This window comes from Actinosynnema sp. NPDC002837 (assembly GCF_040295345.1).
Lineage (GTDB): Bacteria > Actinomycetota > Actinomycetes > Mycobacteriales > Pseudonocardiaceae > Actinosynnema.
In genome coordinates, this window is sequence record NZ_JBEOVG010000002.1 from 1 (window position 1) to 55,941 (window position 55,941).

The window sequence follows — 55,941 nt, forward strand, 5'->3', positions numbered from 1 at the left end:
TTTGTTGTGTTTTTTTTTTTGTTGTTTGTGGTTTTTTTTTTTTTTTTGTTTTTGTTTTTTTTTTTTTTTTTTTTATTTTTTTTTTTTTTTTTTTTTTCTGCCTCGCCCTACCACCACCCCCACCCCCCACCCGCCACCCCCCCCCCCCCGCCCCCCCGGCGGGCCCCCCCCCCCCCACCACCGGAGGAGTCGCCGGCTACTGCTTCGACGCGAGCTCGCAGGCCGCCGAGGCGTGCCTCGCCGTCACGTCGGCCCGAACGAGGATGTTCTCGCAGTTCATGACCTTCCCCTGGGCGCCGTCGCGGCAGCCCCGGATCATCTCCTGGGTGATCGAGTACCCCTGGTCCTGCAGGTATTCCACGCAATCCATGTGCGTGGCCTGGGCCGAGCCCGCGCTCAGCAGGGAAACGGCGGCCGCGGTGATGCCGACGGCGGTCAGGATGCAACGCGATAAATGTTCTTCACGGGTCCATGCTCCTTTGTCGCGGACTTCCGAATGGGTTTCCGATCCATCGGCGCTGGTGCGCCGGGTCCGCTGGAAGAAGTATCGGCGCCGTCCGAACGGCGCTCCACCCTGGTCCTACCGCCGGGTGGGCAAACCACACTCGGGATTATTCCGGAAGATCGAGGGTGACCGTGAGACAAGTGGTGGTGCACCGGAAGGGTATGGCGACGCCTACTGTCGAGGAACAGGTGCGGAGCCCTGTTCGGGAACGGTGGAATCGATCGAATGATGCCGATACCCGCACTTGTTCGGATCGGTGGGGAAACCTGTTCCACCGCGATTCCCCCACCCGGGCAACCGGATGGGTGCGGATCGACGCGGCTCGTGTTCTCGCGCTCGGACGCCGCAACGCCGGCCGACCGTCCGGGCACTGCCCGGCCTGACGGTGGGATCACCGCGCCCCGGCTGCTCACGTCGGGTGATAACCCTTCCGGAGCCGCTCGGCCGCACCGAGCCCGTCGCGCCTTCGACCGGTGTGCGCGTTAGGGTTCCCCGCCTCGGGGTACGCGAGGAATACCGGCAGGACGGGGGGATCGGCTGTGGCCGAAGTGGTGTTGTTCCACCACGCGCACGGGGTGACGCCCGGCGTGACGAGCTTCGCCGAACGACTGGCCGGGGCCGGGCACACCGTCCACGTGCCGGACCTGTTCGAGGGGCGGGTCTTCGTCGACCTGACCGACGGCATGGACTACGTGCAGGCGGTCGGGTTCGGCACGATCGCCGAACGCGGCCGGGTCGCCGCCGAGGGCCTGCCCGCCGACGTCGTCTACCTGGGGCTCTCGCTCGGCGTGCTGCCGGCGCAGCTGCTGGCCCAGACCAAGCCGGGCGCCGCCGGGGCGCTGCTGGTCAGCGCCTGCGTGCCGGTGTCGGAGTTCGGCGACGCGTGGCCCGCGAGCGTGCCGGTGCAGGTCCACGCGATGGCCGCCGACCCGGTGTTCGTGGACGACGGCGACCTCGACGCGGCGCGTGCCCTGGTGGCGGGTGCGGCGGACGGGGAGCTGTTCCTGTACCCCGGCGACAAGCACCTGTTCGCCGACGAGAGCCTGTCGTCGTACGACGAGGTGGCCGCCGTGCTGATGATGGAGCGCGTGCTGGCGTTCCTGAACTGATCGGCCGGCGCGTCGGCGTCGGAGAGGCCACGCCAAGGCCGATCCGTTGAGCCGCAACGACCTCGGCCGCCGGCAGCTAGCGGACAGCGGTCCGGCGCGGCGTCGGGTCGTCGGGATGCTGGGGTGGTGAACCGCAGCGAACCGGCCGTGATCGCGGTGTTCCGGCTGCGCGAGTTCCGCTTCCTCTGGGCCGCGGAGTTGTTCTCGGTCCTCGGCGACCAGTTGGCCCGGGTCGCGCTGGCCGTCCTCGTGTACGGGCGCACGCAGTCGGCGTTGTGGGCCGCGGTCGCGTACGCGTTGACGTTCCTGCCCGCGTTGTTCGGCGGGGTCCTGTTGTCCTGGCTCGCCGACCGGCGCCCGCGGCGGGCGGTGATGGTCGGCGCGGACCTCGCGCGCGCCGGCCTGGTGGCGGCGATGGCACTGCCGGGCTTGCCGTTGTGGGCGTTGTGCGCCCTGCTCGTGGTCGTGGTGCTGCTGGGATCGCCGTTCACCGCCGCCCAGGGCGCGTTGCTGCCCGACGTGCTGCCCGGCGACCTGTACGAGCGCGGCTTGGCCGTGCGGCAGATGACGAGCCAGGCCGCGCAACTGGTCGGGTTCGCCGGCGGTGGGGTGCTGGTCGCCGCGATCAGCCCGGGGCTCGCGCTGGTCGGCGACGCGGTGACGTTCCTGGTCTCGGCCGCCTTGATCCGGATCGGTGTGCTGAACCGGCCCCGAGCCGCCGCGGCACGGGACGCCGGGGGCTCGGTGCGCGCGGTGGTCACGTCGATCGCCACCGACCCGCGGCGGCGCGTGCTCGTGCTCCTGGCGTGGCTGGTCGGCTGGTACGTGGTGCCGGAGGCGCTGGCCGCCCCGTACGCCGATCGGCTCGGCGCCGGACCGGCGGCGGTGGGCGTGCTCATGGCGGCCGATCCGCTCGGCAGCGTGCTGGGCGCCTGGCTGTTCGTCCGGCACGTGCCCCCGCACCACCGCGCCCGGCTCGTCGGCGTGCTCGCGGTCGGCGCGGGGATTCCCCTGGTGCTGTGCGCGTTCCACCCCGGTCTCGTGCTCACCTTCGCGTTGTGGAGCCTGTCCGGCGCGGCGTCCACGGCGTACCTGTTGCAGGCCCAGAGCGGTTTCGTCCGGGCGACGCCCGACGCCGAACGCGGCCGCGCCATCGGGGTGGCGGCATCCGGGATCATCGCCGCGCAGGGCCTCGCGGTGTTCGTCGGCGGCTGGGCGGCCGACCTCTGGGACCCGGCGACCGCGACGGCCGCGGCCGGTGCGGTGGGTGCGCTGTGCTCGCTCGCGTGCGCCGTGGCGTGGCACCGGGCGAACCAGCCACCCGCGGCCGGCGTGCCCGCGGGTGGCTGATCCGGACCTCACCAGCTCTTGTTGCGCGCGTACCGGTCGTGGTTCCGCATCGTGACCTCCTGTTCCGGTGGGCCGGGTCGCCCACGGACCCAGGCTGCTCCGCCGTGGCGCGTCGGAGCCGTGGCCGGCCTGTTGTTGTCACGCCGGGTTCCGACGTGGCGATCGACGGCGGGAGGACGGGTCGCCGCATCGGACCGGGCGGCGCAGTCTCGGTGACGACCGCGCCCGCCTTACGTCGGCCGCGCGAGGGTGAGCCGTGATCCCGTGCCGCTCAGCCCTGTTCCGGGCGCCACGGGCTCTTGCCCGTCGTCGGCCGCGTGGGGTCGTGGAACTTCGGCAGGTCCGGCTCGTCCGGCCGCAACGGCACCAGGCCCGCGGTGATCGCGCGCATGATCCGCTCGTGCGCCCGCCGCGCGTCGCCCGGCTTGCCGTCCTCCAGCCCGGACAGGTCCACCGGCTTGCCGAAGTGCACCTTGAACGTCGGCCGCTTCCGCAGGCCGCGCACGTAGGACGTGAGGTAGGGCTTGGCATCCGCCCACCCGCCGACGTGCGTGTTGCCCCAGTAGACGGCTTCGTGCGCGCCCCACTGGCTCACCGGCACGACCGGGATCCCGCCGCTGAGCGCCAACCTCGCCGCACCCGTCTTGCCCCGCTCCGGCCACAGCCCCGGGTCGAGGCTGATCCGGCCCTCCGGGTACATCGCGATCGGGTCGCCGCCGCGCCGCAGCACCTCGACGGTGCGGTGGTAGGCGTCGCCGACGTCCGCGGCCGAGCGGTCGACGCGCACGTGGCCGGACGCCTTCAGCAGGGGACCGAGGACCGGCGCGTCGAGCAACCCGCCCGCGAGCAGGAACCGCGGCGCGACACCGATCCGGCGGCACGCCGCGATGAGCACGAAGGGGTCGAGGTTGCCGATGTGGTTGGACGCGAGCAGCAGGGGACGGCCCCTGAGGTCCGCCGGGATGTCGCCGGTGACTTCGAGTCGTCCGCTGAGACCGACGACCCCTTGGTCGACGGCGGTCAGCACGCGCCACAGCAGTGGTGTGGACACGACGGGCAGGCTACGGCGTGTCGAGGTGTCGGCGCACCGGGTTCCGGGCAACCATGGGCGTCGAGCCGCGCACGTCGCGTCCGCCGTGAACGTTGGGGCAGCTGAGGCCAGAGGGACTACCGTATACACCATGGCCGGCCGAACTGGAACCTCGCGCAAGGGCACGACCCGCAGCACCGGCTCCGGGTCGAAAGCCCGTGCGAGCGCGTCCAGGTCCGGCGGTTCCCGGCCGGCCTCGAAGCGGTCACCCGCCAAGCGCGCGCCCGCGAAGAAGTCCTCCGGCTCCGTCGGCCGGGTCTGGGGCCTGCTCGGCCGCGGCGTCGGCTCGGTGGTCCGCGCGGTCGGCCGCGGCAAGGAACTCGACCCCGCGCACCGCCGCGACGGCTTGGCGCTGGTCCTCATCGCGGTGGCGGTGATCACCGCCGCGGGCGTGTGGTGGCAGGCGGGCGGACCGGTCGGCCGGTGGGTCGACGTGGCCGTGCGCAGCTCCGTCGGCGGCCCGGCCGTCATCTTCCCCGTGGTGCTGCTGGTGATCGGCGTGACGCTCATGCGCACCGACCCGAACCCCGAGGCGCGGCCACGCCTGGTGATCGGCTCGATCCTGGTCGCGGTCGGGTTCCTCGGCATGTTCCACCTCGCCGGCGGCCTGCCGATGGACCCGGCCGCCCGCCGTGACGCCGGTGGCGCGCTGGGCTACCTCTCCGGCGGTTTCCTCGCGCAGGGCCTCACGTCGTGGGTCGCCGGGCCGCTGCTCGTGCTGATCTTCGCCTACGGCGTGCTGCTGCTCGCGCACCTGCCGATCCGCGACGTGCCCGCCAAGCTAGGCGGCCTCCTGCACCGCAAGCCCGACCAGCTCGACGGTTTCGGCGCCGAGGAGGCGGAGGCCGAGCCCGAGCCGGAGGAGAAGCCGGCCAAGCTGCGCCGCCCGTCCCGCAACCGCCGCCAGTCCGTCGCCGCCGCCGTCCCCGACGAGCAGCCCGAGCTGCCGCTGGACGAAGAGCCGCCACCGCCGCCCGCGCCCAAGCCGGCGCCCAAGCCGAAGTCGACCCCGGAGACCCCGAAAACGGCCGCGATCGCCGTGCGCGCGGTCGAGGGCGACTACCGGCTGCCGCCGCCGACCATCCTCAAGGACGGCGACGCGCCGAAGGCCCGCAGCAAGGCCAACGACGTGATGATCGAGGCCATCTCCGGCGTGCTCGACCAGTTCTCCATCGACGCGCAGGTCACCGGCTTCACCCGCGGCCCGACGGTCACCCGGTACGAGGTGGAGCTGGGTCCGGGCGTGAAGGTCGAGAAGATCACCGCGCTGACCAAGAACATCGCCTACGCGGTCGCCACGGACAACGTGCGGCTGCTGGCGCCGATCCCCGGCAAGTCCGCGGTCGGCATCGAGGTGCCCAACAGCGACCGCGAGATGGTGCGGCTGGGCGACGTGCTGCGCTCGCCGTCCACGGTCAAGGACAACCACCCGATGGTCATCGGGCTGGGCAAGGACATCGAGGGCCACTTCGTCACCGCGAACCTGACCAAGATGCCGCACCTGCTGGTCGCGGGCTCGACGGGGTCGGGCAAGTCGAGCTTCGTGAACTCGATGCTGGTGTCCCTGCTGGCGCGCGCCACCCCGGACGAGGTCCGGATGATCCTGATCGACCCGAAGATGGTCGAGCTGACGCCGTACGAGGGCATCCCGCACCTGATCACGCCCATCATCACCCAGCCGAAGAAGGCCGCCGCCGCGCTGGCCTGGCTGGTCGAGGAGATGGAGCAGCGCTACCAGGACATGCAGGTCAACCGGGTGCGGCACATCGACGACTTCAACCGGAAGGTCAAGTCGGGCGAGATCACCGCGCCGCCGGGCAGCGAACGCGTCTACCGGCCGTACCCGTACATCATGGCGATCGTGGACGAGCTGGCCGACCTGATGATGACCGCGCCGCGCGACGTCGAGGACGCGATCGTCCGGATCACGCAGAAGGCGCGTGCGGCGGGCATCCACCTGGTGCTGGCGACGCAGCGGCCGTCGGTGGACGTGGTGACCGGCCTGATCAAGACGAACGTGCCGTCACGGCTGGCGTTCGCCACGTCGTCGTTGACCGACTCGCGGGTCATCCTGGACCAGCCGGGCGCGGAGAAGCTGATCGGCATGGGCGACGGCTTGTACCTGCCGATGGGCGCCTCGAAGCCGGTGCGGGTCCAGGGCGCGTACGTCGGGGACGACGAGATCTCCGAGATCGTCAACTTCGCCAAGGACCAGGCGCAGCCGGAGTACACCGACGGCGTCACGGCGGCGAAGGCGAGCGAGAAGAAGGAGATCGACGACGACATCGGTGACGACCTGGAGGTGCTGATCCAGGCGGCCGAGCTGATCGTCACCTCGCAGTTCGGCTCGACGTCGATGCTCCAGCGCAAGCTGCGGGTCGGCTTCGCGAAGGCCGGTCGGCTCATGGACCTGCTGGAGACGCGCGGTGTCGTCGGGCCGTCGGAGGGTTCGAAGGCCCGTGAGGTCCTGATCAAGCCGGACGAGCTGGACTCGGTCGTCCACCTGATCCGCGGCGGTTCCGGCCCGGACGACGACGGGGACGACTGAACCCTCGGTCATTCCGCGCATTGCGTCGGATCAGCACGTCGCGGCCCGTCGTCGAATTCGGTCGAACGAGTCGGTCGAACCAGTCGAATGCGCCGGAATCGTCCTGGCGTTCGAACCCCGGCGTTGACCCGTGGACCATTGGGGTGCAATAGTTCGTCCACTCCGCCGCCTCGCCAGGTATTCCGCGCGCCCGTCGAATCGAAGCGATTCGACTGACGCGACGAGTGGGCAACGGTGCCCGGGAAGAAGCGTCATGAACAGGATGCGCTCGGCCGCGGTCGCGGTCGCTTTGGTGGGGTCCCTGCTCGGTGCGACCGGTGTCGCGCACGCCGCGGCCTGGTCGTCCAGCGACCAGTGGGCCACGTGGTCGAACGGCGGGTACACCGTCCGCAACAACATCTGGGGCTCCGGCGCCGGGTTCCAGGCGATCTGGGCGAACTCGTACAGCAACTGGGGCGTGTGGGCGAACCACCCGAACACCGGCGGCGTGAAGTCCTACCCCCACTCGGCGAAGGCCGTGAACCGGAAGCTCAGCGGGCTGAGCAGGCTTTCGAGCTCCTTCAACGTGTCCCGGCCGGGTTCGGGCGCGTACGCGACGGCTTATGACATCTGGGCCGACAACCACGCCTACGAGATCATGATCTGGGTCAACAAGCAGGGCGCGGTCGGGCCGATCGGGTCGAAGCAGGCGACCGCTTCCGTCGGCGGCCACACGTGGGACGTGTACCGGGGTTCCAACGGCTCCAACGCCGTGTTCTCGTTCGTGCGGACGGGCAACACCAACGCCGGCACGGTCGACGTGCTCGCCGTGCTGAAGTGGATCGGGGCGCGCGGCTGGTACGGCGACGTGACCGTCGGCGACGTGCAGTTCGGCTTCGAGATCACCTCGTCGTCCGGCGGCATGGACTTCGTCTCGAACAGCTTCTCCATCACCACCTGAGTTCCGGCACACCGTCAACCGCCCGGATTTGTCGCCGGCGAGGGCTGGTCGCGGAGTTGCGGGGGTTGCGCGCCATGGCACGCAACCCCCTACGGCCACTCCGACTCCGCGCGATCACTGCCGGCGCACCACAAATGGCTGCACGCCGGAAGACCCCGCGGAGCGATGGGGAAGTCAGCTCGCGCCGAACTCGCGCACGGCCTTGTAGTACAGGTCCGCCGTGCGGTTGCAGGACCAGTTGCCCGCGCACTGGTGGTACAGGTCGGTCTTGAAGTTGTTGTCGATCCGCAGCCGGGTCGTCTCGTTGAACCGCCCCTGCCGCTTGTAGTTGCGGTAACCGAAGTCGTGCCGGTGGCAGGCCGGCAGGAACTTGAACCCGAACGGGTTGTCCGGCGACCACGAACAACCGTCCGACGACCAGTCGAGTTGGTCGCTGTAAGGCCGCTGCGTGCGCAGGGAGCTGAACTGCGACAAGGACTTGCTGAAGAGGTAGTCGTCGGTCACGGCGGGCGCGTTGATGGCCGCCTGGCCGACACCGGTGCCGACGCCGACCAGCAGGGCGAGCGAGGCGAGCACGACGGTGAAAGCATTGCGCAGGGATTTCGCGAGCACTGTTCTTCCCCTCGGTTTTCGGGTTTGAGGGGTTCTTACCGGTCGAGATCAACGCACAACAGCCCCGATCGGCTCATACCGCGTCAACGACGGGTGAACGTTCGCCCGCACCTGATCACCGGGTCAACCGGCCACTGGGCCGTCCGGAGGCAGACCTGTTGGGCCACAACGCCCCTCCGCTCAAGCCGAACCGCCCATCGCACTGCCCGTGCCCGGCCGATGCGGGCTGGTCTGCCCGGACGCAAGCCGCCGCGGGCACTTCACGCGGCCGGTTCGGACGGACGTCGTACGGGCGCGATCACGCCGCACGCCGCCGGTAGTACTCCGACACCCAAGGCCCGGCCAGTCCCGCCGCCATGACGTACCCGAACGCCACGAGCCACACCACCGGACCCGCCGCGGCGGCGACCGGCGGCACCAGCAGGCACTCGGCGACGAACACCAGCACCCAGAACACCAACCGCTTCACCCCCGACCGCAACGGGTGCCTGCCGATCGACCGGTCGTACCGGTACCCCGCGCGCAGCCCGACCAACCCGCCGATCAGTGCGATCACGCCGCCCCCCGGGTGCGGAAGCGGGACGGCGACGCCGGGGCAAGCGCTTGCGGCCGCCCGACCGCGTCACCGTCCGGTCGCGGGAAACCTCCGCCGAGCCCGGCGGGCGCCGCGCCGACGACGCGCGAGCCGGCGTCCGGCACCGGCAGGCCCGGCGAGCTCGGGTGCGGGCGGACCGGCGCGGTGGGCCGGTCCGGGTCGAGCGGGCGAGCCGAACCCCTCCGCACCGGCTCGACCGGCTCGACCCGCACCCGTGCCCCGTCGCCGGGCACGTCTGGGAGTTCGCCCCGCACCAGGGCGGGACCGGGCGCCGTCACCTGCCCGGCTCGTCGTGGTCGTCGCCACGGTCGAGGAACCGCTGGATCGTCGGCTCGTCGGGGAACTCGTCGTCCTCGTCGGTCTCGATGAGACGTTCCGCGATGGGCACCGGTTCCTCGACCCAGGCGGGCTGGAAGTCGTCGCTCGGCAGCAGTTGGTGGCGGCGGGCGAACTGCTCGGCGGCCTCGCGGATGGACTCGCGCAGCGTGCCGATGACCACCGTCTCGGCGGTGTAGGTCAGCTCCACGAGCAGCGCGCGCATCCGGTCGAGCTGGTCGTCCTGGTCCGCGTTCTCCGCCAGCTGCGGCCACAGCCTGCGCTCGAAGACCTCCACGAAGTCGGCCGCGATGCCGTCGGTGGCCGTGCGCAGGTTCGCGAACTTGTCCAGCACGTCCTCGCTGGGGACGGTCAGCGCGGCGAGCCGGTTGCCCGCCTCCAGCGCCCAGCGGCGGACGTGCGGCCACCCGTGGCGCCAGCGGACCAGCCCGAGCTGCACGGCGCGGCGCAGGACGCGCGGCCGGACGTCGCCGAGCGGGACCAGGCGGCTGATGTCGCGGACCTTGATCCGGACCCAGTCGTCCGGGCCCTCCGCCTCGCCGACGCCCAGCACCGCCGCGACGCTCGCGCCCTTCTCGCGCGCCTTCACCAGTTCGGCGATGGCGGGCAGGGAGAAGCCGCGGGACTGGAGGCGTTGGACGAGGGTGAGCCGTTCCAGGTGGGAGGCGTCGTAGTAGGCGACGCGGCCCTGCCTGCGCGGCGCGTGCAGCACGCCCTTGGTCTGGTACATGCGGATCGTGCTGCCCGGCAGGCCGACCCGCACCGCCAGCTCGTCGACCGTCAACTGCTCCACGTCCTCGATCTTGGCGGGCGCCGTTCGTGGAGTCAAGACTCTTCGAGTGAACGCTCGAAGAGTTACAGGTGCAGCAGCATGCGCGAGTTGCCCAGGGTGTTGGGCTTCACGTACGAGAGGTCGAGGAACTCCGCCACGCCCTCGTCGGCCGACCGCATGATCTCCTCGTACACCTCGGGGGAGACGGGCGTGCCGTCGATCTCCACGAACCCGTGCCTGCCGAAGAACCCGGTCTCGAACGTCAGCACGAACAACCGCTCCAGCTGCAGCTCGCGAGCGGTCTCGATCAACCGGTGCACGATCCGGTGGCCGATGCCCCGGCCCAACGCGTGCGGCGACACCGCCACCGTGCGGATCTCGGCCAGGTCCTCCCACAGCACGTGCAACGCGCCACACCCGAGGACGACACCGTCCTCCTCGGCGACCCAGAACTCCTGGATGTCCTCGAACAGCGTGACGAGCGGTTTGGACAGCAGCACCTTGCCGGCGTACGCGTCGATGAGGGCCTTCATCGCCCGAACGTCGCCGGTGCGGGCGCGACGCACGTTGATCGAGTCGTTCACGCGCTCAACGTAACCTTCGGTCGCGACCGCGTCTTATCCGGCGGGTGGCCACCACGGAATCCGGGCGAACCCCCAGAGCCGCAGCGCAACGACCTTCGGTCTTCCGTCGTCGCAGGCCGGGTGACGGCGCTCGGCGGGCTGCCGCGGCCGAACGCGTCGTCCCCGGCCGCGCGGCCCAATCCGACATTTCGGAACCGCTGTCGGTATATGAGTGGTCCACCGGGAACGCGAATTCCCAGTCGGCCGGGAGCCCGGCCCGTTCGGCGCCGACGTGGGCGACTTCTCGTGGGCGAATTGCGCTGTTCGACCGGACTCGCGGTGTCCGGTCCGACGGTCGCGCGGTGGCGGCGGGGAACGCCGCGAGCGGTGCTGCGCACCTGACCTCGACAGCACACCCCACGGGCGGACGGGGAGGGGGCGAGCGCCGGTTACGCTGAGCACCGTGTCTTCCCCCACCACGTCCAAGCGCGTCGCCATGCTGACCCTCGGGTGCGCCCGCAACGAAGTCGACTCCGAGGAGCTGGCCGGTCGCCTCACCGCCGGCGGCTGGGAGCTGGTCGACGACGAAGCCGACGTGGTCGTGGTCAACACGTGCGGCTTCGTGGAGTCCGCCAAGAAGGACTCGGTGGACACCCTCCTCGCCGCCGCCGACAGCGGCGCGAAGGTGGTCGCGGTCGGGTGCATGGCCGAGCGCTACGGCGCCGAGCTGGCCGACAGCCTGCCCGAGGCGAACGCCGTGCTCGGGTTCGACCACTACACCGACCTCGCCGACCGGTTGGACGACGTCCTGGCCGGTCAGAGCATCGAGTCCCACAAGCCGGTCGACCGGCGCACGCTGCTGCCGCTCACGCCCGTGCAGCGGCCGAAGGCCGCCGAAGAGGTGCAGGTGCCCGGCCACGGCTGGGGCCCGCGCGTGCTGCGCACCCGCCTCGCCGACACGCCCGTGGCGCCGCTGAAGATCGCCTCCGGCTGCGACCGCCGCTGCTCGTTCTGCGCGATCCCGTCCTTCCGCGGCGCGTTCGTCTCCCGCCACCCGGACGAGGTGGTGGCCGAGGCGATGTGGCTGGCCGAGCAGGGCGTGCGCGAGGTGTTCCTGGTCTCGGAGAACTCCACCTCCTACGCCAAGGACCTGCCGCGCGAGCTGGGCGGCTTGGAGCTGCTCCTGCAGCGGCTGGCGAAGGTGCCCGGCATCGACCGCGTCCGCGTGTCCTACCTGCAGCCCGCCGAGACCAAGCCCACGCTGGTCAAGGCCATCGCCACGACCGACGGCGTGGCCGACTACTTCGACATGTCCTTCCAGCACTCCAGCGAGCCCGTCCTGCGCCGGATGCGCCGGTTCGGCTCCACCGAGTCGTTCCTCGGCCTGGTCGAGCAGATCCGCTCCCTCGCGCCGCGCGCGGGCATCCGCAGCAACGTCATCGTCGGCTTCCCCGGTGAGACCGAGGACGACGTGGCCGAACTGGAGCGCTTCCTCACCGCCGCCCGGCTGGACGCGGTCGGCGTGTTCGGCTACTCCGACGAGGACGGCACCGAGGCCGAGAACCTGCCGGACAAGCTGGACGCCGACACGATCGCCGAGCGGGTCGCCCGCATCTCGAACCTGGTCGAGGAACTCACGTCCCAGCGCGCCGAGGACCGCGTCGGCGAGGAGGTCGTCGTCCTGGTCGAGACCGAGGAGGACGACGAGAACGACTGCGTCGGCCGTGCCGCCCACCAGGCGCCCGAGGTCGACGGCGAGTGCGTCGTCACCAACGCCGACGGCCTGCGGGTCGGGGACCTGGTGCGCTGCCGCGTCGACTCCTCCGAGGGCGTCGACCTGGTCGTGACAGCGATCGAGGTGCTCCCGAGGTGACCGAACCCGCGCGCGTGCCGGTGCTGAACATCGCCAACGTGCTGACGATGTCCCGGCTGGTGCTCGTGCCGGTGTTCCTCTACTTCCTGTTCGCCGAGGACGGTCACCAGTCGTGGTGGCGGCTGGCCGCGTTCGGGGTGTTCGCCGTGGCGTCGGTCACCGACCACGTGGACGGCAACCTGGCCCGCAAGCACGGCCTGATCACCGACTTCGGCAAGATCGCCGACCCGATCGCGGACAAGGCGCTGACCGGCGCCGCGCTGGTGGGCCTGAGCCTGCTCGGCGAGCTGCCGTGGTGGGTGACGGTGGTCATCGCGGTCCGCGAGCTCGGCGTGACGCTGCTGCGCTTCTGGGTCATCCGGCACGGCGTGATCCCGGCCAGCCGCGGCGGCAAGGCCAAGACGCTCGTGCAGATCGTCGCCATCGGCCTGTACGTGCTGCCGCTGCCGTCCTGGTTGGACGCCGTCTCGGTGGTCACGATGGGCGCGGCCGTGGTGCTGACCGTCGTCACGGGCGTCGACTACGTCATCCGCGCGTTCCGGCTGCGGGCCAGGGGCAAGCGGGCGGTGGCCGGGGCGTGAGCGCCGCCGACGTCGTCCGGACCCTGTCGGAACGCGGTGAGACGGTCGCCACCGCCGAATCGCTGACCGCGGGCCTGGTGACCGCCGAGCTGACCTCCGTGCCCGGTTCCAGCGCCGTGGTGCGCGGCGGGCTGGTGGTCTACGCGACGGACCTCAAGCACGCGCTCGCGGGCGTGGACGCGGCGCTGCTGGCCGAGCACGGCGCCGTGCACCCCGAGGTGGCCCGGCAGCTGGCCGAGGGCGCACGGGAGCGCTGCGGCGCGACGTGGGGCCTCGGGCTGACCGGCGTGGCCGGTCCCGACCCGCAGGACGGCGTCGGGCCGGGCACCGTCCACATCGGTTTGTCCGGTCCGTCCGGAACGCTCGTCCGAACGCTCACTCTCGGTGGTGGGCGTGACGAAGTCCGCAAGAGTTCGACAACAGCGGCGCTGAACCTCCTGCTCGACCACCTCAAGATCCCCGGCGAGTGACGTGAGCAGCGCGTTCCCCGTCACACCGGGACACCCACGCGGGAACTTACCGACGAGTTCACTCGTTCGCCCTTGGCGGACGTGTCGGGAAGTCACTGCCCGTCGACGGGACGGGTCGGTAACGTGGTGGCACGGCCGGCCGGAAGGAGGCGCGCGATGACCGTGCTGCTACGCGAGGCGATCGGTGATCGGCTCCGCCATGCCCGCACCACCCAACGCCGCACGCTGCGCGAGGTCTCCAGGACCGCCCGCGTCAGCTTGGGGTACCTCTCCGAGGTGGAGCGTGGCCGCAAGGAGGCGTCCAGCGAGCTGTTGGCCGCGATCTGCGAAGCGTTGGACCTGCCCCTGTGGGAGCTGCTGCACCTGGTCGCCTCGGACATCGGCGCCGTCCAGCGCCCCGTGCCGACGCCCGCCGAGCTCACCGAACGGGCGCCCGCGTCCGCGTCGGCGGGTCTGGAGGGCGGCACGATGGTGCCCGCGGTGATCGGCAACGACCTGTCCGACCTGCGCTTGCAGCCCGTGCTGACGCATCGGCTGTCCACTTCCATCAGCAAGCCGCGCAACGCGGTGGTGGCGGCGTAACACCTGGTGACACGTGCCTGAGCCGAGCCGGTCCGACCGGCTCGGCTTTCGGCGCTTGCAACGAGTTGGCAACCCCGCACGGGGTCGCCGCGTCGCCCGGGAGGCGGACGGGCAGGATGACCATGCCGACGAAAGTCGGGGGGTGACTCAGGGTGATCCCGGATATCTCCCCAGGTCGGTGGAAGCAGCGCGGGACACCTGACACGATGGAACCAACACCGGCACCGGGTCGTTGCCAATCACGAGCGCGAGCCAGGGAAGTGCGGAGAAGGCAGGCGTAGCAGATGGCCAACCCTTTCGTGAAGGCATGGAAGTACTTCATGGCGGCTTTTTCGTCCAAGATCGACGAGCACGCCGACCCGAAGGTGCAGATCCAGCAGGCCATCGAGGAGGCGCAGCGGCAGCACCAGGCGCTGTCCCAGCAGGCCGCCGCGGTGATCGGCAACCAGCGCCAGCTCGAGATGAAGCTCAACCGCCAGCTCGGCGAAGTGGAGAAGCTCCAGGCATCCGCACGCCAGGCGCTCGTGCTCGCCGACGAGGCCAGGGCGAAGGGTGACGACGCGCGCGCGACGCAGTTCGAGACCGCGGCGCAGGGCTTCGCCACCCAGCTGGTGACCGCGGAGCAGAGCATCGAGGACCTGAAGACGCTGCACGACCAGGCGTTGCAGGCGGCGACGCAGGCCAAGCAGGCGGTCGAGCGCAACGCGATGGTCCTGCAGACCAAGCTCGCCGAGCGCACCAAGCTGCTCAGCCAGCTGGAGCAGGCGAAGATGCAGGAGCAGGTCTCGCACTCGCTGCGCCAGATGACCGAGCTGGCGGCGCCGGGCAACACGCCGTCGCTGGAAGAGGTCCGCGACAAGATCGAGAAGCGGTACACCACCGCGCTCGGCTCGGCGGAGCTGGCGCAGAACTCGGTGCAGGGCCGGATGCTGGAGGTCCAGCAGTCGACCACCGAGATGGCGGGCCACTCGCGGCTGGAGCAGATCCGCGCGTCGATGGCGGGCGGCAAGGTCGCCGGCGAGGTGACGAGCGGTCAGCCCGCCAGTGCGAGCGCGAGCATCCAGCAGGAGATCCAGCAACGGGTCCAGCAGACGCAGGCGCAGCCCACCCAGCAGGTCCAGCAGAACCCGCCGGCGAGCCAGAGCTGAGAGGGTGGTGTCCGCGATGGAACCCCGGCGGAAGGTGGCCGGCGAGATCGCTCAGGTCATCGGCGGCCAGCTCCAAGGGCACCTCGCGGACCAGGTGAAACGGCGGTACGCCGCCTGGAACGACCCGCGCGCGAAGCTCGATCGGCGGTACCGCCGATCGAGCCGCGTGCTCACCTTCTGGCTGATCGTGCTGGCCCTGCTCGCGGTGGTCGGCACGCTCACGCTGGTCGGGGCGCTCGGCGCGGCGCCCGGCGTGGTGGCGGCCCTCGGGTTCGCCGGCACGTCCGTGCTGGCCGTGCGCACCAACCTGAAGATGAGGGGCATCGACGCCGAGCGGCGGCAGCTGGAGGCCGCGCCGGCGCCCGAGCCGCTGCCCGCCCGCTCCTCGGCGGCCCGTCAGCCGATGGAACGGCTGGAGGACGCCCAGGACACGTTGCGGGAGCTGCTGCGCCAGCTCGACTCCGCGGCGCTGACGTCCATCCCCACCGACTCGGTCGAGCAGGCCCGCGCCACCGGCGCCGAGGCCGCCTCCGCGATCCGGGCCGTCTCCCGCCAGTTGCAGGCCGTGGAACGGGCGCGCGACACCGCCCCGCCGCTGGACCGCGCACCGCTGGTCGAAGGGGTGCGAAGACTGCGGGCCCAGCTCGACGAGGGCGTGGACGGCTACTGCGGCCTGGTCGCCGCCGCCGGTCGCGTGCTCGCCGAGAGCACCGCCTCCAACCCCCGGCAGGTCCTGGGCGACGCGACGGACCACCTCGCGGGCCTCGCCTCCGCGTTGCGCGAGCTGTCGCGCTGACCTCGTCGCGGATCTCTCCGCACCGGCCGCACGGCCATCTGCACGAACCGCGATTGCGTCACGTTGCGTAGCGGAGTTGCGCTAACCTCGAGTCCGCAGTGGCGTACGCTGCTGCGATCGTGTGATTATCAGACCGTTATATGGCCGCGGCCACTACTTGGCGTGGCAGGATCCCTGGGTCGGACAGCGTGGTCCGTCCTGGTCGCCGGGGAGGTCATTGAGTGGCGTTGTGGACCGTGCGCGGCGATGGCCGCCCCATCGACGGTGACGCCGTCGCGCCGCAGGAGCGGCTGACCTGGCCGCGCACCATCGGTTTCGGCGCCCAGCACCTGGTCGCGATGGCAGGCGCCACGATCCTCGTACCCGCCACCACCGGTCTCCCGGTCAGCACCACCCTGCTGTTCTCCGGTCTCGGCACGCTGCTGTTCCTGGTGATCACCCGCAACCGCGTGCCCAGCTACCTCGGCGCGTCGTTCGCGTTCATCGCGCCGCTGTCCGCCGCCCGGGACGAGGGCATCGCCGCGCAGCTCGGCGGCGTGCTCGCGGCCGGCCTCCTGGTGATCATCATCGGGGTGGCGGTGAAGGCGCTCGGCGTGCGGCTGCTGGAGGCCGTGATGCCGCCGGTGGTGACCGGCGCGGTGGTCGTGCTGATCGGCCTCAACCTGTCGCACCGGGCCACCGACTCGTTCGCCCAGCAGCCGCTGCCGGCCGTGGTCACGATGGGGATCATTTTGCTGTGCGGCGTGCTCGGCCGCGGCTCGTCGTTCCGCTTCTCCGTGCTCATCGGCGTGGTCGTCGGCTGGGCGCTGGGCTTCTGGCTCGACCTGGTCGACACGGCCGCCGTGGGTCGGGCCGCCTGGTTCGGGCTGCCCGAGTTCCACGCGCCGGAGCTGCGGCCGTCGGTCACGCTGCTCGTGCTGCCGGTGGTGATCGTGCTGGTCGCGGAGAACGTCGGCCACGTCAAGGCGATCGGCGCGCTGACCGGCCGCAACCTCGACGGCAACGTCGGCGACTCGATCATCGCCAACGGGGTGTCCACCGCGCTGGCCGGTGTCGGCGGCGGGTCGGGCACCACCACGTACTCCGAGAACATCGGCGTGATGGGCGTGACCAAGGTCTTCTCGACCGCCGCGTACGCGGTGACCGGGGTGGCCGCGGTGCTGATGTCGTTCTCGCCGAAGATCACCGCCGTGCTCGCGACCATCCCGGCGGGCGTGGTCGGCGGCGCGACGCTGGTGCTGCTCGGCCTGATCAGCCTGGTCGGCGTGCGGGTGTGGATGGAGAACCGGGTCGACCTGACCAACCCGGGCAACGCGCTGGTCGGCGGTGCCGCGCTGGTCGCCGGCGTGGGCGACCTGACGCTGGAGCTGGGTGACATGGAACTCGGCGGCCTGGTCTGGGGCTCGCTGCTGGTGGTGATCCTGCACCCGGTCCTGCGCTGGCTGCGGACCGCCCGCAAGGCCTGAGCGTCACCCGAGCGCGGCCTCCTCGTAGGCGAAGTGCGCTTCCAGCTCCTCCTCCAACCGGTCCAGCTCGGGGAGCAGCCGGTCCGGGTCGTCGGCCAGGGCGGCGATCTCGGTGATCACCCCGGCCACCACCCGGTGCTCCTCGCGCAGCCGGGCCAGCACCGGCGCCAGCGCTGGGTCGTGGTCCTCGAACGCGGTGAACGCGCCGTCCTCCCTGATGTGGTGCATCCGCATGTTGTCGCAGAACGCCAGGCAGTGATCACGCAGGTCACGGCGGCCGGTCGGGTCCGCCCGCAACCGCCGCAGTTGGGCGCGCAGGTCGTCGTGGTGGCGGCGCAGCTGCGCCACGATCGCCTCGACCCGCTCCGGGTCCAGCCGCAGCACGGTGAGCGCGACGACCGGGATCACCCTCGTGGTCGCCTCGGCGTAGGCGCGGAACGCCGGGTCGCGCCGCGCCTGCACGGCGTAGAAGCGGTCGCGGTCGGCGCCTTCCAGCGGCACGGCCCGGGCGGCGTGCTCGCGGAGCACGCCGCCCTCCCGGACCTCGATGGTGACCTGCGGGTCGGCCAGCAGGTTGTGGTACCAGTCCGGGTGCTTCGGCCGGCCCGCGTTGGAGCCGAACACGAGCAGCCGGTCGCCGTCGCGCAGGTAGACCGCCGGGTTCGTGCGCGGCTTGCCCGTGCGCGCGCCCGCGGTGGTCATGAGCAGCAGGTCCGCGCCCTCGAAGGGGCCTCCCACCAGGCCGCCGTCGGCCCGGAACTCCTCGATGATCAGCTCGTTCACGTGCGTGCCCCCACTAGTCTGAACGGTCACGGCAGCTTGGCTTTGAAGGCAAAGCCTCTTTGAGGTCAAAGGTAAGGAGGCCGGTGTCCGGTGTCAACCACCGATGACGCCATCCGGGCGTTGTTGCTGCTCATGCCGCGCATCGTGGGCCGGGCGAAGCGGATCAAGGTGCCCGCGGAGCTGGAGTCCCTGGCGCTCGCCCCGCGGCACCTGACGCTGCTGTCCTACCTGCTGTTCGACGGCCCGGCGACGGTGAACGACCTGGCCAAGCGGCTGGAGGTGGCGCCGACCACGGTCAGCCTGATGGTGGCCGAGCTGAGCCGCAAAGGCGTGCTGGAACGCCGTGAGGACGACGAGGACCGCCGCAAGCGGATCGTCAGCATCACCGACGCCATGCGGCCCGCGATCGACGCGTGGCTGGCCAGGGGCGCGCGGGCGTGGCGGACGGCGCTGGAGCCGTTGACGCCCGATCAGCGCCGGGTGTTCGTGGAGACCTTCAAGGCCTACGAGGACGCGCTGGACGAGTGAGGTCGCCTCACCGCAGCGCGCGGTTGATGCGGTGCACCAACCCGGGGCCCTCGTAGATGAACGCCGTGTAGAGCTGGATCAGGCTCGCGCCCGCGTCCAGCATCCGCTTCGCGTCGTCGGGGCTCGCGATGCCGCCGACGCCGATGATCGGCAGCTTGCCGTCGGTCTCCCGGCTCACGAACCGCACCACCTCGCGGGCGCGTTCGGTCAACGGCCTGCCGCTCAGCCCGCCCGCCTCGCCCGCCAGCCGCCGGTCGGCCGGCGCCAGGCCGTCGCGCGACAACGTGGTGTTGGTCGCGATCAGGCCGCTGACCTCGTGCGCGGCGCACACCTCCAGCAGCTCGGCGATCGCCTCGTCGGTCAGGTCGGGCGCGATCTTGACCAGGATCGGCTTGCGCGGCTTCGCACCGGCCAGCTCGCGGGCGGTGGCGTTGAGGGCCGACAGCAGCTCGGTCAACGCGCCGCGGTCCTGGAGGCTGCGCAGGCCCGGCGTGTTGGGCGAGCTGATGTTGATCGCGAAGTAGTCGCCGTGCCGGTACAGCGCGCGCAGGGACGTCCGGTAGTCCTCCACGGCCTCCTCGACCGGCGTGACCTTGGACTTGCCCAGGCTGATGCCCAGCGGCACGGACAGCGGGCCGAGGCGGTCGAGCCGGTTGGCCAGCTCCAGCGCGCCGTCGTTGTTGAAGCCCATCCGGTTGATGATCGCCTCGCTGTCGCGCAGCCGGAACAGGCGCGGCTTCGGGTTGCCGGGCTGCGCGTGCCGGGTGACCGTGCCGACCTCGACGAACCCGAACCCGAGCGCGGCCCACGCGGGCAGCGCCCGGCCGTTCTTGTCCAGTCCGGCGGCGAGGCCGACCGGGTTCGGGAACCGCACGCCGAAGACCGTGCGCGGCGAGGCGGGCTTGCGCTTCACGAGCTTCGCCGCCGGGCTCAGCTTCGCCATCACGCCGAGAGTGGTCTCGTGGACCCGCTCCGCGTCCCCGCCGTGCATCCGGAACAACGCCTTGCGCACCACGCTCTTGTAGACCACGGCGGTAACCCTAAGCGATCGGCCCTGGCTGGCAGCGCGGGCACCAGTACGCGGGACGCTCCAGCACGCCCGCGCCCTGCCCGCCGACGCGCACCCTGGTCCCGCAGCGCAGGCACGGCTTGCCGCCCCGCTCGAACACCCAGTGCTGCCGCCCGCGTCCCAGCTGACCGGTGGTGCTCTGCTCCGGCCGCCACGCGTTGGCCAGCAGCAGCTTGCGCGCCAGCCGCACCGCCTCCGCCGGGTCCACCGCCGACACCGGGCTCCACGGCGACACCCCGAGCAGGAAGCACACCTCGGCTTTGTAGAGGTTCCCCACGCCCGCCATCACCCGCTGGTCGAGCAGGGCGAGCCCCAGTTCGCGGTCCGGGTCCGCGGCCAGCCTGGCGACCGCCTCGGCCGCGCGCCCGTCGTCCCACTCACCCAGCAGGTCCGGGCCCAGGTGGCCCACCAGCCGCGACTCCTGGTCGGTCGGCAGCAGTTCCAGGTCGTGCAGCGCGAACCCCACCGCGACCCGGTCGGGCACCTCCAGCAGCGCCCGCACCTGGTGGCCGGGACGCCGCCAGCGCTCGCCCGGCCGGTAGAGGTGCCACGCGCCGTCCATCCGGAAGTGGCTGTGCAGGCTCAGGTCGCCGGAGAACCGGGTGAACAGGTGCTTGCCGACCGAACGCACCTGGAGCACGTCCCGCCCGCTGAGGTCGGCGGTGGCCCACTTCGGGTGGCGGAGCTCGCCGCGCAGGAGCCGGCGGCCGGCCAGCGCCTCGTTCAGGCGCTGCCCGGCCAGGAAGACCGTGTCACCCTCGGGCACCGCTGTCGAACGCCATCTTGAGGCCGAACCCGACCAGCACGGACGCGGTCAGCCGCTCGGTCCACCGCCGAACCGCGGGCTTCGCCAGCACGACCACCGCACGCCCGGCGAGCCACACCACGACGAGCTGCCACACCTGGCCGATCGCCACGTGCACGCCGACCAGCAGCGCGCCCCACCCGGCCGACGCCTGGTCTGACGGCAGGAACTGGGGGAGCAGGCTCAGGTAGAACACGCCGATCTTGGGGTTGAGCAGGTTCGTGGTGAACCCGGTCCGCAACGCCTGCGCCGGCGTGATCGCGAGGACGTCGGCCGGCCGGTCGAACGCGCCGCCGCGCCACGACTTCCACAGCGCCGACCCGCCGAGCCACAGCAGGTACGCCGCACCCGCGTAGCGCACCACGTCGTAGGCGAGTTGAGACGCCACCAGCAGCGCGGTCAGCCCGGCGATGCTCGCCGCGCCCCACACCAGGCAGCCGAGCGTGGTGCCGAACCCGCCGACGACCCCGGCCTTGCGCCCGCCGCCGAGCACCATGCGCAGCAGCATCATGGTGTCCAGGCCCGGCGTGATCGTGAGCAGGACGGCGGCGACCGTGAACGCGAGGACGGCGGTCGTGCTCACGCCTCCACCGCTTCCTCGATCTCCTCGTCGTTGAAGTCGTGGTGCACGGCCCTGCGTCTGCTCCGGCTGATCCGCAGTATCCGGGCCAGCAGCAGGTTGAACGCCAAGGCCACCTCGCGCGCGCCCGGCGTGCCCCACTCGTGGATCGGCATGCACGCGCCCTGCGCCTGCTGCACCGCGAGCCGGTCCGGCAACGCCACCGGCATCACCAGCGGCCCGAAGATGTCCCGCAGCTCGTCGATGCGGAACTGGTGCTCGTGCGACCTCGGCCGCACCCGGTTCACCACCACGCCCAACGGCTGCAGGTCCTCGTTGTGCTCGCGTTCGGCCTGCACCGCCTCGAACGCCCGCTGCACGCCCGCCACCGCGAACATCGTCGGCTCCGTCACCAGCAGCGCGCGGTCCGCCGCGACCAGGGCCGACCGGGTCAGCTGACCGAGCGACGGCGGGCAGTCCAGCAGCACCAGCTGGTAGGGGTCCTCGTCGTCCTGCAGCAGGCGCAGCGCCTCGCGCAGCCTGCCGAGCCGCGTCTCGCCCGGGTCGGGGTGGTTCAGCGACTCCGCGTCCTCCGAACCGGCGAGCACGTCCACGCCGTCGCCCCACGCGCTGGGCGCGATCGCCTTGTCCACCGTGTCGCGGCTCGGGTCCTGCAGGACGTCGTAGATGCTGGCCTCGGTGTCATCCGGTTCCAGCGTGGAGGTGGCGTTGCACTGCGGATCCAGGTCGATGACCAGCGTCCGGACGCCACGCCGAAGCGCCGCCGACGCGAGACCGAGCGCGACCGTCGTCTTCCCAACGCCACCCTTGAGGCTGAGCACCGCCACCGTATGCACGTAGTGCAGCCTACGGCCCTTACGCTCTACGTCCATGCGACCGGACGCCGTACACAGGGTGCTCGACGCCGAGCTGACCGCCGCGCGGGACCGCCGGGGCGGTGAACCGCCGCGCGTGCTCGACGTCGGCGGTGGCAGCGGCGTCTGGGCCGTGCCGCTGGCCGTGGCCGGGTGCACCGTGACGGTGATCGACCCGAGCCCCGACGCGCTGGCGACGTTGCACCGCCGTGCGGCCGACGAAGGCGTGCTGGACCGCGTCACCGCGGTTCAGGGCGACACCGACGCGCTGGACCGGGACGCCTCGGCGGACCTGGTGCTGGCCCACGGCCTGCTGGAGGTCGTGGACGACGTCGGCGTCGCGCTGGCCGCGCTGGCCGCCGCCGCGACCCCGGGCGGGGCGGTGTCGTTGCTGGTGGCGAACCGGTACGCGGCCGTGCTGCACCGGGCCATCGCGGGCCGGCTGGTGGACGCGCGCCGGCTGCTGGACGACGAGGCCGGTCAGCTCGTCGGCACCCGCGACCCGCTGCTGCGCCGGTTCGACGTGGCCGGGTTGGAGGCGTCGGTGGTGGCCGCGGGGCTGAAGGTGGAGCTGGTCCAGGGCCACGGCGTGGTGTCCGACCTGGTGCCGGGGGCCGTGCTGGAGGCCAATCCCGGCGCCGCGGAGGCGTTGGCCGAGCTGGAACTGGCCGCGTCGACCCGCCCGCCGCTGCGCGACGTGGCCGCCCGGTTGCACCTCATGGGCCGAAAGCCGGCCTGAGTGCGGTAGAACGGAGTCCTCCGCCGCCTATCCGCAGAGGACCCGCCATGGGAGACCCGCACTTAGCCGGGGCCGGCTGATGGCCGCCACCGCGCCCGAGGACCTGGAAGACGAGGTGCGCGCCGCCGTCGCCGGCGACCGCCGGGCGGTCGCGTCGCTGCTGGCCGCCGTCCGCCCGCTGGTGGTGCGGTACTGCCGCGCCCGCGTCGGCGGGCACGAGCGGTCGTCCACGTCGGCCGACGACGTGGCCCAGGAGGTGTGCCTGGCGCTGTTGACCGCGTTGCCGACGTACAAGGACCACGGCCGGCCGTTCCTGGCGTTCGTGTACGGCATCGCGGCGCACAAGGTGGCGGACGCGCACCGCGCGGCGTTGCGCAACCGGGCCGAGCCGGTGCCGGAGGTGCCCGACGGCCCGGACGACGAGCGCGCGGGCCCAGAGCAGACGGCGTTGCGCGTGGAGCTGGCGCAGCGGATGGGCGAGCTGCTGCGCCTGCTGCCGGACAAGCAGCGGGAGATCCTCGCGCTGCGGGTGGTGGTCGGCCTCACGGCCGATGAGACCGCCGTCGCCGTCGACGCCACGCCCGGCGCGGTCCGCGTCGCGCAGCACCGGGCGTTGACCCGGCTCCGAAGAGAGATCGAACGGTCCTCGATCACGCAGCGCGTCCGATAGTGGGCCGCCACTAGTCCGAACGGGGACTAAACGCGGCCATTCGGGGTAACTTCGTGTGAGTCGCGTCATCCGCGTGTGCGGTCGGCGTCGCGTTCGCATGTGCCCCCGAGGGGCGTCCAGCGCGCGGACGCCGAGGAGCTCGCGATGGCGGCGATGGTGGTTGGTGTGTCGGTTGTGCCGGGATTCCGGTCGGTGAGGTCGGTGCGGAGCGAGGACGTGGCGTCCTCCTCGGCGGCAAGGGTGGAGGGGGGACCGGAGGCGTACGTCGAAGGGGCGGTCCGCGGCGACCGGCGGGCGGTCGACGCGTTGCTGGCCGCGATCAGACCCGTGATCGTGAAGTACTGCCGGGCCAGGGTCGGGCACGGGCAGCGGTCGTCGGCGTCGGCGGAGGACGTGGCCCAGGAGGTCTGCCTCGCCGTGCTGAAGGCGTTGCCCAACTACCGCGAGCAGGGCCGGCCGTTCATGGCGTTCGTGTACGGGATCGCGGCGCACAAGGTGGCCGACGCGCACCGCGCGTCGGCGCGCAACCGCGCCGAGTCCGTGCCGGAGCTGCCCGACAGCGCGGGCCTCGAACCGGGGCCCGAGCAGCGGGCGTTGCAGGGTGAGCTGTCCGATCGGATGGGGCAGCTGCTCGACGTCCTGCCGGCCCGGCAGCGGGAGATCCTGGTGCTGCGGGTGGTCCTCGGCCTGTCCGCCGAGGAGACCGCCGAGGCGGTCGGCTCGACGCCCGGCGCCGTGCGGGTGGCCCAGCACCGGGCCCTGACCCGGTTGCGCAAGGCGTTGGACGAGGCCCGGCACGACGCTTGACGGCGTTCAGTGCCGCCAGCGGGTCAGCGCGGCGACCTCCTCCGGCGGGCAGTCGGCCAACCGGGCGATCTCGCCGCGCCGCACGTCGGCGATCGTCGCGGCGAACTCCGCGCCGAACGCCTCGGTCAGCGCCTCGTCCGCCTCGAACGCCGCCACGGCGTCCTCCAGGCACGTCGGCAGGCGCTCGGCCTCCGGCAGCGCGGCCGGGTCCACCCCGACCGGCTCGGGCAGCCGCGCCTGCTCCACGATCCCGGCCAGGCCCGCCGCCATCGTGGCCGCCACCACGAGGTACGGGTTCGCCGACAGGTCGTAGCACTTGACCTCCAGGTCGCGACCCGCGACCAGGCGCAGCGCCGCCTCCCGGTTCTCCAGGCCCCACACGGCGAACGCGCCCGCCCAGTGCCGCGGCACCAGCCGCAGGTAGCTGGCCACCGACGGCGCGCCGATCGCGCACAGCGCCGGCAGCCGGCGCAGCACACCCGCGGCGAACGCGTCGGCGTCCTCGGTCAGCCCGAACCAGCTCTCGCCGTCCTGGAACAGGCTGCGGCCGTCGCGCCACAGGCTCAGGTGCAGGTGCCCGCCGTTGCCGACGCCGTCGGCGGTGACCTTCGGCGAGAACGACGCCCGCATGCCGTGCCGCAGCGTGATGGCCCGGATCGTCTCCCGCACCAGCACCGACGTGTCCGCCGCGTGCACCGGGTCCTCGGGCGTGGTGGACAGCTCGAACTGGGACGGCGCGTACTCGGGGTGGAACTGGAGCACCTCGACGTCCTGCTCGGCCAGCGCCGACAGCAGGTCCGCGGCGTAGTCGGACAGCTCGACCTGGCGCGCGTGGCCGTAGGCGGGCCCGGTGGTGGCGGGCCGGAACTCGTCGGTGTCGCCCTGCCCGACGACCCACTCGACCTCGAAACCCGCCTGGACCTCGTAGCCGTGCACGGTGAGGCGGTCGGCCACCGCCCTGGCCAGGCCGCGTTCGTCCTGCGGGTGCGGCTCGCCCTGCTGGTCGAAGCGGTCGGCGGGCGCCCACGCCCAGCCCGGCTGGCCCGCGAGCACGGTGAGCCGGTCCAGGTCGGGGTGCAGCCGCAGGTCGCCGACCGGCCCGCCGGCGTGCCGCCCGGAGACGATCGTGTCGTCCAGCAGGAACGCGTCGAACACCGGCGACGCGCCCACGCCGTCCGCGGCGGCTCTGGGCAGCCCCGCGAGCGGCACGGACTTCACCCGCGTGATGCCGCTGTGGTCGACCCAGGTCAGTGCGACCGCCACGACGTCCCGCTCCAGCAGGTCGTCCACCATCTCGGCCGCCAGCGCACGTCGGTGTTCCCGCTCCGCGGTGTCCATCGTGCGTGGTTACACCAGGTCACTACTGTTCAACAAGTGGACCATCTGCTGCCGTGCGTGGCGTCGTTGCGCCTCGTGGACCACCACTGCCACGGGGTGCTGGGCGTCGACCTCGACCGGGACGGCTTCGAGTCCAACCTGACCGAGGCCGAGTCCGCGTCGCCGTTGGGCACGTCGTTGTTCGACTCGTCGCTGGGGCTCGCGGTGCGGCGCTGGTGTGCGCCTTTGCTGGATCTGCCGGTCCTCGCGCCCGCCGACGAGTACGTGGCGCGGCGGCGGTCGCTGGGTGCGGCCGAGGTGAACCGGGCGCTGGTGTCGGCGGCGGAGATCTCGACGTTCCTGGTGGACGACGGGGTCTGGCCGGAGGGGTTCGTGGGGCCCGCCTCGTTCACCGGATCGCGTGAACATCGCGTGCTGCGGCTGGAGCGGGTGGCGGAGGCGGTCGTGCCCGAGGGCGCCTCGGGGTTCCCGGCGCGGGTGCGGGCGGCGTTGGACTCGTCGTCGGCGGTCGCGGCGAAGTCGATCGCGGCCTACCGGGTGGGGCTGGACCTCGACCCGTCACGACCCGCGGACGCCGAGGTGGTGGCGGCGGCCGACCGGTGGCTGAGAGCCGGCTCGACCCGGTGCGCGGACGAGGTGATCAGCCGGTTCCTGGTGTGGGAGGCGCTGGACCGGGGGCTGCCCGTGCAGTTCCACGTCGGCTACGGGGACGCGGACCTGTCGCTGCACCGGTGCGACCCGTCGCTGCTCACGGACCTGCTGCGGGCGACGGCGCCGCTGGGCGTGCCGATCATGCTGCTGCACAACTACCCGTTCCACCGCACCGCCGGTTACCTGGCGCAGGTGTTCCCGCACGTGTTCGTGGACCTGGGGTTGGCCACGCACACGGTGGCGCACCGGGCGAGCCGGGTGCTGGCCGAGGCGTTGGAGATCGTGCCGTTCGGGAAGTTCCTGTTCTCCACCGACGCGTTCGCGCTGGCCGAGCTGTACTACCTGGGCGCGCTGTTCTTCCGCCGCGCGTTGTCGGACTTCCTCTCGGCCGGTCTGCGGGACCATGCTTTCGCCCTGGCGGACGCGGAGCGGATCGCCCACCTGATCGGGTGGGAGAACGCGCAGCGGGCCTACCGCTTGGCGTAGAGTCTCGAACGGGTGTTCGGGTCAGGACGGAGGTGGTCGTGGGCCGCAGCGCGAACCTGCCGCGCGGTCTGGTCGATCGCTTCCTCGCCCGCGGCGACGTCTGGCCGGACGACACCGGCTGCTCGATGCTGCACGTGGACATGGACGCCTTCTACGCGTCGGTCGAGATCCGCGACCGGCCGGAGCTGGCGCGCAAACCGGTGGTCGTGGGCGGCACGGCGAACCGGGGCGTGGTCGCGTCGGCGAACTACATCGCCCGCGAGTTCGGCGTGCGGTCCGCCATGCCGACCTCGCACGCCCGCAGGCTCGCGCCGCACGCGGTGTTCGTGCCGCCGAACTTCGCCCGGTACCAGGAGGTCTCGCGCGGGGTGATGTCGATCTTCCGCGACATCACGCCGCTGGTGGAGCCGTTGAGCCTGGACGAGGCGTTCCTCGACGTGAGCGGCGCGCTGAAGCGGATGCGCGCCACCCCGGGCGAGATCGCGAAGCTGATCCGCGAGCAGGTGCAGCAGGCGCACGGGATCACCTGCTCGGTGGGCGTGGCGCCGACGAAGTTCCTGGCCAAGCTCGCGTCCGGGATGTGCAAACCGGACGGGTTCATGGTCGTGCCGCGCGACGAGGTGCTGTCGTTCCTGCACCCGTTGCCGGTGTCGGCGCTGTGGGGCGTGGGTCAGCGCACGGCCGAGAACCTGGACCGGGTGGGACTGGAGACGGTGGCGGACGTGGCCGCGACGCCGTTGCCGCGCCTGCGCAGGCTGATCGGCGTGGCGTTGGCCGAGCACCTGCACGCGCTGGCGCAGGGGCACGACGACCGGCCGGTGGTGCCGTCCACGCGGGAGAAGTCGATCGGCGCGGAGGAGACCTTCGAGGTCGACCACTTCGACCGGGAGCTGCTGCGCCGGGAGCTGCTGCGGCTGTCGGAGCGCTCGGCGGCGACGTTGCGGTCCAGGGGGCTGCGCGGGCGCACGGTGTCGATCAAGGTGCGGTTCTCCGACTTCACCACGATCACGCGGTCGAAGACGTTGCGGGTGGCGACGGACGTGACGCAGGAGGTCTACAAGACGGCGTCGACCCTGCTGGACGAGCAGGTGCCGCCCGGCGCGGTGCGGTTGATCGGCGTGCGGATCGAGCAGCTGGTCGAGGGCGACGACGGCGAGCAGCTGATGTTCGACGCGCCGGAGCGCGGCTGGCGCGAGGCGGAGCAGGCGGCCGACCAGGCGCGGTCCAGGTTCGGCACGGCGGCGATCCGACCGGCCTCGCTGCTGGGCCAGGGACCGGGCAGGTCGGGGCACGACGAGCCCAAGCCGGAGCGCGGCGACTGATCGCCTGTTCGGCTTCCCGACCCCGTTGCCCGCGCCGTTCGGGTGGTCGCGGGCCTGATCGAGGGCTCGCGCGTCGATCACCCGGCACAGTGGTGACGTGGATCGGTTCTGGGGTCTGCTCACGCCCTCCGAGCACGAGGTGCTCCTGGCGACGGGCGTCGAGCGCGACTACCCGTCCGGCTCCGTGGTCTGCTACGAGGGTGAGGTGACCCGGCACGTGCTGGTGGTGCGCCGAGGTCTGCTGCGGGTGACCGCGACCACGGCGAACGGCAGCGAGAAGGTGCTGGCGGTGCGCGGGGCCGGTGACATCGTCGGTGAGCGCTCGGCGGTCGACGGGCGGCCGCGTTCGGCGACCGTGCGGGCCTTGGGCCAGGTGCGGGCGCTGGTGCTGTCGGCCGGTTCGTTCGCCGGGCTGTGCCAGCGGTACCCGCGCATCGCGTGGTCCGTGCTGATCGTCGTGGTGTCGCGGCAACGTGACACGGACCGCCAGCGCGTGCAGATCAGCGGCACGGCCACGCAGCGCGTCGCCGCCGTGCTCATCGACGTGGCGCTGGAGCGGGGGATCGCCGACCAGGGCGCGATCGCGTTGAGCCAGGAGGAACTCGCGGGCATCGCCGGCACGTCGCGGGAATCGCTCGTGCGGGTGCTGCGCGGACTGCGCGAGGAGGGCATCATCAGCACCGGGCGGCGGAAGATCGACATCCATCAGGTGAGCAGGCTCTACGACTTCACCAACTGATTTCCCCTTGTGCGTCATCTGACGCAGAACTCGGGCGGCGGAACTCCTACAAATGAGTCATCAGCCGAGTTCAGAGGGGGAGTCATGAACCACATCGAGGAGCCTGCCAGGTCCCGCCGGCGGTTCACCGAACGCCTCGCGACCACTCTCGTCTTCACCGCCGTCATGGTGTGGGCCGCCGTGGTGGTCGTCGTCAAGTCCGATCTCGACGGTGTGGTCGCGCTCGCCGTCTCCTTCGTGCTCGCGGGCGGCCTGGTCGCCGTGTACGACGCCTGGCGCGAGGTCCGCTCCGTCCGCCGCGAGCTGGACGTGGAGATCCACGAGGACCTCGTGCGCCTCTGAAGCCACGCGGTGGCCAACGAGGGGTGGCCGCCGTTCGCTGAGGCCTTCCGCAGACGGTCGGGTCTGCGGAAGGCCTCTTTTCGTCCGGGTCGCCGGCGAGTTGTCCACAGCCCACCGAGTTGTCCACAGTTCGCGATCTCCCCATCGACCACCCCACCCCGACCGCCGATGGTGGACACATGCGAACCACCATCGACCTGGACGCCCTGGGCGGTCTCTTCCCCCACCGCGTCGCCACCGCGTCGGAGCTGCTGAGCCTGGGTCTGCCGAGCGGCGAACTGGCCGTCCGCTGCCGGCCGCAGGGCCCGTGGCAGCACGTCCTGCCGGGAATCCTGCTGCTGGCCCGAACACCGCCGACGCGGGCGCAACTGGTCCGCGCGGCGCTGCGCTACGGCGGCCCGCAAACCCTGCTCACCGGCGTGGACGCGCTGCAACTGCACGGCTTGCGGGCACTGCCGGCCACCGGCCCGGTCCAGATCCTCGTCAACCGCGCCCTGGAACCGGCCGCGAAGGTCCGGATCACCCGGGTCCGCCGTTTACCCGACCCGGTGCTGCGCCGAGGTTTCCTGACCGCACCACTGGCCAGGGCCGCCATCGACACCGCGAAGGCGCTGAACCAGCGTGACGACATCCGAGCCGTGCTGACCGAGGTGGTGCGCCACGGCGGGGTGCCCGTAGCCGACCTCAAGGCCGGGCTGGCCAGGTCGTCGGAACAGGCCAGACAGGTCCTCTCCGAACTGGCCGACGGCGTGCGGTCGGTGCCCCAAGCCTGGGCCAAAGCCGTCCTGGACGACCTCCCCCTGCCACCACCGGCCTGGGGCGTCCCCCTGACCACCGCCGAAGGCCGTCCGCTGGGCATCGCCGACGCCTGGTGGAACGACCGAGCCCTGGCCTGGCAGTTCAACACCCCGACCCCCAGGGCCGACCTCCTCCAAGCCGCCGGCGCCATCGTCCTGCACACCACCCCCACCCGCCTGCGCCAATCACCGACCGCCGTAGCCCAGGACCTACTACGCGCATCCACCCAAGCCACCACCCGCCCGAGGCCGCGGATCACCGCAACCAACCTCCCCACCCCAAGGAGTCCCGCCCCCTGACCCCACCCCTAACCCCCAACTGCCCTGCCCGCCGCCGACCTCGCCCCGCCGCCCGACCAACCGCCGCCCCCACCGCTCTGCAGCCGCCCCCGACCGGTCGCAGCGCCCACCGGCCACATCCCACCAACCGGCCACAGCCAAGCCCTGCCCGCCGCCGACCTCACCCCGCCGACCTCGCCCCGCCGCCCGACCAACCGCGGCCCTCACCTGACCTTCGACCCCAACCGGCCGCCACGACTCGACCATCCGCACCAACCACCGCCTCGACTCACCACAGCCACCCCCGCGCGTCCCAACCACCCGCCGCCCACCCCACCTGGCCGCAGTCCACCCAGGACAGTCCGGACCCCTCCCGTCTCGGCGCCCCAGCCGAATCGTCCCGGGCCGAACACGAACAGCAAGGAGGTGAACACCCAGAGCTAGCAACGATGTTCACGTGGTCGCGGGGTCGGTTCGTGGTTCCGTACTCGGCCCGCACAGTCGCCCGCCGAGGAGGTGTGGGGAGGTGGGAGGCGGGTGACAGGTTGTGATCTTGGTCTCTGCCGGCTGCGCCAAGGGGGTGCCGGAGCGATTACAGAGCGTGCACGAAAGGTTCGAACGTGGGACGGGAGGAAGGGTGAGAGGGGCTTTGATGCCCGTCCCACGACCGCAGTGGGGTGGTTGCGGCCCTCGATCACCCGCGCAGGGGAGTGAACATCGGAGCTTTTCTGGGCCTTGACAGCCGAGGTGGAGGCAACTTGTGCGACCTCACGGTGGTCTGACCGTTGACCCGTGAGGATGATGGTGACAGAACGAACCGCTTAGGGGCACGGACTGGGTAGTCGCCAAGCCTTGCGAATCGTATCCTGGTTGTGACGCCCCCAGGGCGGGGCGTCCGCCGGGACCGGCGGCAACCGTGATTACCCGGCGCCCGCGACCGCTGTGCCGGAGGAGGAGCCATGCCACTCTCCGAGCACGAGCAGCGACTGCTCGACCAGATCGAGCGCGCGCTCTACGCCGAGGACCCGAAGTTCGCATCCACTGTGCGCGGTGCCAAGCTGCGCAAGCCGTCCCGACGGCGTCGCATCCAAGGCATCGCGTTGTTCGCCGTGGGTGTGGCACTGCTGGTGACGGGTGTGATGTTGCCGAAGCTCGCTGGTATCCCGGTGGTGAGCGTGGTCGGCTTCCTGCTGATGTTCTTCGGCGTACTGCTCACCGTGACGACGTTGCGTCGTGGTGACCAGGGTGCCGAAGAGCCCAGCGAAGAGGGAAGCCGGCCCAGCCGCAGCTCGTTCTCACAGAAGATGGAAGAACGTTTCCGTCGCCGTTTCGAGGACGAGTAGTCCACGCGACAGCCCCGATTGAACGACTGAACAACGCAGACGGCCCGCCCCGGGAACCTCCGGGGCGGGCCGTCTGCGTGCCCGACCAGGTTCGGACCCAGGCCTCAGGCCAGGCACGTGTGGGGCCGGGCGAAGGGCGAGGGCAGGGGGAACAGGCCCGTGAAGGGGGAAAGGTCAGAGGGCCGGGGGAGCAGGCCCGTGAAGGGGAGAGGCCGGTGAAAAGTCAGAGGGCCGGGGGAAGTCCCCCGGCCCTCTGACCGTCGCACCAACCGCTCAGCGTCCCCTGATCACTCGTCGGGGTCGCGCTCCTCCGGCGGCTTCGGTTGGAGCACCGAGCGGGGTAGGACCTTGGCCTTCAACGCCAGCGGTGCGTTGCGGTTCAGGCTTTGGCGCACGTTGTCCACCGCGCCGGGCAGCGACGGGTCCGCCGCCGCCTGCGCGCTGTACCAGGACCGCTCCACCGCGCCGACCACGGCACGCAGCCCGTCCCGTCCCTGCTCGTCCAGGTTGTGCGCCCGCACCAACCGTCGCGCCGCCACCCGCACGGTCTCCGTGCGCGGCACCCGCGTACCCCGGTCGACGGACTCCGCGACCAACTCCTGCCAAGCCGCGCTCGCCGCGTCCGGCCCCAACCCGGACACCGCGCGCAACCGCTGCTGCCGCCGCCAAGCCCGCACGGCCGCCGGCGCCGCGACCACCAGCGCCACCACCAGCACGGCCCCCAACCACCACGACAGCAGCGCCACCGCCAACGTCAGCACGACCGCCCAACCCACCAACGCCGCCACCAACGCCGCCGGGCGCAGCCACCTCGCCGAACGCAGCCACGCGGGCCCCCTCGACCCCTGTCCCGGCGACCGCGGCCCGCCGACGCGCAACGCCACCGTCGCCAGCAACGCGAGCAGCCCGACCACCCCGAGCGTCACGAAGTGCCACGTCGGCGTCGACTCCTCCGTCGACGTCGTCCCGTCCTGGCCCAACGCGTCCGGCACGGCCGACGCGGACGCCGACGTCCCAGGAGCCACCGTCGTGGTCGTGGTGGCCGTCGCGCTGGCGTTGGGGTTGTCCTCCTCGTCGTCCGCGTCCAGACCGGAGATGTACGGCGGGGTCGCGCCCCGCCCGTCCACCAGCGGCGTCGGGTCGAACGTCATCCAGCCGTAGCCGGGGAAGTAGATCTCGACCCACGCGTGCGCGTCCTGCGACGTGATCGTCTGCACGTCACCGGTCGCGTACCCGGCCGTGAAGCCGAGCGCCACCCGCGCCGGCATGCCGACCGACCGCGCCATGATCGCCATCGCCGACGCGTACTGCTCGCAGAACCCCTGCTTGCCGTTGAACACGAAGTCTTCCAAGGCGTCGACCGACGTCTTCGTGGTCGAGGTCTGCACCTTGTACTCGAAGCCCTGCGTACCGTCGGTGAAGTACCGGTACAACGCCGTCGCCCGGTCGAACTGGTTGTCGTGCCCGGCCACGATCCGCTGCGCCAACTCCGCCACCCGGCCACCGACGCCCGGCGCCTCCAGGTACGCCGGGTCGATGTCCACCTGGCTGTCGACCTTCCGCAGCGTGTCCGCCGACGGCGTGTCGAACACCGTCTCCAGCGTGTACTCCCCGGACTTGCGGGGCCGGACGCTGTAGACCATCCCGCGCTCCGGGTCGAACCTCCAGTTGTCGTCGACCTCCTGGATGCCGCGCGGCCGCCCGTACACCGGCAGCCAGTTGTCCACCCAGTTCACCGGCTCGATCCGGACCTTGGCGGCCGTGCCGCCGCCGGGATCGCCGGGCTGCTCGGGCAGCGCGCCGTTCGCGGGCACGCCCTCCGGCATGTTCCCGCCCAGCTCCCAGCCCTTGTCCGGCACGTACTGGCGCAACGTCATCGCCCGCAGGTACGCCGAGGTGCCCGGCATGTCCCGCACCCGGAACAGCTCGCGCGGCGCGCCCTGGTTGAGCATGCCCCGCAGCTGCGTCATCGGGTCGATGCCCAGCCCGCCGCTGCCGCCGCCGACCTCCCCGCCGGTGCCCGGCAGCCGACCGACGGTGCCGACCAGCGTCAGACCCGCGCCCGCCAGCAACGCGACCACCACGGCCAACCCGGCCACCGCCGTCGCCGCCGGTCCCGACCCGCTCTGCCCGCCACTGGGCAACCGGCCGCGCCAAGCCTCGTGCCGGTGCTGCCCGTCCACGGCCAGCAGCAGCGCGAACGCCCCCGCGCCGAACACGAACGTCCACAGCGGCAGCATCTCGTCGGCCAGCGACGCGGGCACCGCGAACACGCACAGCAGCACCAGCCCCGACGCGGCGGGCGCGCCCAGGCCGACCGCCAGGGTGTCCACCAGGATCGCGACCAGCCCGATCGCCACCATCACCAGGCACCGCATGGCGGGGCTGTCCGGCACGGGCGGCACACCGGTCTGCACCTCGGTCATCGCGTTGCCGAGCACCGCCAGCAGGTCCTGCAACGACTGCGGACCGGGCAGCACGACGAGCACACCGCTGCGGGTGAAGACCGTCACCAGCAGGCACGTCAACGCCAGCAGCTGCCCGAGGGCGACCAGCGGCGCGGCCGCCCGCGTCGCGCGCAGCAGCACGCCCGTGCCGCCGACCACCGCGATCGCCACGGCCAGGTACACCAGCCACAGCACCCCGTCGAGCACGCTGGACAACGCCGTCGCGGCGCACAGCGTGGCCAGCCCGGCGACCGCGGGCGTCGCGTTCACGACCCAGTTGTCGGCGCCCACCGCGCTCGTCCTGCCGGTCACCTAGCCCACCTCCGTGCGCACCACGGGGCCGCGGTTGCCCGCGCTGTGGCACAGCTCCTGCCAGACCTGTCCCATCGGCGTCGACGGCCGCGCCACGACCACGCCCCACCCCGCGCCGCTCAGCAACCGCTGCGCGTCGGCCGGGTCGGGCGCCGGCTCCTCGGACGCGGACCCCCACGCGGCGACGTCCATCACCACCGCCAGGCTGCGCATGCCGCGCGGCCGGTTGCGGACCAGCGCGTCCACCACGGCGGGCGTGCTGCCGCCGAGGATCGCGATCACTTCCTGACCCGCGCCCGGGTCCACCCCCGCGGCGGGCTCACGGCGGTGCGAGGGCGTCAGCGCGGCCAACGCGTCCAGCACCACCGAGTCGCTGTACCCGCTGTTGCCCGGACCGCCCGCCAGCACCCGGCCGTCGTCGCCGACCAGGCGCACCTGGTGGCCGTACCGGTGCAGGTGCAGGCAGATCGACGCGGCCAGCGAGACCGCCCACTCCAGGCTCGCGCCGGGACCGCTGCCCCGGTGCGCGACCAGCCGGTGGTCCAGCAGCACGGTCGTGCCGCCGCGCCAGGGCCGTTCCTCGACCCGCACCATCAGCTCGTCGCGCCTCGCGGTCGAGCGCCAGTGCACCTTCCGCAGGTCGTCGCCGTGCCGGTAGGGGCGGACCACCGCGTCGTCCTCGCCCTGACCGGCGCGCAGCCGGATCGAGCCGTCGTCGCCGGAGCCCATGCCCGAACCGCTCGGCAGGCCGGTCAGCCCGACCACGCGCGGCACCACGACCAGCCGGCTGCGACCCGCCATCTCGCGGTCGAACTCGGCGAGGCCGAACGGGTCGGTGATCCGCGCCATCAGCGGACCCACCTGCTGGACGCCGCGCATCACCGGCTTGAGCGGGTACCGCAGCACGGTCACGATGTTGCGCGGCAGCCGTTCCACCACGAACCGCGGGCGCGCGCCCAGCGCGTACGGCACCGCGTCCTCCAGCAGCAGCCCACCGGTCGGCAGCCGTCCGGCGCTGCGCAGCTCCACGCGGACGTCCGTCGCCGAGCCCACCTGGACCCGGCTGGGGTGCAGCAGCCGCGTCGCGTGCAGGCCGACCCTGGCCCGCTGCGCCAGCCAGGCCGCCAGCAGCGGCAGGGCCACCACGAACGCCGCCACGCGCAGCAGGTCCCGCTCGTTGAGCACGACCGCGCACAAACCGGCCGCGAACCCCGCGGCCAACAGGCACCGGCCCCGGGTGGTCAGCCCGGACAGGGCTCCGCGCATGTCAGCGGTGGTTGTTCGGGTTGACGTGGTGCAGGAACTGCCCGGTCGGGTCCAGCGCCGCCTGCGGCACCGGCACCCGCTGCAGCAGGTTGCGGACCAGGTCGGCCGGCGACCGGCGGGCCGCCTGCGCCTCCGCGGTCAGCACCAGGCGGTGCGCCAGCACCGGCACCGCCACCGCGTGGATGTCGTCGGGCACCACGAAGTCGCGACCGGCCAGCGCGGCCTGCGCCCGGGCCGCCCGCACCAGCTGCAACGTCGAGCGCGGCGACGCGCCCAGCCGCAGCTCGGGCAGCCGCCGGGTGGCGCCGACCAGCTCCACCGCGTACCGGCGGATCTCCGGCGACAGGTGCACCCGCCGCACCACGTTGACCAGCCGCAGCACCTGCTCGGCGTCGGACACCGGCCGCAGGTCGGCCATCGGGTCGTGGCCCGCGTGCTCGTCCACCATCGCCAGCTCGGCCGCCGGGTCCGGGTACCCGATGGAGACCCGCGCGGTGAACCGGTCGCGCTGGGCCTCGGGCAGGGCGTAGGTGCCCTCCATCTCGATCGGGTTCTGCGTGGCGATCACCATGAACGGCGCGCCGAGCGGGTAGGTCTGCCCGTCGACCGTGACCTGGTGCTCCTCCATGCACTCCAGCAGCGCGGACTGGGTCTTCGGCGAGGCGCGGTTGATCTCGTCGCCCACCACGATGTTCGCGAACACCGGGCCGGGGCGGAACTCGAAGTCGTTGTCCTGCCGGTTGTAGATCGACACGCCGGTGATGTCGCTCGGCAGCAGGTCCGGGGTGAACTGGATGCGGCTCACGGTGCAGTCGATGGACCGGGCCAGCGCCTTGGCCAGCGAGGTCTTGCCGACGCCGGGCACGTCCTCGACCAGCAGGTGGCCCTCGGCCAGCAGGGTGACCAGCGCGACCCGGACGACGTCGGGCTTGCCGACGATGACCTTCTCCACGTTGGCGGCGATCCGCCCGACCGCGGCGTGCAGCTCGGCGAGCGCTTCTTCCCGGACCGGCGGCACGTGGTTGGCGTGCGCGGCGCGGGTGTCGGCCCCGCCGACGGGGTTCGCCTGGTTGCCCGCCGGCGCGCCGCTGCCCCCGTAGGAGTGTTCTGGCAGCGCGGCTGGCTGTGTACTCGGAGTCACTCGACCTCCTGGAGCAGGGCGCGGCCCTACCGCGACCGGTTCGCGGTGGCGGTGAGCGTTTCACGCAGTGTGTCAAACCAGGGCGAAGCGCCCTACACCGATTGAACAGTTTCGTGCTCGTGGGTTCCACGGCCCGCCGAGCCGGCCGGTTCACCGCACCCCACCACGATTCCCCACCGCGGCCGCCGGCGAACCGGTTTTGCCCGATTTCACTGGGCCATCCGGGTGGAGTTCGGGCCGGTTCGGCTCACCCGCGGAGGTGGTCGCGCTCGGCGTCCCCCACCACCCTCCACGGTGGACATCTTCGTTCTACCTGCGTAAACGCTTCGCCACAGGCCGTGCAACCACCCGTTTCAGCGTTGACTGTGGTGAAAAGTGGGGTACTGTGGCGGCCGGTGGGGCAGACGGGGGCTCCACTGCCGGTCGGAAGTGAAGCTTCCGGCGTCGGGAGGTGGGCGCCGTGTTCCTGGGCACGCACTACCCGAGGCTGGACGACAAGGGCCGACTGACGCTGCCTGCGAAGTTCCGGGACGCGCTAGCGGGGGGTCTCATGGTCACCAAGGGCCAGGACCACTGCCTCTACGTGTTCCCCCGGGCGGAGTTCGAGCAGATGGCGCGCAAGGTCGCGGACGCTCCGTTCACCAACGAGGCCGTCCGCGCCTACCAGCGCTACCTGTTCGCGGGGACGGACGAGCAGCGGCCGGACGGCCAGGGCCGGGTGTCGATCGCACCGGAGCTGCGGCGGTACGCGGGGCTGACCAAGGAGTGCGTGGTCATCGGCGCGATCAACCGGCTGGAGATCTGGGACGCGCAGGCGTGGCAGCGCTACCTCGAGGAACACGAGGACAGCTACGCCACGGCGCGCGAGGAGGTGCTGCCCGGCGTCTTCTAGATCGGCTGGAACGGTCGTTTGCTTCGAGGTTTCGGGTGCCGTGAGGCCTCGGTCCGCTCGGCTTTCGGCCCTGGCGCACCTTCCCCGGCGCCAGGTCCGACGGGCGGGCGGGGACCTGACGACACCCGAATTTCTTGTCTTTGTGAGGGGGGACCATCGAGGGAGGGGACATGGTGGAGCAGGCGCGTCACGTGCCGGTGCTGCTCGACCGCGTCCTGGACCTCCTGGCCCCCGCGCTGGCCGATCGGGACGCCGTGTTCGTCGACTGCACGCTCGGCCTCGGCGGGCACTCCGAAGCGGTGCTGCGGGCGCACCCGCGCGTGCGGCTGATCGGGCTGGACCGCGACCCGCAGGCCATCGAGCTGTCGCGGCGGCGCCTGGCGCCGTTCGCCGATCGCGTGGAGTTCGTGCAGACCACCTACGACGGGATCGCCGAGGCGGTCGGCGGCGCGAAGGTCGACGGGATCCTGATGGACCTCGGGGTGTCCTCGCTGCAGCTGGACGCCGAGGAGCGCGGGTTCGCCTACTCCAAGGACGCGCCGCTGGACATGCGGATGAGCGCGGGCACCGGCATGACGGCGGCCGACGTGCTGAACACGTACTCGGTGGACGACCTGACCCGGATCCTGCGCGACTACGGCGAGGAGCGGTTCGCCCGCAAGATCGCCGGCGCCGTGGCGCGGGAGCGCGAGCGCGAGCCGTTCACCACCAGCGGTCGGCTGGTCGAGCTGCTCTACGACGTGGTGCCCGCGGCGACCCGCCGGACGGGCGGCCACCCGGCGAAGCGGACGTTCCAGGCGCTGCGCATCGAGGTGAACGAGGAGCTGGAGTCGCTGCGCCTGGCGCTGCCCGCCGCGCTGTCGGTGCTGGCCGTCGGCGGGCGGATCGTCGTGGAGTCCTACCAGTCGTTGGAAGACCGGATGGTCAAGCGCGCCTTCACCGCCCTGGCCACGTCGACGTCACCGCAGGACCTGCCGGTCGAGCTGCCGGGGCACGGTCCCCAGCTGCGGATGGTGACCAGGGGCGCGGAGCAGGCGAACGAGCAGGAGATCGAGGAGAACCCCAGGGCCGCCTCCGTGCGGCTGCGGGCGGCGGAACGCATCCGGGAGGCGACATGACCGCGCCGGCGAGGTCCGGCGGCGGTGTGCCGTCCGCGGCCAGATCGTCCAAGCCCCGTGAACGCGCGCTGAAGGCCGTGCCGGCGGAGCGCCGCCGTTCGGCCGCGGCGGAGCGGGCCTACGCGCGGCGTGCCCAGCGCACGTCGTCGAAGCGCCGCCCGTCGGTGACCCGCCAGCCGACGGTGGCGCCCAAGGCGCCGTTCGTGGTGATGGTGATGGTCGTGCTCGGCGTCGGCATCGCGGCGATCATGTGGCTGGCGACCGCGGCGACCGCGGACTCGTACCGGTTGCAGGACGCGCGGGCCGAGGAGACCAGGCTCGCCCGGCAGGTCGAGCAGCTGCGGCGGGAGGTCGCGCTGGCCGAGTCGCCGCCGGGCCTCGCCGACGCCGCGACGAAGCTCGGCCTGGTCCCGGCGGGCGATCCGGCGCGGTTGCGGCAGCTGCCGGACGGCACGGTCGAGGTGTACGGCAAGCCGTCCGCGGTGCAGCCGCCGCCACCGCCCACGTCGTCCACCACGCCGCCCGCGCAGGACCCGGCCGGGCAGCAACCCCCGGCCGGCGACCAGACCGGGCAGCAACCGCCCGCCGGCGACCAGACCGGTCAGCAGGCGGGCGGCCAACAGCCACCGCAGGGCTGAACGCAGGCTCGGACCACAGGCGCGAACAACCAGTGCGACAGCCGGTACCAGGAGGTCAGTGATGCCGGGGCCCAGCCGGGGCAGACCCGTGCGACGCCCGTTGTCCGTCCGCGGGCCCGCTCCCCGGGCGCGGCGCGGCGGCAACAGCCGGGTCCGCCTCGCCGTGGGCCGGCTGCTGCTGGTCGGCGCGCTGCTCCTGGCCGGCCTCAAGCTGGTGCAGGTGCAGGGCTTCCAGGCGGAGGCGTTGTCCGCGCAGGCCGAGCAGCAGCGCGCCACGAAGATCGACATCCTGGCGCCGCGCGGCTCGATCCTGGACCGCAACGGCAACCAGCTGGCGTTCAGCGTCGAGGCGCGCGCTCTCTACGTCGTGCCGCAGCGGATGCGCCAGGAGTGGGCGAAGGCGCTGGAGGACGACCCGGACATCGGCAGCTTCGAGGACCGGATCGCCGACATCGCCGCGTTCATCGAGCAGACGCTGGGCAAGGAGGTCGCCGGGCAGAAGACGGACCGGGACACCATGCTCGCGAAGCTGTCCCGGGACACCACGTACGTGGAGCTGGTGGACAACGTCGACCCCGGCAAGGCCGCCATCATCACGGAGAAGTACTACAACGTCGGCTCCGAGGCGCGGGCCGTGCGCGTGTACCCGAACGGCGAGCTGGCGTCGAACATCATCGGCGCGGCGAACTGGCGCAAGGACGCGGAGCCGCCCGCCACGCACGGCCTGCTGGGGCTGGAGATCGCGCAGGACAACCTGCTCGCCGGTCGCAACGGGCTGCGCGTCGTGGACACCATGCAGGGCAACGACGACGTGGTCATCCCGGGACCGGGCCGGTCGCAGGAGCTGGCCGCCGCCACCCCCGGCAAGAGCCTCGAGCTGACGCTGGACCTGGACACGCAGTACGCGTTGCAGCGCATGGTCACCGACTACACGACCAGGACGGCGGCGCGCAGCGGTTCCGCGGTGGTGCTGGACAGCCGGACCGGCGAGATCCTGGCGATGGCCAACGACAAGACGTTCGACCCGAACGACTTCGGCAAGGCCTCCGACGACCAGAAGCGCAACGTCGCGGTCACCTCGGTGTTCGAGCCGGGTTCGGTGAACAAGGTGGTGACCGCCGCGACGGCCGTCGAGGACGGCATCTACCAGCCGGACAGCGTGCTGCGGGTGGACGGCCGCATCGAGGTCGCCGACCGGGTGATCGGTGACTGGTGGGACCACGGCCCGCTGGACATGACGTTCACCGGCGTGTTCGCGAAGTCGTCCAACGTGGGCACGCTGATGACCGCGCAGAAGATCGGCCAGGACCGCTACTCGGACATGCTGCGCAAGTTCGGGTTGGGCGAGCGGACCCAGTCCGGGCTGCCCGGCGAGGAGCCCGGGTACGTGCCGCCGCTGAAGCAGTGGTCCGGCTCGACGTTCGGCAACCTGCCGATCGGGCAGGGCCTGAACATGACGTTGCTGCAGATGACCGGGATGTACCAGGCGATCGCGAACGACGGCGTGCGCATCGCGCCGCGGATCGTGCGCGCCGAGGTGTCCGCCGACGGCAGCCGCAAGGAGATCGGCCCGGCCGAGACCGAGCGGGTCGTGTCGCCGCAGACGGCCAAGACGGTGCGCGACATGTTCCGCGCGGTGGTGCAGAAGGCGCCGGGGTCGGACTCGGCGCTGCAGAGCGGCACGGGCACGCCGGCCGCGCTGCCGGGGTACCAGATCAGCGGCAAGACGGGCACGGCGCAGCAGATCGACCCGAAGTGCGGCTGTTACAGCAGTTCGCAGTACTGGATCACGTTCGCCGGCATGCTGCCCGCCGAGGACCCCCGGTTCGTGGTCGGCATCATGCTCGACAACCCGACCGGCAACCCCCAGTCGGCCGCGCCGCTGTTCCACGACGTGGCGTCGTACCTGGCGCAGCGCTACCAGATCCCGATGTCGGCCGAGCAGAGCCCGATCGTGCCGCTGGTGCGGTGACGTCCGGTTCCTGCCAACGCCGGTGCCGCCGGGTCGCCGCCGCCTACCGTTCCCGGCATGGGAGAACTCGGCCGGCTGGTGGCGGTGGCGGGCGTCGCGATGGTCGCCTTGGTGGCGTGCGGTTCCGATTCCGGTGACGTGGCCGTTTCGCCGCCGGAACCGGTCTCGTCCTCACCGGCGCCGTCGACGACCGCGGGCAAGTCCCTCGTCGAGGTGTGCTCGGACCTGAACGCGTTCGTCACCGCCGCCGGTCCGATGTACGACCTGGCCAGGTTCGCGCTGGCCGACGGGGAGACCCCGGAGGAGCGGCGGACGGTGAACGTCTACGTCAGCAGCATGGCGGTGCACGGTTTGCTGCTCGCGGACCACCCCGAGATGGGCCACCACTTCAGCGCGGTCGCCCTGGCGGCGGCCGAGGCGAAGCGCAAGCTGACCGAGGGCGTGCCCGCCGCGGAGGCGATCGCGGTGTTGAACGACGAGCCGACGACCGCCGCCCGCGAAACCGCGGTCGCTTACCGGGGCGACTGCTGATCCGCGTCGTCCCACCGCACGGCAACCGGCCCTCACCTCCCTCAATATGCAAAACAATTCAGGTTCAGTGGGGTGGTGGGACGGGAAAACCGGTCCGGAGTGGACGTGCCGGCCGAACACTCTCCGTGCGCCGGTAGCCTTCCGCGCGTGCCTGCCAAGCTCGAGGGCAAGGTCGCGACCGCTCCGCCTCGCCCTTCCCGCACCCAGCCCGTTGCCGTGTCCGAGCTCGCCACGACCATCGACGCCCACCTGACCGCCCCGGACCGGGCGCACGTCCAGGTCAGCGGCGTGACGTTGCGTGCCCAGCACGTGCGACCCGGCGACCTGTTCGCCGCGTTGCCGGGCACGCGGGTGCACGGCGCCGACTTCGCCGCCCAAGCCGTGGAGCACGGCGCGGTGGCCGTGCTGACCGACGAGGAAGGCGCGGCGAAGGTCCACGGCGTGCCCGTGCTGGTGCACCCGGACCCCCGCGCGGTCCTCGGGCTGCTGGCCTCCGGCGTCTACGGCGAGCCGTCCACCAAGCTCGCCGTGTGGGGCGTGACGGGCACCTCCGGCAAGACCACCACCAGCTACATGATCGAGTCGGCCCTGGTCGCGGCCGGTCGCGCCACCGGGCTCATCGGCACGGTCGAGACGCGCGTCGCGGGCGCCCGGCTCGACAGCGCCCTGACCACCCCCGAGGCGCCCGACCTGCAAGCCCTGCTGGCCGCGATGGCCGAGTGCGGCACCACGGACGTCGTCATGGAGGTCTCCAGCCACGCGCTGCGCCTCGGCCGGGTCGGCGGCGTGGGGTTCGCGGTCGGCGCGTTCACCAACCTCTCCCAGGACCACCTGGACTTCCACCCGGACATGGAGGACTACTTCCGGACCAAGGCCGAGCTGTTCGACGGCCGGGCCAGGGCCGAGGTGGTCTGCGTGGACGGCGAGTGGGGCCCGCGCCTGGTCAAGGACGCCACCGTCACGGTCGCGACCACGAAGCCCGCCGACTGGACGGCCACCGACGTCACCGTGTCCGCCACGGGCGAGCAGGCGTTCACCGCGCACGGCCCGGACGGCGTCGCGCTCGACGTCGAGCTCAGCCTCCCCGGCGACTTCAACGTCGCCAACGCCCTGCTGGCCATCGCCTGCCTGCACGTCCGGGGCATCCCGCTCGAAGCCGTCCGCGAGGGCCTCAAGAACGTCCAGGTGCCCGGCCGGATGCAGCGCGTCGACGAGGGCCAGGACTTCACCGCCGTCGTGGACTACTCGCACAAGCCGGCCGCCGTCGCCCTCGCGCTCGACGCGGTCCGCGCCCGCGCCACCGGCCGCGTCATCACGGTCCTGGGCTGCGGCGGCGACCGCGACACGGCCAAGCGCCCCCTCATGGGCGAGGAGGCGGCACGGCGCAGCGACGTCCTGATCGTCACCGACGACAACCCGCGCACGGAGGACCCGGCGCGGATCCGCGCCGCGATGCTGCACGGCGCGCTGGCCGTGCCGGAGGACGAGCGCGGCGAGGTCGTGGAGATCGGCGACCGCGGCCGCGCCATCGAGCACGCCGTCTCCCTGGCGCGCACCGGCGACGTCGTCGTGGTCGCGGGCAAGGGCCACGAGACCGGCCAGGAGATCGCGGACGTCGTGCAGCCGTTCTCCGACGTGGACGCACTGACCGGCGCGATCAGAGGAGCCACCCGGTGATCCAGCTCAGCCTCGCCGAGATCGCCGAGGTCGTCGGCGGCAAGCTCCACCAGGCCACCGGGGCCGAGGTGGTCACCGGCAGCGTCGAGTTCGACACCCGCGAGGTCACGCCCGGCGGCCTGTTCCTGGCGCTGCCCGGCGAACGGGTCGACGGCCACGACTTCGCCGCCCAGGCCGTGGCGCGGGGCGCGGTCGGCGTGCTGGCGGGCCGGGAGGTCGACGCGCCCGCCGTCATCGCGCCACCCGTCGACCGGACCGAGGGCAACGCCTACGTGCTGTCCGGCGACACCGACGGCGCGGGCGCGGCCGTGCTGAAGGCGCTGGCCAAGCTCGCCCGGCACGTCACGGACCGGCTGGAGCACCTGACCGTCGTCGGCGTGACGGGGTCGTCCGGCAAGACGTCCACCAAAGACCTCATCGCCCAGGTCCTCGCGCCGCTGGGTCCGACGATCGCGCCGCCGGGGTCGTTCAACAACGAGCTGGGCCACCCCTGGACGGCGTTGCGCGTCGACGAGGACACCCGGTTCCTGGTCCTCGAGCTCAGCGCCCGGGGCATCGGCCACATCGCCGAGCTGTGCCAGGTCGCCGTGCCCCGCGTCGGCGCGGTCCTGAACGTCGGCAGCGCGCACGTCGGCGAGTTCGGCTCGCGGCAGAACATCGCCAAGGCCAAGGGCGAGCTGGTCGAGGCCCTGCCCGAGGACGGCATCGCGGTCCTCAACGCCGACGACCCCCTCGTCGCGGGGATGGCCGGCCGCACCAAGGCCAAGGTCGTCTTCGTCGGCGAGAACCCGTCCGCGCAGGTCCGCGCCAAGGACATCGAGCTGGACGAGCAGGCCCGCGCGCGGTTCACCCTGGTCACCCCGGAGGGCGAGGCGGACGTCCGACTGGCCGTCCACGGGCCGCACCAGGTCGGCAACGCCCTCACCGCCGCCGCCATCGCGCTCGAACTCGGCGCGACCCCGGACCAGATCGCGCGGAGCCTGGGCTCGGCCGAACGGGTGTCCGCGCATCGCATGGCGGTCTCCGAACGTCCTGACGGTGTGACCGTCATCAACGATGCGTACAACGCCAACCCGGAGTCGGTGCGCGCGGCGCTGAAGTCGCTCGCCACCATCTCCCGGTCCGCCACGCCCGCCCGCCGCAGCTGGGCGGTGCTGGGCCCGATGGCCGAACTGGGCGCGGACTCGATCCGCGCGCACGACGAGATCGGCCGGCTCGCGGTCCGCTTGGACATCAACAAGCTGGTCGTGGTCGGTCAGGACGCCCGCGCGATGCACCAGGGGGCGCACCTGGAAGGATCTTGGGGCGAAGAAGCGATTCTGGTGCCCGACGTGACGGCGGCCGTCGAGCTGCTGCGCGACCAGGTGCGGCCGGGTGACGTCGTCCTGGTGAAGGCATCCAACTCATACGGCCTGTGGCGGGTTGCCGAGGCTCTCCTGGAGGCGGTCAGCAAGTGAAGAGCATCCTGATCGCGGCGGCCATCGCCCTGATCACGTCGATCATGCTGACGCCGTACCTGATCAAGATTTTCTCCCGGCAGGGTTTCGGCCAGGAGATCCGTGAAGAGGGACCGCAGAGCCACAAGACCAAGCGCGGCACGCCCACCATGGGCGGCGTCGCCATCCTGGTCGCGATGTGGGCGGGCTACCTCGGCTCGCACCTGGTGAACTCGATGTCGGCGTCCGCGCAGGACCAGACGCCGAGCGCGTCCGGCCTGCTGGTGCTGATGCTGACCACGTCGCTGGGCGTCGTCGGCTTCCTGGACGACTTCATCAAGATCCGCAAGCAGCGCAACCTGGGCCTGAACAAGACCGCGAAGCTGGTCGGCCAGTTCGTGGCCACGATCATCTTCGCCGTGCTGGTCATCCAGTTCCCGAACAAGGACGGGATGACGCCCGCCTCGGTGAACCTGTCGTTCGTGCGCGACATCGCCGTGGTGTCGTTCGGCGTGGTCGGGTTCGTGGTGTTCTGCTACGCCGCGATCAGCGCCTGGTCCAACGCGGTGAACCTGACCGACGGCCTCGACGGCCTGGCCGGCGGCACGTCCGCGATGGTGCTCGGCACCTACGTGGTGATCAGCTTCTGGCAGTTCCGCTACAACTGCTCGAACCTGCTCGTGGCCGGCTGCTACGACGTGCGCGACCCGCTGGACCTCGCGCTGGTGGCCGCCGCCGCGATGGCCGGCTGCATCGGCTTCCTGTGGTGGAACGCCGCGCCGGCCAAGATCTTCATGGGTGACACGGGCTCGCTCGCGCTGGGCGGTCTGGTCGCCGGCCTGTCCATCGCCACGCGCACCGAGCTGCTGATGGTCGTCATCGGCGGTCTGTTCGTGGTCGAGGCGCTGTCGGTGGTCCTGCAGGTCGCGGTCTTCCGGACGTCACGACGGCGGTTGTTCCGCATGGCGCCGTTCCACCACCACTTCGAACTCGCCGGGTGGGCGGAAACCACGGTGATCATCAGGTTCTGGCTGCTCGCGGGCATGTGCTGCATGCTCGGGCTCGGCCTGTTCTACAGCGAGTGGCTGACCGCGGTCGAGAGCTGACGATGGGATTCCTCGCAGGTCGTCACGTCCTCGTGGCCGGCGCCGGGGTGACCGGCCGGTCGGCGGCGGAGGCGTTGCTGGCGGCGGACGCGGTCGTCACCGTCACCGACGGTTCGGCCGACCGCCTCGCCGCGCTGGAACAGCTGCTGCCCGGCGTGACGCTGACGCCCGGCCTGGTCGAGCCGCCCTCGGGGACGGACCTGGTCGTGACCAGCCCGGGGTGGCGTCCGTCCAGCCCGCTGCTGGAGGCGGCGACGTCGGCGGGCATCGAGGTGATCGGCGAGGTCGAGCTGGCCTGGCGGATGGGGCTGGAGCTGGCCGACCCGCCGACGTGGCTGGCCGTGACGGGGACGAACGGCAAGACCACGACCGTCGGGATGCTGGAGTCGATCCTGCGCGCGGCCGGGATCGACGCGGTGGCGTGCGGCAACGTGGGCCTGCCCGTGGTGGACGCCCTGCTGGCCGGGCGCCGGGTGCTGGCGGTGGAGCTGTCGAGCTTCCAGCTGCACTGGTCGCCGTCCGTGCGGCCGTTCGCCGGGGTGCTGCTGAACCTGGCCGAGGACCACCTCGACTGGCACGGCACGTTCGAGGCGTACGCGGAGGCGAAGGCCGGTGTCCTGACCGGTGAGGTCGCCGTCGGCGGGGTGGACGACCCCGTGGTGGCGCGGCTGCTGGCCTCGTCGCCGGCCGCCGCGCACGTCGGGTTCACGCTCTCCTCGCCGGAGGAAGGCCAGCTCGGCGTCCACGACGGGCAGTTGGTCGACCGGGCGTTCGGGCCTGCCGACGAGGTGTTGCTGCCGGTCGCCGACGTCCACCCCGGTGGGCCTCCCGGGATCGCCGACGCCCTGGCGGCGGCGGCGCTGGCCCGTGCGCACGGCGTGTCGGCGGCGGCGGTGGCCCAGGGCCTGCGCGACTTCACGCCGGGGGCGCACCGGGCCGTGCTCGTGGCGACGGTGGACGGGGTTTCGTACGTCAACGACTCGAAGGCCACGAACCCCCACGCGGCGGCGGCGTCGTTGCGGTCGCACGAGAGCGTCGTGTGGTTGGCGGGTGGGCTGCTCAAGGGTGCGTCGGTGGACGAGCTGGTGCGGGATGAAGGTCATCGGTTGCGCGGGGCGGTGCTGATCGGCGCGGACCGCGAGGTGATCGCTTCGGCGCTGGCCCGGCACGCGCCGTCGGTGCCGGTGGTGGTGCTGGACGAGGGCTCCATGGCCGACGCCGTGCACGAGGCCCGTGCGATGGCGAAGCCCGGGGACGCCGTGGTGCTCGCCCCGGCCGCCGCGTCGATGGACATGTTCACCGACTACGCCCATCGCGGGCACGCGTTCGCCGACGCGGTGGTGGGGCTGGTCGGTCAGCGCGGGTAGATGCTGTCCGGGTCTTTCAGGTAGGTGTGGGCGGCGTCGACCACCGGGCACGGCCACGGCGTGCGCGTGAACCGGCCGTCGAGCCAGGTCGGCGCGCAGCCCAGGCACAGCCCGAAGGCGTCGGCCTGGTGGTTGCCGAGCGTGCCGCGCAGGGCCGCGACCAGGCGCGGGACTTCCGTGCGTGCGATGGCGCGGACCGTGTCGTCGTCGGTTTCGTGCTCGTTGGTCAGCAGTTCGACGGCGTCCAGGTAGCCGAGCATGTCCTGGTCGAGCAGGTGGAAGGCGCGGGCGAGCGCATCGGAGATCATGCGCCCAAAGGTGCACTTCAGCGGCTTTCGATGCAACACGGCAATGTGCGTATCGGCAGAAGTTCACCCGATCAGTGGCCCTGTTTCCCGCTAATGTCGCACCATGCCGCAGAACCAAGGCCCTGGAGTCCGGCGGCGCGTCCTGGCGAGCGCGCTGACCCAACTCCGCGAGGAGGCAGGGCTCGACTTCGACGACGTGGTCGAGAACCTGGGCTACTCGAAGTCGAAGATCAGTCGCATCGAGTCGGCGTACACCGGTGTGTCCATAGTAGACACCCGGGCGCTCGCGGAACTCTACGGGGCCACACCCGAGAAGACGGCCTGGTTGCTGCGGTTGGCGAAGGTCGCCAAGAAGCGCGGCTGGTGGCACGTGTACGGCGATGTCCTGTTCGACTGGTTCTCCGAGTACGTGGTCCTGGAGTCCGAAGCCACGGCGGTCAACATCTTCGAGATCGACCTCATCCCAGGCCTGTTCCAAACCCCGGCCTACTCGTGGTGGTCGATGCGCGCCTACGCACCCGATGCGACGGACGAAGTCATCAACAAGCGCGCTGAGCTGCGCCAGACCCGGCAGCGCCGAGTGGAAGACGGGTCGCTGTCGGTGTGGGCGATTGTCGACGAGGCAGCGCTGCGCCGGGCGGTCGGCGGCCGCGAGGTGCATCTGGAACAGCTGAACCACCTGTCGAAGGTGGTCGAGCGGCCCAATGTGACACTCCAGGTGTTGCCTTTCGGCAAGGGCCAGCACATGGCCATGGGCACCGCGTTCCACCTGTTGAAGTTCGAGGACTTCCCGAGTGTGGTCTACATCGAGAACCTGACCGGCGGCCTCTATTTGGATGAAGAGGCCGAGGTCGAGCGGTATAGCCTGGTGTTGGATCACCTGCGAGCTGCGGCGCTCGACCCACACGAGTCGGTCGCGCTGATCAGGAGGGTGATCGAAGATCTTTAGCTCGCCGAGGGGGAACGCGATGTGGTCGGAGTGGCGGAAGAGCACCCGTAGCAACGGCGGCGGTGCCTGCGTCGAGGTGGCCGTGTGGCGTAAGAGCAGCCGCAGCAACGGCACCGGTGCCTGCGTCGAGGTGGCGGTTTCGGCTGACGCGTTCCGGGTTCGGGACAGCAAGAACACCGCCGGCCCGGCCTTGACGTTCGGCGGCCGGGCCATGGCGATCTTCCTGGCCGGTGTCAAGCGGGACAACGTCTAGCGTTCAGGGTCTAGTCGGTGGGTGGTGCAGTGGCGAACGCGCCACTCCGCGCCCACGGCGGTGGTGCGACCGGGTCGCCCTTCTTCGGGCTCACGCGGTGGTCGCTCCCGGTTCGGGGACGTCACCCGGGTCCTCGCCGTCCTGCTGAAGGATCGCGAGGAGCCGTGGATCGGCGTGGACCTCGGCTGTGTGCTGCCACTCGCTGATGAGCTGCGTGACCGGGGCCGGCGTGCCCAGGGAGTCGGCGGCCTCCAACGTCTCCACGAGTTCCACGACGAACGCCCGCATGTCCTCGCGCGGCAGGAACCGAACCCACGGGAACGCCTTGGGCATCACGTCGGTCACCAGGTCCCGGACGCTTTCGCTGTGCTGCACAAGAGCCACGAAGAGGGCGGTCGTGGTCGAGATGACCTCGCGCACCTCCTCGGCTCTGCTCACGGTGGTGAGCACCAGGTCTTCCTCGTCGCCGCGCCGGTGCACGAGCAGCGTCCGGCTCGGCGACTCCTGGAGCTTGCGGACCGAGTCGGCCGGCTTGTTCGACAGGTCGCTGAAGTTGATCTCGGACGCCGAGATGCCCATAGTTGCAAAGTACTTTGAAACTCGCGGGAGGTGCCATCCGGGTCACCGGGCAGTGATCGCGGTCGCGTCGCGCGACACGCGGCCGATTGGCGGCGTTCGCCGGGCCGCGCGGGAGACGATGGGCGCATGACTGCGGTGGACCGGAAGCCGGTGGGGGAGCGACCGCCCAGAGCGCAGCGCAAGCGCGTGGTCGCGGTGCGGACGTCGTTGACCGCTTGGCTCGGCCGTCCGCTGGCGGACTTCCACCTGCTGCTCGCGATCTTCGGCATGCTCACCGTGCTCGGGCTGATCATGGTGCTGTCCGCGTCCGCGCCGGGCGAGGTCGCGGAGGGCGCGTCGGCCTACAGCGTCTTCAAGAAGCAACTGCTGTACGTGGGCGTCGGCGCGATCGTCTTCCTGATCGTCCTGCGCATCCCGCTGCGCACGATCCGGCACGGCAGCACGATGGCGATGCTCGTCTGCGTCATCCTGCTCGTCCTCGTGCTGACCCCGCTCGGCTCGGTCCTGGGCGGCGCGCAGTCGTGGTTCACCATCGGACCCGTCTCGTTCCAACCCATCGAACCCGCGAAGCTCGCCCTCGCGCTCTGGGGCGCGCACGTCCTGGTGACCAAGCGCGCCCTCCTCGACCAGTACCGGCACCTGCTGGTCCCGGTCGTCCCCGTGGCGATGCTGGTGTTCGCGCTGGTGATGCTGCAACCCGACCTCGGCGGCACGATCACGCTGGGTGTCGTGCTGATGAGCCTGCTCTGGTTCGTGGGCGCGCCCATGCGGATCTTCGGGATCATCGCGATCGGCGCGGTGACGGGCGCGTTGGTGCTCGCGCTCGGCTCGGACTACCGGTTCAAGCGCGTGCAGACCTTCCTGAACCCCGCCGCCGACCCGCAGGGCGACGGGCTCCAGGCGTTGCAGGCGCTCTACGCCCTGGCGGAGGGCGGGTTCTTCGGCAAGGGCCTCACCAACGGCAGCTCGAAGTGGCGCTACCTGCCGAACGTGCACAGCGACTTCATCTTCGCCGTGATCGGCGAGGAGCTGGGCTTCATCGGCTGCGTGCTGGTGCTCGGCCTGTTCGTCCTGCTCGCGGTGGTAGGCCTGCGGATCGCGGCGCGCAACACCGACCCGTGGATCCGCATGGTGTCCGCGACGCTCACGGTGTGGCTGGTCGCGCAGGCCGCGATCAACATCGGCTACGTCGTGCAGCTGCTGCCGGTCACCGGCATCACCCTGCCGATGATCTCCTCCGGCGGCACGTCGGTCGTCACGACGATGTTCGTGTTCGGCATCCTCGCCAACTGCGCACGTCACGAGCCGGACGCGGTCTCGGCGTTGCGGTCGTTGGGCCCCGGCCGGGTCGGCGGGGTGCTGAAGCTGCCCGCGCCCGTGGTCTACAAGCCGCCGCCGAAGCGGCGCCCGGTGCGGCCGTCGCCGCCTCCCCGCGGCCGCAAGGCCGCGCCGCCTCCCGTCGACGAGCGGAGGATGGCCGGTCGTCACGCTCCGCCGTCGGAGTACCGTCGTCGCGAATCCCGAAAGGCCGGCCAGGACCGGGACGCGCGGTCCAGGCGGCGTGACGGGCGTTAGCGGTACCGGACACAGCGGTACACCGACGCGAGGAGGAAATGCGTGACCGGGGTTCCCCAGCAGGCCGGACCGTGCGTGGTGGTCGCCGGAGGCGGCACCGCCGGGCACATCGAGCCAGCCCTGGCCCTGGCCGACGCGGTCATGCGGCTTCGGCCCGACGCGCGGGTCGTCGCGCTCGGCACAGAGCGCGGTCTGGAGAACAGACTCGTGCCGGCCCGCGGCTACCCGCTGGAGCTGATCCCGCCGGTGCCGATGCCGCGCAAGCCGACGCCCGACCTGCTCAAGCTGCCCCTGCGGGTGCGCGGCGCCGTGAAGCACACCCGTGAGGTGCTCGAACGGGTCCGCGCCGACGTCGTGGTGGGCTTCGGCGGCTACGTCGCGCTGCCCGCCTACCTCGCCGCGCGCGGCCGGGTGCCGATCGTGGTGCACGAGGCCAACGCCAAGGCGGGCCTGGCCAACAAGGTCGGTGCGAAGTTCGCCGAACGGGTCGCCGCCGCCGTGCCCGACTCGGGCCTGACCGACGCCGAGATCATCGGCATCCCCCTGCGCTACTCGATCACCTCGCTCAAGCGCGCCGAGCTGCGGCAGCAGGCCCGCGCCCACTTCGGCCTGCACCCGACCGCGCCCACGCTGCTGGTGTTCGGCGGCTCGCAGGGCGCCCGGTCGATCAACAACGCGGTGTCCGGCGCCGCGTCGGCGTTCGCCCAGGCCGGTATCGGGGTGCTGCACGCGCACGGCCCCAAGAACACCGTCGCGGTGCAGTCGGTGCCGGGCGCGCCGCCGTACGTGCCGGTGCCGTACCTGGACCGGATGGACCTCGCCTACGCGGCGGCGGACGCGGTGCTGTGCCGGTCCGGTGCGATGACGGTGGCCGAGGTGTCCGCCGTGGGCCTGCCCGCGGTGTTCGTGCCCCTGCCGATCGGCAACGGCGAGCAGTCGCTCAACGCGAGCGCGGTCGTGGCCGCCGGCGGCGGCCTGCTGGTGCCCGACGAGCAGCTGACGCCGGACTGGATCACGGCGAACGTGGTCCCCCTGGTGTCCGACCGCAACCGGCTGGCCGCGATGACCGCGGCCACGCTGAGCACCGGTCACCGCGAGGCGGACGAGGTGCTGGCCCGCATGGTGCTCGAGGTGGTCAAGAAGTGAGCGACGTCCTGGACCGCGTGCACCTCGTCGGCATCGGCGGGGCGGGCATGAGCGGCATCGCCCGGATCCTCCTCGCCCGCGGGGCCCAGGTGTCCGGCTCGGACGCCAAGGACTCGCGCACCGTGCTCGCGCTGCGCGCGCAGGGCGCGGCGATCGCGGTCGGCCACGCCGGCGCGAACCTCGACCAGCTGCCCGACGGCCCCACGGCGGTCGTGGTGTCCACCGCGATCCGCGAGGACAACCCGGAGCTGGTGGAAGCACGCGCCCGCGGCACGGTCGTGCTGCGGCGGGCCGAGGCGCTGGCCGCGTTGATGCTCGACCACCGGGTGGCGTGCGTCGCCGGCACGCACGGCAAGACGTCGACCACGTCCATGCTCACGGTCGCGCTGCAGCACTGCCGGATGGACCCGTCGTTCGCGATCGGCGGCGACCTCAACGAGTCCGGCGCGAACGCGCACCAGGGCGCCGGCGGCGTGTTCGTCGCCGAGGCCGACGAGAGCGACGGCTCGTTCCTCTACTTCTCGCCGTCGGTCGCGGTCGTGACCAACGTCGAGGCCGACCACCTCGACCACCACGGCACCGTCGAGGCGTACGTGGCGGTGTTCGACTCGTTCCTGGAGCGCATCACGCCCGACGGCGTGCTGATCGCGTGCGCGGACGACCCGGGCTCGGCGGCGCTGGCCGAACGGGCCGCCAAGCTCGGCATCCGGGTCCGCACCTACGGCCGCACGGCCACCGGCGACGGCTCGGTCCGCATGCTCGACTACCGGCCCGCCGACTCCGGCGGCGTCGCCAGGGTCGAGCTGGACGGCGAGGTCGTGGACGTGCACGTGGCCGTGCCGGGCGAGCACATGGCGGGCAACGCCATCGCCGCCCTGATCGCCGCGCTGGAGCTGGGCGCGGACCGCCAGGGCGTGCTGATCGGGCTGGCCGCGTTCGGCGGCGTCCGGCGGCGGTTCGAGTTCAAGGGCCAGGCCAGGGGGGTGCGGGTCTACGACGACTACGCCCACCACCCCACCGAGGTCGCCGCCCAGATCGCCGCCGCCCGGCCGGTCGCGGGTGACGGCAAGCTGGTCGTGGTGTTCCAGCCGCACCTGTACTCGCGGACGCGGCTGTTCGCCGAGGAGTTCGCCGCCGCGCTCGGCACCGCAGACGGCGTCGTGGTGCTCGACGTCTACGGCGCGCGGGAGGAGCCGGAGCCCGGCGTCACCGGCGCGCTGGTCTCGGGCCTGGTGCCGCTCGACGTCGGCAAGGTGGTCTACGAGCCGTCGTTCGACCGGGTGCCCGCGCTGGTCGCGAGCATGGTCGGCGAGGGCGACCTGGTGGTGACCATGGGCGCGGGCGACGTGACCATGCTCGGGCCCGAGATCGTCGGCGAGCTGGACCGGGCATGAGCGGGCTCGCGAGCGCGGCGCCCGGCGCCCCGGTCCCGTCGTCGGGCGCGGGCGAGGCGTGACATGAGCACACAGGCGGCGCGTCGTCGTCCGGGCGCTTCCTCCGGCCCGGGTTCCCGGCCGCCGGCGCGCCGTCGTCCCACCCGACGTCCGACGCGGGCCGAGCTGTACCGGCGCAAGGTGGTCCGCCGCCGCGTCGGCGCGATCCTCGCGATGCTCGTGGTGACCGTCGTCGTCTGCACGGTCTGGTTCACGCCCGCGCTCGGCGTCCGCGAGGTCGAGGTGCGCGGCGTGGCCAACCTGACCGGCGACGAGGTCCGCACGGCCGCCGCGATCGAGCCGGGCACGCCCCTGGTGCGGCTGGACGTCGACGCGGTCGCCGCCCGGGTCCGGGAACTGCCGCGCGTGGCCGGCGTCGAGGTCGAGCGGGTCGTGCCTGGCACCGTGCGGCTCACCGTGGACGAGCGGGAACCGGTCGCGGTGATCATCGCGCCCGACGGCGCGCACCTGGTCGACGTGACCGGCAAGGACTACGCGACCGTCGTGCAGCCGCCCGCCGGCCTGCCGGAGCTGAAGGTGTCCGCGGACGCGGTCGCCGCGGCGGTGTCCGTGCTCACGCAGGTGCCCGGGGCGTTGCGGGAGGACGTGCTCGGCGTCACCGCGGACTCGCCTTCGGACATCCGGCTCATGCTGAGCGGCAGCCGTGAGGCCCGCTGGGGCTCGTCCGCCGACACCGTCCGCAAGGCCGCCGTGCTCGACGTGCTGATGACCCGCAAAGGCACCGTGTTCGACGTGTCCAGCCCCGAACTGCCCACGGTGTCGTGAACCCGGTCCCGTGAAGGGGGCCGGTAAACCCGGTGACGTGGTGAAACCCGCCACACGAGGTATCCGGGAAAGTCGATCGTCCGGGCGTGGTCGCGCGGTGATACTTCCGGTATGACGCAGACGCCGGTGGACAACCGGATCGAACTCCCGTACACCGGCGACGAACGCGCCCTGCTGTCGGGTTTCCTCGACTTCCTGCGCGGGACGATCGAGTTCAAGTGCGCCGGGCTGTCCGACGACGACGCCGCGCGATCGGTGCTCCCGTCGCAGCTCAACACGGCCGCGGGCATCGTCAAGCACCTGCGGTGGGTCGAGCACTACTGGTTCGAGGTGGCGCTGGCCGGCCGGCCTTCGCGCGCCCCCTACACCCGCGAGGACCCGGACGCCGATTGGCGCGTCGAGCCGGGCGAGACGATCTCGGGATTGATCGCCGACTACGCTGAGCAGTGCACGGCGAGTCGGGAACTCGTCGCGGGCCTCGACCTCGACCACGAGGTGGCGTTCCGCGGCGACAAGCGGCTTTCGGTGCGCTGGGTGCTGATCCACATGATCGAGGAAACGGGTCGGCACGCGGGGCACCTGGACGTGGTGCGGGAACTGCTCGACGGGGTGACCGGCGAGTAGAGACCGCTCACCCGGTCAGGACACAACACGGCGTGGCTGCTGGACCGAGGCATTCGCGATGCATAACGTCCAGCAGGAACATACGGGGTTGACATAACTCTGAACCTCTGGTTGAGAGTTTCAATCCGGGTGGAGATCCGTCCGGGCTGTGACACCGGTGGTCATCCACTCCAGCACATGAGCACGGACACGATCAGGAAGGCGGACCGATGACGCCCCCGCACAACTACCTCGCGGTGATAAAGGTCGTCGGCATCGGCGGTGGCGGTGTCAACGCCGTCAACCGCATGATCGAGGTCGGGCTCAAGGGCGTCGAGTTCATCGCGGTGAACACCGACGCCCAGGCGCTGCTCATGTCGGATGCCGACGTGAAGCTCGACATCGGCCGCGAACTCACCCGCGGCCTCGGTGCAGGCGCCAACCCCGAAGTCGGCCACAAGGCCGCCGAAGACCACCGCGAGGAGATCGAGGAAGTCCTCAAGGGCGCGGACATGGTGTTCGTGACCGCCGGCGAGGGCGGTGGCACGGGCACCGGTGGCGCGCCCGTGGTCGCCTCGATCGCCCGCAAGCTCGGCGCGCTGACCATCGGTGTGGTCACGCGACCGTTCTCGTTCGAGGGCAAGCGCCGCGCCAAGCAGGCCGAGGAAGGCATCCAGGCCCTGCGCAACGAGTGCGACACCCTCATCGTGATCCCGAACGACCGGCTGCTGCAGCTCGGCGACATCGGCGTCTCGCTGATGGACGCGTTCCGCTCCGCGGACGAGGTGCTGCTGTCCGGTGTCCAGGGCATCACCGACCTGATCACCACGCCCGGTCTGATCAACCTGGACTTCGCCGACGTCAAGTCGGTCATGTCCGGCGCGGGCAGCGCGTTGATGGGCATCGGCTCGGCCCGAGGCGAGGGCCGAGCGGTCCAA

56 protein-coding genes (1 of these 56 only partly in view) are annotated in these 55,941 nt (G+C 71.8%); 38 read left to right on the forward strand and 18 right to left on the reverse strand.

The window, feature by feature from the left end:
- Nucleotides 1-196: 196 nt before the first annotated feature.
- The gene (locus ABTZ99_RS01425) at nucleotides 197-361 is read right to left on the reverse strand and encodes a hypothetical protein (protein WP_498786593.1); all 165 of its coding nucleotides are present in this window, start codon (nucleotides 359-361) and stop codon (nucleotides 197-199) included.
- Nucleotides 362-1,044: 683 nt separating this feature from the next.
- Between ABTZ99_RS01425 and ABTZ99_RS01430 the strand changes: the two genes are divergently transcribed.
- Nucleotides 1,045-1,614, forward strand: a complete 570-nt coding sequence (locus ABTZ99_RS01430) for a dienelactone hydrolase family protein (RefSeq protein ID WP_498786595.1) — start codon at nucleotides 1,045-1,047, stop codon at nucleotides 1,612-1,614.
- A 126-nt stretch (nucleotides 1,615-1,740) separates the two neighbouring features.
- Nucleotides 1,741-2,964: an MFS transporter gene (locus ABTZ99_RS01435; protein WP_499607279.1), complete on the forward strand. Its 1,224-nt coding sequence runs from the start codon at nucleotides 1,741-1,743 to the stop codon at nucleotides 2,962-2,964.
- 271 nt (nucleotides 2,965-3,235) lie between these two features.
- Here the strand turns inward: ABTZ99_RS01435 and ABTZ99_RS01440 are convergent, their stop codons facing one another.
- Entirely contained in the window at nucleotides 3,236-4,015 is a 780-nt protein-coding gene (locus ABTZ99_RS01440) for a lysophospholipid acyltransferase family protein (protein WP_498786599.1), read from the reverse strand.
- Nucleotides 4,016-4,145: 130 nt separating this feature from the next.
- Between ABTZ99_RS01440 and ABTZ99_RS01445 the strand changes: the two genes are divergently transcribed.
- Together ABTZ99_RS01445 and ABTZ99_RS01450 are read left to right on the forward strand one after the other, a co-directional pair.
- A complete protein-coding gene (locus ABTZ99_RS01445) occupies nucleotides 4,146-6,602 on the forward strand; it encodes an FtsK/SpoIIIE family DNA translocase (protein ID WP_499607282.1) in 2,457 nt (818 codons plus the stop codon).
- A gap of 253 nt (nucleotides 6,603-6,855) precedes the next feature.
- The gene (locus ABTZ99_RS01450) at nucleotides 6,856-7,542 is read left to right on the forward strand and encodes a glycoside hydrolase family 12 protein (RefSeq protein ID WP_498786603.1); all 687 of its coding nucleotides are present in this window, start codon (nucleotides 6,856-6,858) and stop codon (nucleotides 7,540-7,542) included.
- Between the two features lie 174 nt (nucleotides 7,543-7,716).
- Here the strand turns inward: ABTZ99_RS01450 and ABTZ99_RS01455 are convergent, their stop codons facing one another.
- From ABTZ99_RS01455 to ABTZ99_RS01475, 5 genes are all read right to left on the reverse strand, one after another.
- Complete coding sequence (locus tag ABTZ99_RS01455) at nucleotides 7,717-8,154, reverse strand: phospholipase (RefSeq protein ID WP_499607285.1); 438 nt, start codon at nucleotides 8,152-8,154, stop codon at nucleotides 7,717-7,719.
- Nucleotides 8,155-8,452: 298 nt separating this feature from the next.
- The gene (locus ABTZ99_RS01460; RefSeq protein ID WP_499607288.1) at nucleotides 8,453-8,710 is read right to left on the reverse strand and encodes a hypothetical protein; all 258 of its coding nucleotides are present in this window, start codon (nucleotides 8,708-8,710) and stop codon (nucleotides 8,453-8,455) included.
- On the reverse strand, nucleotides 8,707-9,027 hold the full coding sequence (locus ABTZ99_RS01465; RefSeq protein ID WP_498786607.1) for a hypothetical protein: 321 nt from the start codon (nucleotides 9,025-9,027) through the stop codon (nucleotides 8,707-8,709). Before ABTZ99_RS01465 ends, ABTZ99_RS01460 begins: the two co-directional genes overlap by 4 nt.
- Entirely contained in the window at nucleotides 9,024-9,914 is an 891-nt protein-coding gene (locus tag ABTZ99_RS01470) for a MerR family transcriptional regulator (protein ID WP_498786609.1), read from the reverse strand. The genes ABTZ99_RS01465 and ABTZ99_RS01470 overlap by 4 nt, the downstream gene beginning before the upstream one ends.
- A gap of 26 nt (nucleotides 9,915-9,940) precedes the next feature.
- Nucleotides 9,941-10,441 (reverse strand): amino-acid N-acetyltransferase, encoded by a 501-nt coding sequence (locus ABTZ99_RS01475; RefSeq protein WP_498786611.1) that lies wholly within the window; start codon nucleotides 10,439-10,441, stop codon nucleotides 9,941-9,943.
- 475 nt (nucleotides 10,442-10,916) lie between these two features.
- Here ABTZ99_RS01475 and rimO point away from each other — a divergent pair, with 475 nt between their 5' ends.
- From rimO to ABTZ99_RS01510, 7 genes are all read left to right on the forward strand, one after another.
- Entirely contained in the window at nucleotides 10,917-12,293 is a 1,377-nt protein-coding gene (gene rimO, locus ABTZ99_RS01480) for a 30S ribosomal protein S12 methylthiotransferase RimO (RefSeq protein ID WP_498786628.1), read from the forward strand.
- Nucleotides 12,290-12,874 carry a CDP-diacylglycerol--glycerol-3-phosphate 3-phosphatidyltransferase gene (gene pgsA / locus ABTZ99_RS01485; RefSeq protein WP_498786613.1) on the forward strand — a complete coding sequence of 195 codons (585 nt, stop codon included), beginning with the start codon at nucleotides 12,290-12,292 and terminating at the stop codon, nucleotides 12,872-12,874. Before rimO ends, pgsA begins: the two co-directional genes overlap by 4 nt.
- Nucleotides 12,871-13,344, forward strand: coding sequence for a CinA family protein (locus ABTZ99_RS01490; protein WP_498786615.1), 474 nt, complete (start codon nucleotides 12,871-12,873; stop codon nucleotides 13,342-13,344). Before pgsA ends, ABTZ99_RS01490 begins: the two co-directional genes overlap by 4 nt.
- 156 nt (nucleotides 13,345-13,500) lie before the next feature.
- Nucleotides 13,501-13,926, forward strand: a complete 426-nt coding sequence (locus ABTZ99_RS01495) for a helix-turn-helix domain-containing protein (protein ID WP_123746079.1) — start codon at nucleotides 13,501-13,503, stop codon at nucleotides 13,924-13,926.
- A 284-nt stretch (nucleotides 13,927-14,210) separates the two neighbouring features.
- A complete protein-coding gene (locus tag ABTZ99_RS01500) occupies nucleotides 14,211-15,074 on the forward strand; it encodes a PspA/IM30 family protein (protein ID WP_498786618.1) in 864 nt (287 codons plus the stop codon).
- Nucleotides 15,075-15,090: 16 nt separating this feature from the next.
- Nucleotides 15,091-15,870, forward strand: a complete 780-nt coding sequence (gene pspM, locus ABTZ99_RS01505; protein WP_498786620.1) for a phage shock envelope stress response protein PspM — start codon at nucleotides 15,091-15,093, stop codon at nucleotides 15,868-15,870.
- Nucleotides 15,871-16,091: 221 nt separating this feature from the next.
- Entirely contained in the window at nucleotides 16,092-17,336 is a 1,245-nt protein-coding gene (locus ABTZ99_RS01510; protein ID WP_498786622.1) for a uracil-xanthine permease family protein, read from the forward strand.
- Between the two features lie 3 nt (nucleotides 17,337-17,339).
- On the opposite strand, the gene ABTZ99_RS01515 is transcribed toward ABTZ99_RS01510, so the two are convergent.
- Nucleotides 17,340-18,119, reverse strand: coding sequence for a nitroreductase/quinone reductase family protein (locus ABTZ99_RS01515; protein ID WP_499607295.1), 780 nt, complete (start codon nucleotides 18,117-18,119; stop codon nucleotides 17,340-17,342).
- Between the two features lie 132 nt (nucleotides 18,120-18,251).
- Between ABTZ99_RS01515 and ABTZ99_RS01520 the strand changes: the two genes are divergently transcribed.
- The gene (locus ABTZ99_RS01520) at nucleotides 18,252-18,647 is read left to right on the forward strand and encodes a MarR family winged helix-turn-helix transcriptional regulator (RefSeq protein ID WP_498781784.1); all 396 of its coding nucleotides are present in this window, start codon (nucleotides 18,252-18,254) and stop codon (nucleotides 18,645-18,647) included.
- 7 nt (nucleotides 18,648-18,654) lie between these two features.
- Here the strand turns inward: ABTZ99_RS01520 and ABTZ99_RS01525 are convergent, their stop codons facing one another.
- Genes ABTZ99_RS01525 through ABTZ99_RS01540 form a run of 4 tightly spaced genes read right to left on the reverse strand, consistent with a single transcriptional unit; the run spans nucleotide 18,655 to nucleotide 21,937 of the window.
- Nucleotides 18,655-19,677: a quinone-dependent dihydroorotate dehydrogenase gene (locus ABTZ99_RS01525; protein ID WP_498781779.1), complete on the reverse strand. Its 1,023-nt coding sequence runs from the start codon at nucleotides 19,675-19,677 to the stop codon at nucleotides 18,655-18,657.
- 10 nt (nucleotides 19,678-19,687) lie between these two features.
- Nucleotides 19,688-20,482, reverse strand: coding sequence for a DNA-formamidopyrimidine glycosylase family protein (locus ABTZ99_RS01530; protein WP_498781778.1), 795 nt, complete (start codon nucleotides 20,480-20,482; stop codon nucleotides 19,688-19,690).
- A complete protein-coding gene (locus ABTZ99_RS01535; protein ID WP_498781777.1) occupies nucleotides 20,469-21,104 on the reverse strand; it encodes a LysE family translocator in 636 nt (211 codons plus the stop codon). The genes ABTZ99_RS01530 and ABTZ99_RS01535 overlap by 14 nt, the downstream gene beginning before the upstream one ends.
- Complete coding sequence (locus ABTZ99_RS01540; protein WP_498781776.1) at nucleotides 21,101-21,937, reverse strand: ParA family protein; 837 nt, start codon at nucleotides 21,935-21,937, stop codon at nucleotides 21,101-21,103. Before ABTZ99_RS01540 ends, ABTZ99_RS01535 begins: the two co-directional genes overlap by 4 nt.
- 34 nt (nucleotides 21,938-21,971) lie before the next feature.
- On the opposite strand from ABTZ99_RS01540, the gene ABTZ99_RS01545 reads away from it, so the two are divergent.
- The 3 genes from ABTZ99_RS01545 to ABTZ99_RS01555 all read left to right on the forward strand — a co-directional run bounded on the left by ABTZ99_RS01545 (nucleotide 21,972) and on the right by ABTZ99_RS01555 (nucleotide 24,171).
- The gene (locus ABTZ99_RS01545; protein WP_498781775.1) at nucleotides 21,972-22,694 is read left to right on the forward strand and encodes a class I SAM-dependent methyltransferase; all 723 of its coding nucleotides are present in this window, start codon (nucleotides 21,972-21,974) and stop codon (nucleotides 22,692-22,694) included.
- 79 nt (nucleotides 22,695-22,773) lie between these two features.
- A complete protein-coding gene (locus tag ABTZ99_RS01550) occupies nucleotides 22,774-23,364 on the forward strand; it encodes a sigma-70 family RNA polymerase sigma factor (RefSeq protein ID WP_498781774.1) in 591 nt (196 codons plus the stop codon).
- A gap of 201 nt (nucleotides 23,365-23,565) precedes the next feature.
- On the forward strand, nucleotides 23,566-24,171 hold the full coding sequence (locus ABTZ99_RS01555; RefSeq protein WP_498781773.1) for a sigma-70 family RNA polymerase sigma factor: 606 nt from the start codon (nucleotides 23,566-23,568) through the stop codon (nucleotides 24,169-24,171).
- A 6-nt stretch (nucleotides 24,172-24,177) separates the two neighbouring features.
- Here the strand turns inward: ABTZ99_RS01555 and ABTZ99_RS01560 are convergent, their stop codons facing one another.
- Entirely contained in the window at nucleotides 24,178-25,509 is a 1,332-nt protein-coding gene (locus tag ABTZ99_RS01560; RefSeq protein WP_498781772.1) for a glutamine synthetase family protein, read from the reverse strand.
- 36 nt (nucleotides 25,510-25,545) lie between these two features.
- Here ABTZ99_RS01560 and ABTZ99_RS01565 point away from each other — a divergent pair, with 36 nt between their 5' ends.
- The 6 genes from ABTZ99_RS01565 (at nucleotide 25,546) to ABTZ99_RS01590 (ending at nucleotide 31,468) form a co-directional block, all read left to right on the forward strand.
- Nucleotides 25,546-26,646 (forward strand): amidohydrolase family protein, encoded by a 1,101-nt coding sequence (locus ABTZ99_RS01565; RefSeq protein WP_499607302.1) that lies wholly within the window; start codon nucleotides 25,546-25,548, stop codon nucleotides 26,644-26,646.
- 38 nt (nucleotides 26,647-26,684) lie between these two features.
- Nucleotides 26,685-27,968 (forward strand): DNA polymerase IV, encoded by a 1,284-nt coding sequence (locus ABTZ99_RS01570; protein ID WP_498781770.1) that lies wholly within the window; start codon nucleotides 26,685-26,687, stop codon nucleotides 27,966-27,968.
- Nucleotides 27,969-28,065: 97 nt separating this feature from the next.
- Nucleotides 28,066-28,707, forward strand: a complete 642-nt coding sequence (locus ABTZ99_RS01575; RefSeq protein ID WP_498781769.1) for a Crp/Fnr family transcriptional regulator — start codon at nucleotides 28,066-28,068, stop codon at nucleotides 28,705-28,707.
- A gap of 84 nt (nucleotides 28,708-28,791) precedes the next feature.
- A complete protein-coding gene (locus tag ABTZ99_RS01580) occupies nucleotides 28,792-29,049 on the forward strand; it encodes a hypothetical protein (RefSeq protein WP_498781768.1) in 258 nt (85 codons plus the stop codon).
- A 179-nt stretch (nucleotides 29,050-29,228) separates the two neighbouring features.
- On the forward strand, nucleotides 29,229-30,146 hold the full coding sequence (locus ABTZ99_RS01585) for a hypothetical protein (RefSeq protein WP_499607306.1): 918 nt from the start codon (nucleotides 29,229-29,231) through the stop codon (nucleotides 30,144-30,146).
- Nucleotides 30,147-31,084: 938 nt separating this feature from the next.
- A complete protein-coding gene (locus tag ABTZ99_RS01590) occupies nucleotides 31,085-31,468 on the forward strand; it encodes an SCO2097 family morphological protein (protein WP_033437744.1) in 384 nt (127 codons plus the stop codon).
- Between the two features lie 287 nt (nucleotides 31,469-31,755).
- Here ABTZ99_RS01590 and ABTZ99_RS01595 read toward each other — a convergent pair whose 3' ends face one another.
- The 3 genes from ABTZ99_RS01595 to ABTZ99_RS01605 are packed head-to-tail and all read right to left on the reverse strand — an operon-like array spanning nucleotide 31,756 to nucleotide 36,634.
- Nucleotides 31,756-34,227: a transglutaminase TgpA family protein gene (locus ABTZ99_RS01595; protein WP_499607309.1), complete on the reverse strand. Its 2,472-nt coding sequence runs from the start codon at nucleotides 34,225-34,227 to the stop codon at nucleotides 31,756-31,758.
- The gene (locus ABTZ99_RS01600; protein ID WP_498781765.1) at nucleotides 34,228-35,493 is read right to left on the reverse strand and encodes a DUF58 domain-containing protein; all 1,266 of its coding nucleotides are present in this window, start codon (nucleotides 35,491-35,493) and stop codon (nucleotides 34,228-34,230) included.
- 1 nt (nucleotide 35,494) lies between these two features.
- A complete protein-coding gene (locus ABTZ99_RS01605) occupies nucleotides 35,495-36,634 on the reverse strand; it encodes an AAA family ATPase (protein ID WP_499607313.1) in 1,140 nt (379 codons plus the stop codon).
- 460 nt (nucleotides 36,635-37,094) lie between these two features.
- Here ABTZ99_RS01605 and mraZ point away from each other — a divergent pair, with 460 nt between their 5' ends.
- The 9 genes from mraZ to murD all read left to right on the forward strand — a co-directional run bounded on the left by mraZ (nucleotide 37,095) and on the right by murD (nucleotide 47,371).
- A complete protein-coding gene (gene mraZ / locus ABTZ99_RS01610; protein WP_053715381.1) occupies nucleotides 37,095-37,526 on the forward strand; it encodes a division/cell wall cluster transcriptional repressor MraZ in 432 nt (143 codons plus the stop codon).
- A 170-nt stretch (nucleotides 37,527-37,696) separates the two neighbouring features.
- Nucleotides 37,697-38,644, forward strand: a complete 948-nt coding sequence (gene rsmH / locus ABTZ99_RS01615; protein ID WP_498781763.1) for a 16S rRNA (cytosine(1402)-N(4))-methyltransferase RsmH — start codon at nucleotides 37,697-37,699, stop codon at nucleotides 38,642-38,644.
- Nucleotides 38,641-39,282, forward strand: a complete 642-nt coding sequence (ftsL, locus tag ABTZ99_RS01620; protein ID WP_498781762.1) for a cell division protein FtsL — start codon at nucleotides 38,641-38,643, stop codon at nucleotides 39,280-39,282. Before rsmH ends, ftsL begins: the two co-directional genes overlap by 4 nt.
- A gap of 88 nt (nucleotides 39,283-39,370) precedes the next feature.
- The gene (locus ABTZ99_RS01625) at nucleotides 39,371-41,254 is read left to right on the forward strand and encodes a peptidoglycan D,D-transpeptidase FtsI family protein (protein ID WP_498781761.1); all 1,884 of its coding nucleotides are present in this window, start codon (nucleotides 39,371-39,373) and stop codon (nucleotides 41,252-41,254) included.
- Between the two features lie 57 nt (nucleotides 41,255-41,311).
- Nucleotides 41,312-41,785 carry a hypothetical protein gene (locus tag ABTZ99_RS01630; protein ID WP_499607318.1) on the forward strand — a complete coding sequence of 158 codons (474 nt, stop codon included), beginning with the start codon at nucleotides 41,312-41,314 and terminating at the stop codon, nucleotides 41,783-41,785.
- Nucleotides 41,786-41,932: 147 nt separating this feature from the next.
- Nucleotides 41,933-43,462: a UDP-N-acetylmuramoyl-L-alanyl-D-glutamate--2,6-diaminopimelate ligase gene (locus ABTZ99_RS01635; protein WP_499607321.1), complete on the forward strand. Its 1,530-nt coding sequence runs from the start codon at nucleotides 41,933-41,935 to the stop codon at nucleotides 43,460-43,462.
- Complete coding sequence (locus ABTZ99_RS01640; protein ID WP_499607324.1) at nucleotides 43,459-44,919, forward strand: UDP-N-acetylmuramoyl-tripeptide--D-alanyl-D-alanine ligase; 1,461 nt, start codon at nucleotides 43,459-43,461, stop codon at nucleotides 44,917-44,919. Before ABTZ99_RS01635 ends, ABTZ99_RS01640 begins: the two co-directional genes overlap by 4 nt.
- Complete coding sequence (gene mraY, locus ABTZ99_RS01645; RefSeq protein ID WP_230570221.1) at nucleotides 44,916-46,004, forward strand: phospho-N-acetylmuramoyl-pentapeptide-transferase; 1,089 nt, start codon at nucleotides 44,916-44,918, stop codon at nucleotides 46,002-46,004. The genes ABTZ99_RS01640 and mraY overlap by 4 nt, the downstream gene beginning before the upstream one ends.
- A 2-nt stretch (nucleotides 46,005-46,006) precedes the next feature.
- Complete coding sequence (murD, locus tag ABTZ99_RS01650; RefSeq protein ID WP_499607327.1) at nucleotides 46,007-47,371, forward strand: UDP-N-acetylmuramoyl-L-alanine--D-glutamate ligase; 1,365 nt, start codon at nucleotides 46,007-46,009, stop codon at nucleotides 47,369-47,371.
- On the opposite strand, the gene ABTZ99_RS01655 is transcribed toward murD, so the two are convergent.
- Nucleotides 47,359-47,679, reverse strand: coding sequence for a hypothetical protein (locus tag ABTZ99_RS01655; protein WP_498781756.1), 321 nt, complete (start codon nucleotides 47,677-47,679; stop codon nucleotides 47,359-47,361). The genes murD and ABTZ99_RS01655 overlap by 13 nt on opposite strands.
- A 103-nt stretch (nucleotides 47,680-47,782) precedes the next feature.
- Between ABTZ99_RS01655 and ABTZ99_RS01660 the strand changes: the two genes are divergently transcribed.
- Both ABTZ99_RS01660 and ABTZ99_RS01665 read left to right on the forward strand, forming a co-directional pair.
- Entirely contained in the window at nucleotides 47,783-48,628 is an 846-nt protein-coding gene (locus ABTZ99_RS01660) for a helix-turn-helix domain-containing protein (protein ID WP_499607330.1), read from the forward strand.
- Between the two features lie 19 nt (nucleotides 48,629-48,647).
- On the forward strand, nucleotides 48,648-48,881 hold the full coding sequence (locus ABTZ99_RS01665) for a DUF397 domain-containing protein (protein ID WP_498781754.1): 234 nt from the start codon (nucleotides 48,648-48,650) through the stop codon (nucleotides 48,879-48,881).
- Nucleotides 48,882-48,971: 90 nt separating this feature from the next.
- Here ABTZ99_RS01665 and ABTZ99_RS01670 read toward each other — a convergent pair whose 3' ends face one another.
- A complete protein-coding gene (locus ABTZ99_RS01670; RefSeq protein ID WP_498781753.1) occupies nucleotides 48,972-49,460 on the reverse strand; it encodes a hypothetical protein in 489 nt (162 codons plus the stop codon).
- A 126-nt stretch (nucleotides 49,461-49,586) separates the two neighbouring features.
- On the opposite strand from ABTZ99_RS01670, the gene ftsW reads away from it, so the two are divergent.
- From ftsW to ftsZ, 6 genes are all read left to right on the forward strand, one after another.
- Nucleotides 49,587-51,035 carry a putative lipid II flippase FtsW gene (gene ftsW, locus ABTZ99_RS01675; protein ID WP_498781752.1) on the forward strand — a complete coding sequence of 483 codons (1,449 nt, stop codon included), beginning with the start codon at nucleotides 49,587-49,589 and terminating at the stop codon, nucleotides 51,033-51,035.
- Nucleotides 51,036-51,077: 42 nt separating this feature from the next.
- Complete coding sequence (murG, locus tag ABTZ99_RS01680; protein WP_498781751.1) at nucleotides 51,078-52,181, forward strand: undecaprenyldiphospho-muramoylpentapeptide beta-N-acetylglucosaminyltransferase; 1,104 nt, start codon at nucleotides 51,078-51,080, stop codon at nucleotides 52,179-52,181.
- Nucleotides 52,178-53,575 (forward strand): UDP-N-acetylmuramate--L-alanine ligase, encoded by a 1,398-nt coding sequence (gene murC, locus ABTZ99_RS01685; protein WP_499607335.1) that lies wholly within the window; start codon nucleotides 52,178-52,180, stop codon nucleotides 53,573-53,575. Before murG ends, murC begins: the two co-directional genes overlap by 4 nt.
- Nucleotides 53,576-53,638: 63 nt before the next feature.
- Complete coding sequence (locus ABTZ99_RS01690) at nucleotides 53,639-54,400, forward strand: cell division protein FtsQ/DivIB (RefSeq protein WP_499607338.1); 762 nt, start codon at nucleotides 53,639-53,641, stop codon at nucleotides 54,398-54,400.
- A 111-nt stretch (nucleotides 54,401-54,511) separates the two neighbouring features.
- Entirely contained in the window at nucleotides 54,512-55,024 is a 513-nt protein-coding gene (locus ABTZ99_RS01695; protein ID WP_499607341.1) for a DinB family protein, read from the forward strand.
- A 209-nt stretch (nucleotides 55,025-55,233) separates the two neighbouring features.
- Nucleotides 55,234-55,941, forward strand: the 5' portion of a protein-coding gene (ftsZ, locus tag ABTZ99_RS01700; protein ID WP_499607344.1) for a cell division protein FtsZ. Its footprint extends 633 nt past the window's final position; only the first 708 of its 1,341 coding nucleotides appear in the window; the start codon lies at nucleotides 55,234-55,236; its stop codon lies beyond the right edge, outside the window.

Excerpts from the sequence above, each read along its gene's own strand:
- ABTZ99_RS01445 (WP_499607282.1), top strand. The coding sequence starts at position 4,146 with ATGGCCGGCCGAACTGGAACCTCGCGCAAGGGCACGACCCGCAGCACC.
- ABTZ99_RS01450 (WP_498786603.1), top strand. The coding sequence starts at position 6,856 with ATGAACAGGATGCGCTCGGCCGCGGTCGCGGTCGCTTTGGTGGGGTCC.
- rimO (WP_498786628.1), top strand. The coding sequence starts at position 10,917 with ATGCTGACCCTCGGGTGCGCCCGCAACGAAGTCGACTCCGAGGAGCTG.
- ABTZ99_RS01495 (WP_123746079.1), top strand. The coding sequence starts at position 13,501 with ATGACCGTGCTGCTACGCGAGGCGATCGGTGATCGGCTCCGCCATGCC.
- ABTZ99_RS01500 (WP_498786618.1), top strand. The coding sequence starts at position 14,211 with ATGGCCAACCCTTTCGTGAAGGCATGGAAGTACTTCATGGCGGCTTTT.
- pspM (WP_498786620.1), top strand. The coding sequence starts at position 15,091 with ATGGAACCCCGGCGGAAGGTGGCCGGCGAGATCGCTCAGGTCATCGGC.
- ABTZ99_RS01520 (WP_498781784.1), top strand. The coding sequence starts at position 18,252 with ATGCCGCGCATCGTGGGCCGGGCGAAGCGGATCAAGGTGCCCGCGGAG.
- ABTZ99_RS01545 (WP_498781775.1), top strand. The coding sequence starts at position 21,972 with ATGCGACCGGACGCCGTACACAGGGTGCTCGACGCCGAGCTGACCGCC.
- ABTZ99_RS01550 (WP_498781774.1), top strand. The coding sequence starts at position 22,774 with ATGGCCGCCACCGCGCCCGAGGACCTGGAAGACGAGGTGCGCGCCGCC.
- ABTZ99_RS01560 (WP_498781772.1), bottom strand. The coding sequence starts at position 25,509 with ATGGACACCGCGGAGCGGGAACACCGACGTGCGCTGGCGGCCGAGATG.
- ABTZ99_RS01580 (WP_498781768.1), top strand. The coding sequence starts at position 28,792 with ATGAACCACATCGAGGAGCCTGCCAGGTCCCGCCGGCGGTTCACCGAA.
- ABTZ99_RS01585 (WP_499607306.1), top strand. The coding sequence starts at position 29,229 with ATGCGAACCACCATCGACCTGGACGCCCTGGGCGGTCTCTTCCCCCAC.
- ABTZ99_RS01590 (WP_033437744.1), top strand. The coding sequence starts at position 31,085 with ATGCCACTCTCCGAGCACGAGCAGCGACTGCTCGACCAGATCGAGCGC.
- ABTZ99_RS01600 (WP_498781765.1), bottom strand. The coding sequence starts at position 35,493 with ATGCGCGGAGCCCTGTCCGGGCTGACCACCCGGGGCCGGTGCCTGTTG.
- rsmH (WP_498781763.1), top strand. The coding sequence starts at position 37,697 with ATGGTGGAGCAGGCGCGTCACGTGCCGGTGCTGCTCGACCGCGTCCTG.
- ftsL (WP_498781762.1), top strand. The coding sequence starts at position 38,641 with ATGACCGCGCCGGCGAGGTCCGGCGGCGGTGTGCCGTCCGCGGCCAGA.
- ABTZ99_RS01630 (WP_499607318.1), top strand. The coding sequence starts at position 41,312 with ATGGGAGAACTCGGCCGGCTGGTGGCGGTGGCGGGCGTCGCGATGGTC.
- murD (WP_499607327.1), top strand. The coding sequence starts at position 46,007 with ATGGGATTCCTCGCAGGTCGTCACGTCCTCGTGGCCGGCGCCGGGGTG.
- ABTZ99_RS01655 (WP_498781756.1), bottom strand. The coding sequence starts at position 47,679 with ATGATCTCCGATGCGCTCGCCCGCGCCTTCCACCTGCTCGACCAGGAC.
- ABTZ99_RS01660 (WP_499607330.1), top strand. The coding sequence starts at position 47,783 with ATGCCGCAGAACCAAGGCCCTGGAGTCCGGCGGCGCGTCCTGGCGAGC.
- ABTZ99_RS01665 (WP_498781754.1), top strand. The coding sequence starts at position 48,648 with ATGTGGTCGGAGTGGCGGAAGAGCACCCGTAGCAACGGCGGCGGTGCC.
- ABTZ99_RS01670 (WP_498781753.1), bottom strand. The coding sequence starts at position 49,460 with ATGGGCATCTCGGCGTCCGAGATCAACTTCAGCGACCTGTCGAACAAG.
- ftsW (WP_498781752.1), top strand. The coding sequence starts at position 49,587 with ATGACTGCGGTGGACCGGAAGCCGGTGGGGGAGCGACCGCCCAGAGCG.
- ABTZ99_RS01690 (WP_499607338.1), top strand. The coding sequence starts at position 53,639 with ATGAGCACACAGGCGGCGCGTCGTCGTCCGGGCGCTTCCTCCGGCCCG.
- ABTZ99_RS01695 (WP_499607341.1), top strand. The coding sequence starts at position 54,512 with ATGACGCAGACGCCGGTGGACAACCGGATCGAACTCCCGTACACCGGC.